At 61.1% G+C, this 57,671-nt stretch carries 43 protein-coding genes and 2 pseudogenes (1 of these 45 only partly in view); 31 read left to right on the top strand and 14 right to left on the bottom strand.

The genetic code is table 11. The annotated features are described in order from the left end of the window. Nucleotides 1–43, top strand: the final stretch of a protein-coding gene (locus tag HMPREF2845_RS08065) for an alpha/beta hydrolase (RefSeq protein ID WP_070634421.1). Its footprint begins 776 nt before the window's first position; the window shows 43 of its 819 coding nt (coding positions 777–819); the start codon falls outside the window, past its left edge; the stop codon is at nt 41–43. 171 nt (nt 44–214) lie between these two features. Here HMPREF2845_RS08065 and HMPREF2845_RS08060 read toward each other — a convergent pair whose 3' ends face one another. Beyond that, the gene (locus HMPREF2845_RS08060; protein ID WP_070634420.1) at nt 215–1,501 is read right to left on the bottom strand and encodes an AI-2E family transporter; all 1,287 of its coding nucleotides are present in this window, start codon (nt 1,499–1,501) and stop codon (nt 215–217) included. A 294-nt stretch (nt 1,502–1,795) separates the two neighbouring features. Between HMPREF2845_RS08060 and HMPREF2845_RS08055 the strand changes: the two genes are divergently transcribed. The 6 genes from HMPREF2845_RS08055 (at nt 1,796) to HMPREF2845_RS08030 (ending at nt 10,502) form a co-directional block, all read left to right on the top strand. Further along, nucleotides 1,796–2,809 carry a tetratricopeptide repeat protein gene (locus HMPREF2845_RS08055; protein ID WP_070634419.1) on the top strand — a complete coding sequence of 338 codons (1,014 nt, stop codon included), beginning with the start codon at nt 1,796–1,798 and terminating at the stop codon, nt 2,807–2,809. 318 nt (nt 2,810–3,127) lie between these two features. Beyond that, nucleotides 3,128–4,126, top strand: a complete 999-nt coding sequence (locus HMPREF2845_RS08050) for an ABC transporter ATP-binding protein (RefSeq protein ID WP_070634418.1) — start codon at nt 3,128–3,130, stop codon at nt 4,124–4,126. Then, nucleotides 4,102–5,778 (top strand): transporter, encoded by a 1,677-nt coding sequence (locus tag HMPREF2845_RS08045; RefSeq protein WP_070634417.1) that lies wholly within the window; start codon nt 4,102–4,104, stop codon nt 5,776–5,778. Before HMPREF2845_RS08050 ends, HMPREF2845_RS08045 begins: the two co-directional genes overlap by 25 nt. 290 nt (nt 5,779–6,068) lie before the next feature. After that, nucleotides 6,069–6,368, top strand: a complete 300-nt coding sequence (locus tag HMPREF2845_RS08040) for a DUF3039 domain-containing protein (RefSeq protein WP_005506434.1) — start codon at nt 6,069–6,071, stop codon at nt 6,366–6,368. Between the two features lie 321 nt (nt 6,369–6,689). Further along, on the top strand, nt 6,690–8,477 hold the full coding sequence (locus HMPREF2845_RS08035) for a DEAD/DEAH box helicase (protein ID WP_005507820.1): 1,788 nt from the start codon (nt 6,690–6,692) through the stop codon (nt 8,475–8,477). A gap of 600 nt (nt 8,478–9,077) precedes the next feature. Further along, nucleotides 9,078–10,502, top strand: a complete 1,425-nt coding sequence (locus tag HMPREF2845_RS08030) for a hypothetical protein (protein WP_070634416.1) — start codon at nt 9,078–9,080, stop codon at nt 10,500–10,502. Between the two features lie 515 nt (nt 10,503–11,017). Here HMPREF2845_RS08030 and HMPREF2845_RS08025 read toward each other — a convergent pair. Then, nucleotides 11,018–11,644 carry an isochorismatase family protein gene (locus HMPREF2845_RS08025; RefSeq protein ID WP_070634415.1) on the bottom strand — a complete coding sequence of 209 codons (627 nt, stop codon included), beginning with the start codon at nt 11,642–11,644 and terminating at the stop codon, nt 11,018–11,020. A 73-nt stretch (nt 11,645–11,717) separates the two neighbouring features. Next, entirely contained in the window at nt 11,718–13,016 is a 1,299-nt protein-coding gene (locus tag HMPREF2845_RS08020) for a nicotinate phosphoribosyltransferase (protein ID WP_070634414.1), read from the bottom strand. 228 nt (nt 13,017–13,244) lie between these two features. On the opposite strand from HMPREF2845_RS08020, the gene clpS reads away from it, so the two are divergent. The 14 genes from clpS (at nt 13,245) to HMPREF2845_RS07950 (ending at nt 33,732) form a co-directional block, all read left to right on the top strand. Beyond that, nucleotides 13,245–13,565, top strand: a complete 321-nt coding sequence (gene clpS / locus HMPREF2845_RS08015) for an ATP-dependent Clp protease adapter ClpS (RefSeq protein WP_070593485.1) — start codon at nt 13,245–13,247, stop codon at nt 13,563–13,565. Further along, complete coding sequence (locus HMPREF2845_RS08010; protein WP_070634413.1) at nt 13,565–14,191, top strand: DUF2017 domain-containing protein; 627 nt, start codon at nt 13,565–13,567, stop codon at nt 14,189–14,191. The genes clpS and HMPREF2845_RS08010 overlap by 1 nt, the downstream gene beginning before the upstream one ends. 154 nt (nt 14,192–14,345) lie before the next feature. Beyond that, nucleotides 14,346–15,398 carry a glutamate racemase gene (gene murI, locus HMPREF2845_RS08005; RefSeq protein ID WP_012903739.1) on the top strand — a complete coding sequence of 351 codons (1,053 nt, stop codon included), beginning with the start codon at nt 14,346–14,348 and terminating at the stop codon, nt 15,396–15,398. Beyond that, nucleotides 15,389–16,282 (top strand): MBL fold metallo-hydrolase, encoded by an 894-nt coding sequence (locus HMPREF2845_RS08000; RefSeq protein ID WP_012903738.1) that lies wholly within the window; start codon nt 15,389–15,391, stop codon nt 16,280–16,282. The genes murI and HMPREF2845_RS08000 overlap by 10 nt, the downstream gene beginning before the upstream one ends. Nucleotides 16,283–16,409: 127 nt before the next feature. Next, nucleotides 16,410–17,141, top strand: a complete 732-nt coding sequence (rph, locus tag HMPREF2845_RS07995) for a ribonuclease PH (protein ID WP_049340627.1) — start codon at nt 16,410–16,412, stop codon at nt 17,139–17,141. A gap of 38 nt (nt 17,142–17,179) precedes the next feature. Continuing rightward, nucleotides 17,180–17,836, top strand: a complete 657-nt coding sequence (locus tag HMPREF2845_RS07990; RefSeq protein WP_070506615.1) for a non-canonical purine NTP pyrophosphatase — start codon at nt 17,180–17,182, stop codon at nt 17,834–17,836. A gap of 293 nt (nt 17,837–18,129) precedes the next feature. Continuing rightward, entirely contained in the window at nt 18,130–19,359 is a 1,230-nt protein-coding gene (locus HMPREF2845_RS07985; RefSeq protein WP_070634412.1) for an RDD family protein, read from the top strand. A gap of 318 nt (nt 19,360–19,677) precedes the next feature. Beyond that, the gene (locus HMPREF2845_RS07980) at nt 19,678–21,780 is read left to right on the top strand and encodes a DNA gyrase/topoisomerase IV subunit B (protein WP_049352965.1); all 2,103 of its coding nucleotides are present in this window, start codon (nt 19,678–19,680) and stop codon (nt 21,778–21,780) included. A 525-nt stretch (nt 21,781–22,305) separates the two neighbouring features. Further along, entirely contained in the window at nt 22,306–23,877 is a 1,572-nt protein-coding gene (locus HMPREF2845_RS07975) for a cytochrome ubiquinol oxidase subunit I (RefSeq protein ID WP_070634411.1), read from the top strand. A gap of 21 nt (nt 23,878–23,898) precedes the next feature. Next, entirely contained in the window at nt 23,899–24,969 is a 1,071-nt protein-coding gene (gene cydB, locus HMPREF2845_RS07970; RefSeq protein ID WP_070593491.1) for a cytochrome d ubiquinol oxidase subunit II, read from the top strand. Nucleotides 24,970–25,200: 231 nt separating this feature from the next. After that, nucleotides 25,201–26,154, top strand: coding sequence for a hypothetical protein (locus HMPREF2845_RS07965; protein WP_049340615.1), 954 nt, complete (start codon nt 25,201–25,203; stop codon nt 26,152–26,154). A 63-nt stretch (nt 26,155–26,217) separates the two neighbouring features. Continuing rightward, complete coding sequence (locus HMPREF2845_RS07960; protein ID WP_070634410.1) at nt 26,218–27,345, top strand: efflux RND transporter periplasmic adaptor subunit; 1,128 nt, start codon at nt 26,218–26,220, stop codon at nt 27,343–27,345. Then, complete coding sequence (locus HMPREF2845_RS07955) at nt 27,342–29,579, top strand: ABC transporter ATP-binding protein/permease (protein WP_070634409.1); 2,238 nt, start codon at nt 27,342–27,344, stop codon at nt 29,577–29,579. The genes HMPREF2845_RS07960 and HMPREF2845_RS07955 overlap by 4 nt, the downstream gene beginning before the upstream one ends. A gap of 178 nt (nt 29,580–29,757) precedes the next feature. Beyond that, nucleotides 29,758–33,732 carry a thiol reductant ABC exporter subunit CydD/CydC gene (locus tag HMPREF2845_RS07950; RefSeq protein ID WP_246824647.1) on the top strand — a complete coding sequence of 1,325 codons (3,975 nt, stop codon included), beginning with the start codon at nt 29,758–29,760 and terminating at the stop codon, nt 33,730–33,732. A gap of 193 nt (nt 33,733–33,925) precedes the next feature. Here the strand turns inward: HMPREF2845_RS07950 and HMPREF2845_RS07945 are convergent, their stop codons facing one another. After that, on the bottom strand, nt 33,926–36,451 hold the full coding sequence (locus HMPREF2845_RS07945; RefSeq protein ID WP_070634407.1) for a DNA gyrase/topoisomerase IV subunit A: 2,526 nt from the start codon (nt 36,449–36,451) through the stop codon (nt 33,926–33,928). 286 nt (nt 36,452–36,737) lie between these two features. On the opposite strand from HMPREF2845_RS07945, the gene HMPREF2845_RS07940 reads away from it, so the two are divergent. Together HMPREF2845_RS07940 and HMPREF2845_RS07935 are read left to right on the top strand one after the other, a co-directional pair. Beyond that, on the top strand, nt 36,738–37,331 hold the full coding sequence (locus tag HMPREF2845_RS07940; protein WP_049350301.1) for a DUF5998 family protein: 594 nt from the start codon (nt 36,738–36,740) through the stop codon (nt 37,329–37,331). Nucleotides 37,332–37,415: 84 nt separating this feature from the next. Further along, nucleotides 37,416–38,681 carry an alkaline phosphatase family protein gene (locus HMPREF2845_RS07935; RefSeq protein ID WP_070634406.1) on the top strand — a complete coding sequence of 422 codons (1,266 nt, stop codon included), beginning with the start codon at nt 37,416–37,418 and terminating at the stop codon, nt 38,679–38,681. 140 nt (nt 38,682–38,821) lie between these two features. On the opposite strand, the gene sepH is transcribed toward HMPREF2845_RS07935, so the two are convergent. Then, the gene (gene sepH, locus HMPREF2845_RS07930; RefSeq protein WP_070634405.1) at nt 38,822–40,012 is read right to left on the bottom strand and encodes a septation protein SepH; all 1,191 of its coding nucleotides are present in this window, start codon (nt 40,010–40,012) and stop codon (nt 38,822–38,824) included. Nucleotides 40,013–40,338: 326 nt separating this feature from the next. Here sepH and HMPREF2845_RS07925 point away from each other — a divergent pair, with 326 nt between their 5' ends. The 5 genes from HMPREF2845_RS07925 (at nt 40,339) to HMPREF2845_RS07905 (ending at nt 43,519) form a co-directional block, all read left to right on the top strand. After that, nucleotides 40,339–40,638: a DUF4193 domain-containing protein gene (locus HMPREF2845_RS07925; RefSeq protein WP_005506382.1), complete on the top strand. Its 300-nt coding sequence runs from the start codon at nt 40,339–40,341 to the stop codon at nt 40,636–40,638. A gap of 240 nt (nt 40,639–40,878) precedes the next feature. Then, entirely contained in the window at nt 40,879–41,325 is a 447-nt protein-coding gene (dut, locus tag HMPREF2845_RS07920) for a dUTP diphosphatase (protein ID WP_044142235.1), read from the top strand. Nucleotides 41,326–41,404: 79 nt separating this feature from the next. After that, nucleotides 41,405–42,196, top strand: a complete 792-nt coding sequence (locus HMPREF2845_RS07915; RefSeq protein WP_049337392.1) for a DUF3710 domain-containing protein — start codon at nt 41,405–41,407, stop codon at nt 42,194–42,196. After that, nucleotides 42,196–42,735, top strand: a complete 540-nt coding sequence (locus HMPREF2845_RS07910) for a hypothetical protein (RefSeq protein ID WP_049340596.1) — start codon at nt 42,196–42,198, stop codon at nt 42,733–42,735. The genes HMPREF2845_RS07915 and HMPREF2845_RS07910 overlap by 1 nt, the downstream gene beginning before the upstream one ends. Then, a complete protein-coding gene (locus HMPREF2845_RS07905; RefSeq protein WP_070634404.1) occupies nt 42,725–43,519 on the top strand; it encodes a DUF3159 domain-containing protein in 795 nt (264 codons plus the stop codon). Before HMPREF2845_RS07910 ends, HMPREF2845_RS07905 begins: the two co-directional genes overlap by 11 nt. A gap of 108 nt (nt 43,520–43,627) precedes the next feature. Here HMPREF2845_RS07905 and HMPREF2845_RS07900 read toward each other — a convergent pair whose 3' ends face one another. Then, a complete protein-coding gene (locus tag HMPREF2845_RS07900) occupies nt 43,628–44,281 on the bottom strand; it encodes a potassium channel family protein (protein ID WP_005506372.1) in 654 nt (217 codons plus the stop codon). 225 nt (nt 44,282–44,506) lie between these two features. Continuing rightward, a pseudogene (locus tag HMPREF2845_RS07895) lies at nt 44,507–45,172 on the bottom strand (TrkA family potassium uptake protein); the annotation flags it as partial. A gap of 193 nt (nt 45,173–45,365) precedes the next feature. Here HMPREF2845_RS07895 and HMPREF2845_RS07890 point away from each other — a divergent pair. From HMPREF2845_RS07890 to dxs, 3 genes are all read left to right on the top strand, one after another. Then, entirely contained in the window at nt 45,366–47,516 is a 2,151-nt protein-coding gene (locus HMPREF2845_RS07890; protein ID WP_070634402.1) for an APC family permease, read from the top strand. Nucleotides 47,517–47,758: 242 nt separating this feature from the next. Then, entirely contained in the window at nt 47,759–49,423 is a 1,665-nt protein-coding gene (locus HMPREF2845_RS07885; protein ID WP_070634401.1) for a class I SAM-dependent RNA methyltransferase, read from the top strand. A gap of 225 nt (nt 49,424–49,648) precedes the next feature. Next, on the top strand, nt 49,649–51,721 hold the full coding sequence (gene dxs, locus HMPREF2845_RS07880) for a 1-deoxy-D-xylulose-5-phosphate synthase (protein ID WP_083308752.1): 2,073 nt from the start codon (nt 49,649–49,651) through the stop codon (nt 51,719–51,721). 183 nt (nt 51,722–51,904) lie between these two features. Here dxs and HMPREF2845_RS07875 read toward each other — a convergent pair whose 3' ends face one another. From HMPREF2845_RS07875 to HMPREF2845_RS07845, 7 genes and pseudogenes are all read right to left on the bottom strand, one after another. Then, on the bottom strand, nt 51,905–52,432 hold the full coding sequence (locus tag HMPREF2845_RS07875) for a Rieske (2Fe-2S) protein (protein WP_070634400.1): 528 nt from the start codon (nt 52,430–52,432) through the stop codon (nt 51,905–51,907). 224 nt (nt 52,433–52,656) lie between these two features. After that, nucleotides 52,657–53,922 carry an HRDC domain-containing protein gene (locus HMPREF2845_RS07870; protein ID WP_070634399.1) on the bottom strand — a complete coding sequence of 422 codons (1,266 nt, stop codon included), beginning with the start codon at nt 53,920–53,922 and terminating at the stop codon, nt 52,657–52,659. Between the two features lie 213 nt (nt 53,923–54,135). Then, nucleotides 54,136–54,597: a peptide-methionine (R)-S-oxide reductase MsrB gene (gene msrB, locus HMPREF2845_RS07865; protein WP_070634398.1), complete on the bottom strand. Its 462-nt coding sequence runs from the start codon at nt 54,595–54,597 to the stop codon at nt 54,136–54,138. Nucleotides 54,598–54,684: 87 nt separating this feature from the next. Further along, entirely contained in the window at nt 54,685–55,185 is a 501-nt protein-coding gene (gene ybaK, locus HMPREF2845_RS07860) for a Cys-tRNA(Pro) deacylase (protein WP_049340583.1), read from the bottom strand. 251 nt (nt 55,186–55,436) lie between these two features. Continuing rightward, nucleotides 55,437–56,447: a YeiH family protein gene (locus HMPREF2845_RS07855; protein WP_070634397.1), complete on the bottom strand. Its 1,011-nt coding sequence runs from the start codon at nt 56,445–56,447 to the stop codon at nt 55,437–55,439. Nucleotides 56,448–56,538: 91 nt separating this feature from the next. Next, entirely contained in the window at nt 56,539–57,021 is a 483-nt protein-coding gene (locus HMPREF2845_RS07850) for a DUF6318 family protein (RefSeq protein ID WP_070634396.1), read from the bottom strand. Between the two features lie 186 nt (nt 57,022–57,207). Then, a pseudogene (locus HMPREF2845_RS07845) lies at nt 57,208–57,671 on the bottom strand (peptide ABC transporter ATPase); the annotation flags it as partial.

Raw genomic sequence — 57,671 nt, 5'->3', positions numbered from 1 at the left:
CGAATACAGCGGCCCGGTGGCAGAAGAAATCACTGAGCTCTAAAAGTTCGGCATAAAAACACGGCATAAAGCATGAAGGCGGCGGCTTTGGATAGAACATCCAAAGCCGCCGCCTTCGTATCTATACGCGATGCGTGCCCCGCGGGAAGAGTAGCGAGCGCGTAGAGAAACCTAGAGCTGTTTACAGCTGGAGGTGACTACAGTTGGGCGGTGACTATAACTGGTCTTGGCGAGGAATGAACACCTCACGCACCAGAATCAGCATGGAAGCTGCCACCGGAATAGCAATCAGCGCACCCAGCACGCCCCAGAGCGCGCCACCGGCAGCCACCGAAATAATCGCAACACCGGCAGGAACCGAGACAGCGCGAGCCATAATACGCGGAGAAATCAGGTACGCCTCCACCTGCAAGTACAGGAAGTACGCCACCGAAAACCACAGCGCCAGACTCCAGTCCTGAGTCAGCAGAATCAGCGAGGTCAAAATCAGCGCAATCACGCCACCAACCAGCGGAATGAACGCCAGAATCATAACGACCAAAGCCATCAACTGCGGGAAGCTAAAGCCCAAGAACAACATTATGAAGAATGCGAAGAGGGCGTTCAGAATGGCTACCATCGCCTGGCCCATCACGTAGTTACCCACCGACTCAGTAATCTTGTCGGTAATGTACTTGACACGCACACGCTTAGACGCCGGCGCCAAACGCACACCCCACGCCTTAATCGTGTCCATCGACGTGAGGAAGTACAGGGACAGGAACAGCACAATAATCACGCCGGTCACGCTCTGCGCCAGGGTAGAACCCGCAGAAACCAGGCTCGACATGAAGCTATTGACCTGCGAAGAGGAGAACGTCGACTCCAAGAACTTCGGGACGTTCTCATTCACCCAGGTGCTGATGCTAAAACGCTGATCAAGCTCGTGGTACCAATCAGAATCAATCGTGTTCTGATAAATACCCGGCGCGTACTGAACAAACTTAGACGCCTGCTCGCTAATGACCGGGCCAATCGTCATCACCAGACCGGTCACAGCGCCAGCAAAACCAGCAAGCACAGCAATCACGCCGATACCGCGCTTAATGCCCCAAGACTCCAGGCGGCGCACAATCGGGTCCAGACCCAGAGCAATGAAAATAGCGCCGGTCACCCAACCCACCAGGGCACCTACATTATTGAAAATGTAGTAGGCGAAGAGCGCCAGACCCACGCCCACGGTCATGAGGAAACCAAAAGCGACCGGGTTATGCATCATCGAGGTCTTGCCGTTGCCGACCACCTTCGGTGCGGGAGGCGCATCCTCAGAAGCGGCGGGGACCACCGGAATGGTATCCGTAGGAGGCATGGACGCGCGGCGGCGCTTGGAACGCACCTGGCTAATGCTTTCGGTTATCTCGCTGAAGGTCTCCGTTAACTGATCGGTGAGGGATTCCTTCTTGCGTGTCTCGGAGGACGAGGTCGTCTCTGCGGGAGCTTCTGAGGCTTTCTTCTCGCTCATGCTCTTCCTTTCCGAATCATTCCGGGTATTTTTTCTCTACTGTGCCATTCTACCGGCTGGTTTACTTTGTTACGGCGTCCACGGTGAATCCCAAGGACAGGGGAGTGCATGTGGGAGAGATATTTGCGGGACGGATCGGGCAATAGCCCAAACGCTATCCCCGGCATGAGCTCAGAGCGTAGGCGACAGAGAACGGGCGCTCGCAACGGTGCGTTGTGGGGATAATAGAGGAAGGAACGCGTGAAGGATTTAGCCCGCACGCAACAATAGGTACAGAACGTAAAGGAGCCCAGGATGAGCATTATTTTTGATCCGGCAGACCGCGGCGCATCCCAGAACGCGGCACAGGGTAACGTCGCGCAGGGTGGTGTAGCGCAGAACGGGGTAGCGCCGGAGATTCCCGCCTCCGTACGTAACGCCATGGAACTGAACCCCAACGCGGCACAGAACGCAGCGGCACAGTCTGCTGGCGAGCAGGGTGGCGAGCAGACCCCTTCCGCTCCCACCTGGCGCTACGAGGTCAACACCCCCGAAGAGTTCCAGAAGTTCGTGCAGCTCTCCAGCCAGGGTGCCGTGATTTTTGCGCTCTACGCGCCGCACTCGCCCTCCTCCCTGCAGATGCTCGAAGGCGTGCAGAAGCTCGTTGACTCCGCCGCAGGTAGCATGATTTGCGCCGCCGTGGACGTCACCAAGCTCCCCGAAGCTGCCCAGGCATTCGGCGTGAGCGGCGTGCCCGCGGGTGTTGCTGTTCTGGCGGGCCGCCCGGCACCGATTTACACCGGCCCGGTCAGCGCAGAAGACCTCGGCGATGTGCTCTCCCAGGTTCTGCAGCTCGCGGCACAGTACCAGCTGCCCGGCGGCTTTGACCCGGTCGTTCCTGACGACGAAAAGCCCCTGCCGCCCCTGCATGCCGAAGCCGTCGCCGCCCTTGACCGCGGCGACCTGGAGGGCGCCCGCGCCGCATACCGCAAGGCAATCACCGAGAACCCCGGCGATAAGGAAGCGAAGCTCGGCCTGGAACAGGTTGAACTGCTCGCCCGCGTGAAGGACCTGGACATGGCAACCGAACGTGCGGCCGCCGCGGCAGACCCCATGAACATTGACGCCGCGTTCAACGTAGCCGACCTGGACCTGGTCGGTGGTCACGTGGAGGACGCATACAACCGTCTGCTGCGCCTGTTCAGCGCGGTAGGTCCCGACGATAAGGCGCGTGTGCGCGAGCGCCTCGTGCAGCTCTTCGACGTGGTGGGTGCATCTGACCCGCGCACCGTCAAGGCGCGTGCGGCGCTGACCATGGCGCTGTTCTAAAAATAGCTGTCACCCGGGAAACGTCATGAGCCGGTCTAGCTAGCTCTGGCTAATCTAGGCGGCTGAAACGTTGAATACGGACGGGCTATCGTCTACCCCTGCACTCGGGCTGCGGGGTAGGCGGTAGCCCGTTCTGTTTTTGCAGTTTTTGGCGGTTTTGAGGGTGGGGAGAGTTTATCGACTCAACCTGTCTGATAGTGCGGCTGGATGGTATCTATAGCACTCCGGAATGTCCATAATATGCGTTGTGAGTACTTAATAATGCAGGTTTCATCACCAAACCTGCTAGACCTCATGGGGGGGTGGTAGGGTGAAAATATGAACACTAGTCACTTTCCCCAGGACCCGAACCCGCAAGAACCAGGTTCGCCGCAGAACCCGGTACTAGAGACCGCAGTAGAGGAAGCACCCGCCGCGGCAGTACCTCAAGCTATAGTCCCCGAATCTGTAGCCCCGGAAGCTGTAAACCCTGAGCCTGCAGCTCCAGAAGCTGTAGTTCCCGCATCGGTAGCACCGCAGCTACCCGTCACCCCGCAGACCGCACCGACCGCTGGCGCCCGCCCCGCCATCGAAATCCGCGGCCTCACCAAGGCATTCGGTCAGAAGGTCGCCGTCGACCGCATCAACCTGGATATCCCCTCCGGATCCTTCTACGGACTGGTCGGCCGCAACGGTGCCGGTAAAACCACCACCATCTCCATGGTCACCGGCATGCTCAAGCCCAACGAAGGCACCGCCTACGTGCGCGGCATCGACATGTGGGCCGACCCGCTCAAAGCCAAGGCACACCTGGGTGTACTGCCCGACGGCGTGCACCTCTTCGACAAGCTCACCGGCGAGCAGCTCATCACCTACTCCGGCTACCTGCACAGAATCGATAAGGAAACCGTCGCCTCCCGCGTTAAGGATCTGCTCGCGGCCATGGACCTGACCGACGCTGCGGGCCGCGCCGTCGCCGACTACTCTGCCGGTATGACCAAGAAGATTGCGCTCGCCGCCGCGCTTGTCCACGCACCCTCCGTGCTGATTCTGGATGAGCCCTTCGAGGCGGTCGATCCGGTTTCTGCCGCCAATATTCAGGACATTCTGCGCGGCTTCGTCGCATCCGGCGGAACTGTCATTATCTCCTCGCACGTGATGGACCTTGTGCAGCGCCTGTGCGACCACGTAGCCGTCATGGACTCCGGCCGTATTCTCGCCGCCGGAACCGTCGACGAAGTACGCGCCGGCGTGAGCCTTGAAGAACGATTTGTGCAGCTGGTCGGTGGCCGCACCTCCTCGGAAGGATTGTCATGGTTGGGCACCTCGTCTCACTAAAGTGGCAGTATGTGCTCGCTTCCTTCCGCCGAAGCATCTGGGCGCTCATCGGCCTGATTTTTGCGGCGCTTTATGCGGGCGGTATGCTCTTCGGCCTCGGCTCCGCATACGTTATCGCTAACTCGGAGGTACCCGAATACGGTCAGCTCGGAACCCTCCTGGTAGGCGCGGTTATTGCGCTCGCCTGGGCTATCGTCCCTATCTTCTTCAGCGGACTGGACGGCACCCTGGACGAGAGCCGATTCGTGCTCTTCCCCATCAAACCCTCCACCCTGCAGAAGGGCCAGTTCCTCGGCGGGTTCGTGGGTATCCCCGGCATTGCCAGCATCATTGCCGTGCTGCTGGGCGCGATCGCGTTTATATCGCAGCCGCTCGCGCTGGTCGTGTACCTCATCTGCTGCGTGCTCGGCCTTGCGAACCTCATGGTGTGGGCGCGCCTCGCTAACCGCCTGGGCATGGCGCTGAACGATAACCCGCGCATCGCCAATACCCTGATGATCGTTGCCATGCTACTGATGATGAGCGCCGGCTTTATCTTCGGTGGAACGATAACCTACCTGACCAAGCACTGGGAAGAGGTGCTGCCCTACCTGCCGTGGCTCAGCGTGACCCCCTTCGGCTCCGCGTTTGCGGTGCCCTACTTTATGGCGAGCGGCAATATGGGCGCCGCCCTTGGCTGCCTGGCTCTGACCCTCGTCTACCTGGTCGGCGGTTGGTGGCTGTGGGGTAAGAACCTGGCACGCTCCATGGCGAATGTGGGCGGTAGCGCCCACCACGCCAGCGCTGCCGAAGTCGCTGCAGGCGATTTGGGCCTGTTTGCACGGTTCCCCGCAACCCCGCGTGGCGCCGTGGCAGCACGAACCCTGCACTCATTCATGAAAGACAACCGTCTGCAGTTGCTAACCGTAAGCACCGCCATGCTTTACCTGATACTGACGGTGGGCATGCCGCTGTTCCTGAGCTCTGTAGGGTCCGTTAAAACTCATGTTGATTTTAATGGCATCAACGCGGCTGAAGCCAACCAGATTATCAATAGCGGCGTCATGCAGCTCTTCGGATTCTGGATGTACTTCTGCACCGTTTTCACCGGCTACTACATGTGCTACCTCGTCTCCTACGACAACACCGCATTCAGCCTGCATGTGCTCTCCCCGCTACGCGGTATTGACGACCGTATCGGCCGTCTTTGGGGTTACAGCATCCTGATGGTTCCGATCGTAGTGGTGATGGTGTTCGTCGCCTCAGCGGCAAATGGGCACCTGGAGCTTTTCCCCATTGTGCTGATGCACCAGCTGGGCGTGCTCGCCGCAGCGGCTGGCATGGGCAGCGTGATGGACACCTTCATTAGTCCGCCCGTGGCGCCTCCCGGGGCTAACCCGTTCAAGAACCCGAAGAACAATGAGGGCTTCGCTAAGCAGCTACTGCTGATGCTCACCATTATTTTGGTGATGCTCAGCGCACTACCCGGCGGTATCTCGGTTGTTGTGTACATTTTCGTGACCCAAGATCTACTAACCCTCGTCTTCGGTGGCTTGATTCAGCTCCTGATTGGTGCCGCACTGCTCGTGGGTGGCGTGGCGTGGGGCGGTCACCGCTACGACAAGGTCAGCTCCAAGATGCTGGAACGCGTGGCACGTTTCCAAGCGAACTAACAAGAGTCGAAGCTCCAGCACATCAGGAATAAACGAGAGGGGTTCCGTGTTAGGTACTAAGTCTGGCGCGGAACCCCTTTTCTGTGCCGCCCGAACTTCTAACGGAAAGAGGCGCAGGGGAGTGCCCGAAAGGCACCGGAGTCTATGGTTGAGCTGTGGCCTGCCTCCATATTGACCGCCCGTAGGCTCAGCACCTCCCAACTGCTACTAAAATAGAGAAGGCGCCAATCACCCAACCGTGCAGCGGCGCCCTTCACCCTATGTATCCCACCTCATCATCAAGGAGAAACATGAGCTCGATCGAAGGCATCGAAGACCCCTTTGGCCCCGGAACCGCAGGTGGCACCGCCCTGCTCGAACGCGAAGAAACCCAGCTTTCTGAACCCGGCGACCACGAGCGCTTCTCCCACTATGTACGCAAGGAAAAGATCCTCGAATCGGCGCTGACCGGTGAACCTGTACGTGCCCTCTGCGGCAAAATGTGGGTACCCGGCCGCGACCCGCAGAAGTTCCCCGTCTGCCCCCAGTGCAAGGAAATCTACGAAGGCCTGGCACCGGGCAACGACGGTGACAACGGCTCCGGCGAATAATACGCGTCAGACGACACGCTTCAGACAACACAACCGGGGCGATACAACCTGGGCGATACGCCTGAATAAATACGAATAAATAACACGCCGCAGTAGCAAGACTCAACGGCCCAACACCGCTCATGAGACTTTGCTGACGAGCACCAAATTCTTGCACCACAGCCCGGCCCAACCCGCGGATGTGGTGCTAGAATTTAACCTCGCTGTGCCCGGACCGCCAGAGCATCAGGAACACTAGAGCGCCACCTCCTAACGGGGGAGAGGCACCTGCCCTGAGTCGGCAGAGGGTACCAGCAGAGGCAGACGAGGAAGAAGGAGAGAATGAGCGCACCCGCAGAGGAACCCACCCTATTCGACAGTATGGTGAAGCCGAAGCTCTCCCCGGCATACCCCGACCGCGCCCCCTGGGGTACTTCCGTCAGCCTGCGCGCCTGGCAGGCAGAAGCCATGCAGAAGTACTTCGAAACCAACCCCCGCGACTTCATGGCAGTCGCAACCCCCGGCGCGGGTAAAACCACGTTTGCGCTGACCCTCGCCAAGGAACTATTTAACCGCGGCACGGTCCGCCAGCTCATCGTTGTGGCGCCCACCGACCACCTGAAAAAGCAGTGGGCAGACGCCGCCGCGAAGGTCGGTATTCCTATTGATCCGAACTTCAAGAACGCGGATGTGACCATCAGCCGCCACTACAAGGGCGTGGCGCTGACCTACGCGCAGGTGGCGAATAAGCCGCAGCTGCACGCCCGCAACACCGAGGAAACGAAGACCCTCGTAATTTTTGACGAGATTCACCACGCCGGTGATTCGCTGTCCTGGGGCGACGGCCTGCGTGAAGCGTTCGACGACGCGACCCGCCGCGTGGCGCTGACCGGTACCCCGTTCCGTTCGGACACCTCCCCGATTCCGTTCGTCACCTACGAGGTCGACAATGACGGTATCCGCCGCTCCAAAGCGGACTACTCCTACGGTTACGGCCCCGCGCTGAAGGACCACGTGGTGCGCCCGGTCATCTTCATGGCGTACTCGGGCCAGATGCGTTGGCGCACCTCCGCTGGTGAGGAAATGGCGGCAAACCTCGGCGAAGGCTTCACCAAGGACATCACCTCCCAGGCATGGCGCACCGCCCTCGACCCCAACGGAGAATGGATTCCGACCGTGCTCGCGGCGGCCGATAAGCGCCTGACTGAGGTGCGCCGCACCGTGCCCGACGCCGGTGCGCTCGTCATCGCAACCGACCACGCGGACGCCAAAGCCTACGCCGAACAGATTCAGAAAATCACCGGCGAATACCCCGCCGTAATCCTCTCTGACGACCGTGAAGCCTCCGCAAAAATCGACGAATTCCGTGAAGGCATGCAGCGCTGGATGGTCGCCGTGCGCATGGTATCCGAAGGTGTGGACGTGCCCCGCCTCGCCGTGGGTGTGTACGCCACCAGCACCAGCACTCCGCTATTCTTCGCCCAGGCTATCGGTCGTTTCGTGCGTGCCCGCAAGCGCGGCGAAACCGCCTCCGTGTTCCTGCCGTCGGTGCCGCAGCTGATGATGCTCGCCAACGACATGGAAGTAGAACGTGACCACGCCCTCGACCGCGGCGCACCCCAGGAAATCGACCCCATGGTTGAGGGGCTGGATGACCACCTGCTCGAAGAAGCAAACCGCGAGGAGCGCGCCTCCGAGCAGCTGGCACGCGGCAAGTTCGAGGCGCTCGGCTCCGAGGCGTCCTTCCACGGTGTGCTGTTCGACGGCGCCGAGTTCGCCTCCGGCAACCTTGCCGTGGGTAGCGAGGAGGAGCAGGACTTCCTGGGTATTCCTGGCCTGCTGGATGCCGAACAGGTCGGTACGCTGCTGCGAGCGCATCAGCGTGAGCATGCGGCACGCCGCCCGGCGACTGCGGCGCCTTCGGTGGTGGATCACCGCCAGTTGAAGGAGCTACGCAATAAGTTGGCGAAGAATGTGGCGGCGTGGTCGATTCGTTCGGGTCAGCCGCACGGCGTGATTCATAATGAGCTGCGTAAGATTTGTGGCGGCCCGGCGGTCGCGCAGGCTTCTGCTGAGCAGATTCAGGCGCGTATCGATAAGCTGTCGGACTGGTTCGTGGGTCGACGCTAGAACATGAATAGAACGTAGAGAGAAGCCTCGCGGGTGCGCATGCGCTCGCGGGGCTTCTTGCGTATGTAGGGTACCTGTAGTTCTTTGAGTGATTTTTACCTGAAGGTTCTCTCAGGTGCTTAAAAACACATACGCGGAGAAAATGAGTTGGTTAGATAGTGGGAATAGGTGGTTCTTAAAAAACTTAATGTTGGTTTTTGTTCCCTAATTTGAGAAAAACATCGTCTGAAGGTTGTTTATGGAAGATGTATCAGAGGGATTTAGGGGAGAAGTGTGTGCGAATAAAAGTTCAAGTACTGGTTGAATACTGCATGTCAAAGTGGGTTTATGGAAGATTGTGTGCGTTTTTCGCTTGAAATTTTAATACGGGGGGGGGGTATGCTTTCTCCAAGTGTTGGGTTTCCCTGTGCTTTTGAAGCTGACCTATGTGTTTTTGATCTTCTGGGCGTGCAGGGGCTGACGCTTGTATAGAAACATCATGCATTCACTCTCTTCTGCACGCTATCTTCACTTTTGTGTGTGCGTTCTGCCCTGCGTGGATTTATCGGCCGCGTTCTTGGTGAGAGTGAGTGCCCAAGATATCACTCTCGAAGGACATACATGTCTACTAACATTTCTCGCCGCAAGGTTGTTGCTGGCGCAGCATGGGCTGCTCCGGTTGTCGCAGCTTCCGCTGCGGTTCCCGCTTTTGCATCCTCCACTGAGTGCAAGCCCGAAGGCTCTGCAGCTTACAGTATCTCTGGTACCGCTGCAGGTGCTAAGACCGTCCAGAAGTTCAAGGTTCCCGCCAAGGTCGATAAGATTAGCTTCACGATTATCGGCGGTGCTGGTGGCACCGTGCTCAGCGATGCTGCTCAGGGTGGCTCTGGTGCTAAGCTGACCGGTACTATCGAGGTCAAGGAAGGTCAGGTTGTTGAAATTGTTGCTGCTGCCGGTGGTGTTGGCAAGCTTGTCAACGGCCGTCCTTCTGAGCCCGTCACCGGCGGTGAAGGTTACGGTAACGGTGGTAGCACCCCCGCGTTCACCATTCCCTCCGATGTTATCGCTGAGGTGAACAACCGCTGGGAAAAGGACTCTATGATTAAGCGTCCTGCCATGTACGGTTCTTCCGGTGGTGGTTCCTCCGCTCTGGTCGTCGATGGCACCGTGGTTGCTGTCGCTGGTGGCGGCGGCGGTGCGGGTATTACTGTGGCCGGTGGCTCTAACAACGTTGCACAGAATGATCCCAAGGATGGTGCATACTACAACCCTAAGGCTATCGATGCCGGTTGGCGCCCCCGTAACATTCCTATTTCCGCACGTGTAGTTGGTGGTGGTGGCTCTGCAACCGCCGCTGCAGGTTCTGACGGTATCGAAGGTATCGATTACTACACTGAGCCGAAGGATCCCACTACCGGAGCATCTCGAATCTCTATCGGTAGCGCTGCTGGTAAGGGCGGTGCAAACGGTACCGGCGGCGCCGGTGCTGCAAAGCCCGGTCTGCCCACCGGCAACCGCTTCGACACCATTGGTTTCTCGAGTCAGAACAACCAGGTACTGTTCAGCTCCTCTGCGGCAGGTAAGCAGGGTGGTAGCGGCTTCAACGGTAACGGTGCAGACGGTACTTCTGCATACTCCTACCAGCTGGACAACAATGACAAGAACACTCCGGAAACCGTGTACCCCGGTGGCGGTACTACCGGTACTCCTCGCTACATGACCTACCCTGACGTTGGCTTCAACTTCAACGGTCACCAGGCGATTGTTTCCTCCGGTGGTGGCGCAGGCTACGGTGGCGGTGGCTCCGGTGCTGCACGTGCACTCTCCGCGATTCTGGTCAACCAGAAGTGGAACGGTAACACTGCTCCCAATGGTCTGCGTCAGAACATTAGCTATGGTATCCAGGCTGGTGCCGGTGGTGCAGGTGGCTCTTACCTGGCTTCCAATGTCATTGATGGTGCTATTGAGTCTTCGGGCAACGGTGCAACCGGTGCCGGCGTTCGTAACCCCGGTTCCGTGGAGATTACCTTCTGCAAGCGCTCCTAATAGTGTGCGTATCCGAGTCCCCCTCTTGGGTTGCTCGGTGGGTTAGATACTAGCCCCTCCGGTTCTCCCGCTCCTGAAATTTTCCTCAGGAACGGGAGAACTGACCCCTAAGTTTTAGTCCCCCAGAGGTGCATCCGCGCATATCTGGCAAGAGGGCTGTGTGCTTCTCTGGCGAGTGGTCTCTTGGTGTATTTTGGCCACTCACGGAGAACGCCATTGAGTGATGTCTCGTTGAGTCTCAACGGTGAAACCAATGGCTTTGAGGAAAAGGTTGGTAGTAATGCGCCAACCTGAAGGCCCGCAGGCACTTTGATGCCTGCGGGCCTTCGCTACACCCAAAACATGTTCACCACAGCCTTGGGTTGTCAGAACAGATAACCCCAGAAGGTATACACCTACGAAAAGGCGGGGAGCCTGGGATGTACTATCCCAGGCTCCCCGCCTCTGTATATTCAGCGTCTCTGTATCTTTAGTACCCGCCTGAAATGGCGAGTTACCTACAGTGATAGTGGAGGTTAGAGAACCTCAACCACCTCGACGCCCTCATCTTCAAGCTCGGCAACTACGTCGTCGAGCTTGTCCTCGTGCACGGGCGCGGTCAGGTCAAGCAGCACGCGAGTCTCGTAGCCTGCATCGACCGCATCGCGAGCGGTTGCCGACACGCAATAATCGGTGGCGATACCGACAATATCGACGAATTCGATACCGCGCTCATCCAGCCACTCCGACAGGGGAGTCTGCGGGCCGTCCTCAGACGCATCCGCACCAGGCTCGTGCTCGCCGGTTGCGACCTCATCCTCAGGGGCGAGAAGACCCTCAAAACCCGAGTACGCTGCCTCGAAGCGGCCCTTGCGGAAGTACGCCTCAATGTAGTCGGTGTCCAGGTTCTCGTGAATCTGCGAGCCTTCGCTCTTGGCGACGCAGTGCACCGGCCAGGAGTCAACGTAGTCGGGGGTGTCAGAGAAGTGCGAGCCCGGATCGATATGCCAGTCCTGGGTGGCGACAATCGCGTCGTAGCGGTGGTGGTTGTTCTCCACGTATTCGCTAATCAGCGCGGCAACGTCCGCACCGCGCTCGGTGGCGAGGGCGCCGCCGGCGCAGAAATCGTTCTGCACGTCAACAATAATCAGTGCCTTAGACATGTCTGTCCTTTACAAGTAGGAATGAGTTTTCACTCTGATTCGCCAGGTGAAAACAGTATCTCAGAAGGGTGGTTTAGATGAATTCGGTCGGAATGATCGGCTCACCCTCCGAGAGGCGGCGGGCAGCTTCGGGAAGCTCAGCCAGGGAGGCTGCGTGGCGGGCGGTCGCGCGGCGCACGCCTTCCTCACCGGTGAAGCCGGGGAGCAGCTCGCCGTTGCGGACGAAGTCCACCATGAGCGGGCGGGTGTCCTCGAGCAGGTTCGGGTCCTCGTGGGTGCCCAGAACCTCGGCGGTCGCAATGCCCATGCCGTTGAGGCGGCGGGCCGCACGCTTGGCGCCACCGATGGACGCCTTGCCAGCCGATGCCTTAGCGACCGGCTGCATTTCACCGGCAGAGTTTTCACGCTCAACGACCTTGTACACCATGGAGGAGGTCGGCGCACCGGAGCCGGTGACCAGCTTGGTGCCCACGCCGTAGGAGTCCACGGGTGCTGCCGCCAGGGATGCGATGGCGTACTCGTCCAGGTCGCTGGTGACGGTGATCTTGGTGTGGGTGTTGCCGAGCGAGTCGAGCAGTTCACGCACACGTGCCGCGGTGGCGACCAGGTCGCCGGAGTCCAGGCGCACGCCGCCAAGCTCTTCGCCCGCGAGTTCCACGCCGAGGCGGACCGCCTCGTCCACGTTGTAGGTGTCGACGAGCAGGGTGGTGCGGGCGCCGAGGGAACGCAGCTGCGCCTCGAACGCTTCACGTTCGCTGTCGTGCAGCAGGGTGAACGCGTGGGCGCTGGTGCCGATGGTGTGCAGGCCGTAGCGCAGGCCAGCCTCCAGGTTGGAGGTGCCCGCGAAGCCGGCAATCACGGCGGCGCGTGCGGCGGAGACGGCGGCGCGTTCGTGGGCGCGGCGCGAACCCATTTCGAGGCAGGGGCGGTTGCCAGCGGCTGCGCTCATGCGGGAGGCGGCGCTCGCCACGGCGGAGTCAAAGTTCAGGATGGACAGCAGGTAGGTTTCGAGGACGCATGCTTCGGCGAAGGTGCCTTCGACCTGCATGACGGGGGAGTGGGGGAAGAACGCTTCGCCTTCTGCATAGCCGCGGATGTTGCCGCTGAAGGTGAAGGATTCGAGGTAGGAGAGGGTTTCTTTGTTGACGATGTTGCGGGAGGAGAGGAAGGAGAGTTCTTCGTCGTTGAAGCGGAAGTTAGCGAGGCCTTCGAGGAATCGGCCGGTGCCTGCGAGGACGCCGTAGCGGCGGCCTGCGGGCAGGCGGCGGGTGAAGACTTCGAAGGTGCACTTACGGTTGGCTGCGCCGGAGGCGAGTGCCGCCTGGAGCATGGTCAGTTCGTAGTGGTCGGTGAGAAGGGAAGTAGTAGCCATGTGTTTATTGTAGTGGGGGATTAGGGTATTTTTCCTCTTGAGTCGGCGTGTCAATCACTACATAAAGTATTCTTGACTCTAAGTACTGTAGTATGACAAATTACCAGCACTCTGTGCGGGAGCAGTACAGGACGAACACCGCAGTAGCGCAGGACGAACACAGGGGCCACACAGGGGCAACACATACCCGCCCGTATAATCAAAGGGAACCGGCCGCAAAGGAAACCAATGAACACTACCGCCGTGACCCTCTCCACCGGAACCCTCGAGGACACCGACCTCGACACCGCCTTGGAGAACATCCTCGCCGCAGACATCCCCTGGAACGTCATCGTCTGGAACGACCCCGTCAACCTCATGACCTACGTGTCCTACGTTTTCCGTAGCCACTTTGGCTACTCCCGTGCCCGCGCCGAAGAACTCATGCTGCAGGTGCACAACAACGGCAAGGCAATCGTCTTCACCGGCTCCCGCGAAGACGCCGAAAAACACACCCAGGCAATGCACGCCTGGGGCCTGCTGGCAACCTTCGAGAAAGTAGAAAACTAATGGCGCGACCCTTCCGCCGCACCCCCGGAGGCTACACCGCCTCCTTCGAACCCGCCGAACGTGACCTGATTCGCGAACTCGCCGAAGACGTGCGCGCGCTACTGCGCCCGGCAGATACCACCGCCGACGGCGGCACCGTCGACCCGTTGGAGGCGCTGGTCGGCATCACCGAAAACCCCACTATCCCCGCCGACAGTGCCGTAGCACGCCTGCTACCCGCCGCAAGCAGTGACGACGAGGCCGCCACCGAATACCGCCGCTATACCGAACGCGACCTGCGCGAAACTAAACGCGCGAACCTCGCAATGCTCGCCTTCGACATTGAGTCCAGCGACCTGCGCCTGAACGAAGAACACGCCCGCGCTTGGGCTGCTGCGCTCGGCGATATCCGCTTGGTGCTCGCCGACCGCCTCTACATCGTGGACGAAGACACCGCAGAAGATATTGCGGCGTTCACCGACCCTTCCGAGATCGAGACCCAAGAAGAGTACATGGCTGTGGTGTACAACTTTGTCTCCTGGGTTCAGGACTCTCTCATGCTCGCCATGCTCGACGGGCTGGACGACGAAGAAACGACCGGCGGAGTATTTGGCGGGACAAATGGCGGGGCAAACGAGCAAGAATAGAACGAATTTTTCAAATTCCCCCTCAAACTATCGTCATATACAACCACATAATGGTGGTTCTCGACTCATCTAACCGCTCAACGGACTAAAAGGGTAACCTTAGCGAGTTAGCATAGAACGTGGTACCCGACCGATAACGAAGTGTAGGTGACACATGAGTGACAGCATCGACGCAACAAATCCCTACCGTGCCCGCACCCCCTGGGGTAGCCCCGCGCCCGTAGGCCCCACCGCCGCGGCACCCATCGGCGTCTTCGACTCCGGCGTTGGCGGACTCACCGTGGCACGCGCCATCATGGACCAGCTGCCTCACGAACGCATCATCTACGTCGGCGACACCGCCCACGGCCCCTACGGCCCCCTCAAAATCGCAGAAGTACGCGCCAATGCCCTGCGCATCATGGACGAACTCGTCGACTCCGGCGTGAAAATGCTCGTCATCGCCTGCAACACCGCCTCCGCAGCGGTGCTCCGCGACGCCCGCGAACGCTACACCCGCCAGTACGGCATCCCCGTCATCGAGGTGATTCAGCCCGCCGCCCGCCGTGCGCTCGCCGCAACCCGTAACCGCAAGATCGGCGTGATTGCGACGGAGGCGACCGTCACCTCCCGCGCCTACGAGGACACTTTTGCGATTACCCCGAACCTTGAGGTGCACTCGGTGGCGTGCCCGCGCTTCGTGGAGTTCGTGGAGAAGGGCATTACCTCCGGTCCCGAGCTGCTGGAGACCGCCCGCGAGTACCTGCAGCCGCTCAAGGACGCTGGCGTGGACACCCTCGTGCTCGGCTGTACCCACTATCCGCTGCTGGCCGGCGTGATTTCCTACATTATGGGTGAGGACGTTACCCTGGTTTCCTCCGCGGATGAGACCGCGAAGGACGTGTACCGCGAACTGCTCAACCACGCCATTGAAAGCCCGGTCCCCGAGGAAAACCCGCACCACGAATTCCTCGCCACCGGCGAAACTGAGACGTTCTCGCAGCTGGCACGCCGCTTCCTCGGCCCCGAGGTCACCAACGTGCGCCACACCAGCTCCGTGGCGGAACGCTACCCGACCGGCTCGCTGGCGGCACTCACCCCCGAAATGCTTGCGGCACACCGCAACATCACCCTCGACGAATCGGCAGATCCTGCAGAGGCAGCACACACTGTCGCGGGCACCGAATTTTCTGGCACCACCCCTAAGGACGACACCTCATGCGTCTAACCGTTATCGGTTGCACGGGCTCCTTTCCCGGCCCCGTCTCACCGGCTAGTTGCTACATGCTCACCGCCACGGACTTCGCGGGTCGAACCTGGCGCATCATCATGGACATGGGCAACGGCTCCCTCGGCATGCTCCAGCGTCATATTGACCTGAGTGATATCGACGCGATTCTGATTTCGCACCTGCACCCCGACCACTGCATCGACCTGTCCGGTCTGCACGTGGCGGTCAAGTGGGATCCGCGCGGCTGGCCCAAGGGCCGCATTCCGCTGTACGGTCCCGCCGCGATTAACGAGTATCTTTCGGCGACTCACGGCCTGGACCCGGAGCCGGGCATGAGCACCGAGTTCGAGTACCACACCTGGACTGAGGGCGAGCCTGTGCAGATTGGTCCCTTCCGCGTGGAGCCGTTCCGTGTGGTTCACCCCTCGAAGGACCCGTACGCCCTGCGTATCACCTGCAACGACCGCGAGGGCCACACCGTGTTCTCGTACTCGGGCGATACCGACCTGTGCGAGGGCTTGGTTAAGGCTGCTCGCGGCGCTGATCTGTTCCTCTGCGAGGCAGCATACCAGGAGGGCCGCGATGACGCCCTGCGCGGTATTCACCTGACAGGTAAGCGTGCCGGCGAGGCTGCCACGGAGGCGGGCGTGCGTAACCTGTTGCTGACCCACCTGCCCGTGTGGAACGACCCGGACATCGCCCGCGCGGAGGCGCGCAGTGCTTTCTCCGGCCCGGTCGGCATTGCCGAAATGGCGGCAAGCTACCGCATCTACCCGCGCCCGACGGAGGCTCACCCGGTCACGTCCACCTTGAACGTGGTGGAGGTGCTTGACCCGCCGCTGAACACCGCGATTGCGCTGCCCAAGCCAGAGCTAGATTAGGCTAAACCCGAGCTAGGCTAGGCTAAAACAAACTGGACTAGTGCAAACTGCGCTCAGTCCCGCCCACTTTTTCGACAAAGATTCAACAGACAGACACAGATCCCGCAGACAGATTCAAGGAGAACCCATGACTGCAACCCGCGAAGACGGCCGCGCCCTCAACGAACTGCGCCCCATCACCATTACCCGCGGCTGGTCCCGCAACGCTGAGGGTTCCGCCCTCATCGAGTTCGGCAACACCCGCGTGCTGTGCACCGCATCCTTCACCGAGGGCGTGCCGCGCTGGCTCAAGGGCGAAGGTAAGGGCTGGGTGACCGCCGAGTACGCGATGCTGCCGCGCGCCACCAACACCCGTTCTTCGCGCGAGTCGCTGAAGGGCCGCGTGGGCGGCCGCACCCACGAGATTTCTCGCCTGATTGGTCGCTCCCTGCGTGCGGTCATCAACATGGACGAGCTGGGCGAGAACACCATCGTGCTCGACTGTGACGTTCTGCAGGCTGACGGCGGCACCCGCACCGCCTCCATCACCGGCGCGTACGTGGCGCTGGCTGATGCTATTTCTTGGGCGAAAGAGCAGAAGATTCTGCCCTCTAAGGCGAACCCGCTGATCGATTCAGTGTCCGCAATTTCGGTGGGCATTATTGACGGCACCCCCATGCTGGACCTGCCCTACACCGAAGACGTTCGCGCCGAGACCGACATGAACGTGGTCGTCACCGGCAGCGGCAAGTTCGTTGAGGTTCAGGGCACCGCCGAGGGCGCGCCTTTCGACCGCGACGAGCTCAACAGCCTGCTCGACCTGGCGCTGGAAGGCACCGCAGAGCTGGCTCAGATTCAGCGTGAAGCACTGGCACACTAACCCGTCCCAGTAACTAGTTCCGTCGACAAGGAGAAACTATGGCAGACGCAAAGATTGTTCTGGCAAGCCACAATAAGGGCAAGCTCAAGGAACTGCGCGAAATTCTGCGCGGACGCATTGACGGCCTGGACGTTGATACCCAGGTGGTTGACGCCTCCAGCGTGAACGCCCCCGATGTTCCCGAGACCGGCGTGACCTTCGCTGAGAACTCCCTGCTGAAGGCGCGCGCTGTTGCCGAGGCAACCGGCCTGGTCGCTATTGCTGATGATTCCGGCCTGTCGGTGGATGTGCTCAACGGCGCCCCCGGTATTTTCTCGGCGCGCTGGGCGGGTCGCCACGGTGACGATTCCGCGAACCTGAACCTGCTGCTGGCTCAGCTGAGCGATATTTCTGCCGAGCACCGCGGCGCGAAATTCTGCTGCGCGGCCTCGGTTGCCTCCCCGAACGGTTTTGATGCGGTCGAGTACGGCGAGCTGCCCGGTGAGCTGCTGACCGCACCGGCGGGGGAGGGCGGCTTCGGTTACGACCCGATTCTGCGCCCCGTGGAGCTGAACGGTGAGAACGCCCTGTACGAGGGTCAGTACGCTGGCAAGTCTTGCGCTGAGATTCCCGCCGAGATTAAGAACTCGATTAGCCACCGTGCGCGTGCTTTTGAGGCACTGATTCCTCAGATTGCTGCTGCGCTGGCGTCCTAGAACCGTCGCTGAGGCGCCAGAGCATACTCGCTGTGCCGGTCTGATGGGTGAAAACGCGGGGTTGGGTGCGATTTTTTCGTGCATCCCCCTAAAATCCCCCACAGGGATACCAATTAAAGGCACAATAGTGTGAGAAGCTTTACCTCAAGGTTAGTGACACCAAAGAAACTCGTCTGCTGAAGGTACCTTCGGCAGGCGAGTTTTGCTATTGAAGAGCCTTTCAGCGGGGCATCTGCCCGACGCTTGCTGTCACCGACCACGGTAGAAAAACCTGCAGCGAAAGAGACACACCGATGCTCATCCTTCTTCTGCTGATGGCACTCGCCCTTGCCGCCGGATGCTGGGCGTACTCCTACGTGTGGCGCGGCCTGAACCGCCGCGTCATTGCCGCCGTGAAGGTGGTCGATCCGATGATTACGCTCGGCCCGTACGTCATGGCGGCGTGGGTGGCGTTCATGGCTCTAATCGCCACGAATATCTGGGCAACCGGAACCCTGCACACTGTGCTGACGATTATTTTCTGCGTGGTTGCCGCAGGGTGCCTCGGCTGGGCTGGATTCTGGCTGCTCATGCACTGCCTGGGCGGGCAGACCCCGGGCAAACGCCCGATGTGGTGGCGCGAGGCGGTTGCCGCGAAGTTCGCCTGGCGTAACCTCTCGCGCATGCCCGCCTACCTGGGTGCTCGCACCAGCATCCTGCCGGTGGAGAACCCGCACCTGACCAAGCCGTATTCGGGGTCGTGGACTCGCCCGCTCGGTGCGACCATGCCCGGGTACAGCTCCAACGGCGAGTTTATTGAGGGCTTTGACGAGTTCGGTCGCAAGATGCCGCGCATCTACCCTGTAGGCCCTGAACCGACCATTTTTGAGATGGCGCGCTGGGGTAAGTCGGTGAGCTCCGATCAGCTGCTGACGACCTTCCTGCCGACCGCTCCGTTTGAGCGTCTGCGTCTGCCCGGCACTATGACGGGCCCCTTCACCTTTGCGGGGGAGGTGCCGCACGGTGCGGTGACGAAGTGGCCTCGCCGCAGCGGCGCAAACCGCGCCTTCGGCTCCTACGCTCGTCTGGGTGAAATTACCGAACGTAAGGTGGAGCTGCTGGTCGACCACCGCATCATTGCGGCGCTGCAGACCACCCGCGAAAGCTACGAACGCCGACACAGCTGGATGCTCGCCTTCACCGACATCGCCGACGGCGACTTCACGATGGATGCCGACGAGAACGGCAACCTGCGCATCACCTTCGGCATGATTACCGAAGGCTACGAGACCCCGTGGGTCTTCACCAGCACCCTGAAAGACAGCACCCACCTGCGCCGCAAGGTACGCCACGCCATGAGGGAACGCCGCGTGCTCAAGCAGAGCAGCGGCGAGCTGATGGACTGGTACTTTGTGCCGAAGCTCAGCGAGTTCCCGCATGGCCCGGTCACGAATGAGCTTCCCGAAGAGTTCTACTTCAAGTCCAATATCATGGTCACGAACCGTCACGAGAGCTCCTCGCGAGCCTCGGGTGATGCGCACTAGGGTGATGCGCGCTAGGGGAGTGCCTCAGCTGTGAGGTGCTCAGACTGGATACCTCAAAAGCCCACCCTAAAAATTCAGATACCCATGCACCGGCTGCTACTCCATAGGGGAGTGGCAGCTGGTGCTTTTCTGCTGTTGCATCCTCTCGGCAGAGCCGAATGACGGTACAGACAGAAGCGGGCAACAAGCCACGATAGAATAGAAACTTAGAGCACCATGAGCGCAAGCCGGGGCGTTTCTTTCTCCCCTCCGCGAGCTTGCCGCGCTAAACACACAGTCATCACTTGCACACAGTCATCACTTGCCGAAAGGATTCCCGTGGCGTCTTCGAACTACACCGCCCGTCACCTCTCCGTGCTGGAAGGTCTGGAAGCTGTACGCAAACGCCCGGGCATGTACATTGGCTCCACCGACTCTCGCGGCCTGATGCACTGCCTCTGGGAGATTATCGACAACTCGGTGGATGAGGCGCTCGCCGGTTTCGGCCAGTCCATCCAGGTCATTCTGTACCGTGACGGTTCGGTTGAGGTGCGTGATGATGGTCGCGGTATCCCCACCGACATTGAGCCGCGCACCGGCCTGTCCGGTGTGGAGGTCGTGTTCACTAAGCTGCACGCCGGCGGTAAGTTTGGCGGTGGCTCCTATAACGCGTCCGGTGGTTTGCACGGTGTGGGCGCTTCCGTGGTGAACGCGCTGTCTTCGCGTCTGGACGTGCAGGTGGATCGTGGCTCGAAGACCTACCAGATGTCCTTCCGCCACGGCATTCCCGGCCACTTTGAGTCCGGCCGCACCCCCAAGCCCGAAGATCCGTTCACTCCCGCAACCGAGGGCACTGACGCCCTGCAGATTGTGGGTCGCGCTAAGCGCGGCGTGACCGGCACCCGTGTGCGCTATTGGGCTGACCCGCAGATTTTCACCCCCGACGCCAAGTTCAGCTACGAGGACTTGGCTGCTCGTGCGCGTCAGACCGCGTTCCTCATTCCGGGTCTGCGTATTTGCATCCGCGATGAGCGCCGACTGCCCGGCACTCCCGGCGAGTTGGAGCCCCACGAGGAAGTTTTCCAGTACGACGGCGGCATTAGCGAGTTCGTCGAGTTCCTGGCGCACGATGAGCGTATTACCGACACCTGGCGTTTTAGCGGCAGCGGCTCTTTCACCGAGACCGTGCCCGTGCTGGGTGAGGACGGCCGCTCGCAGCTGACCGATGTGGAGCGCGATTGTGAAGTGGACGTTGCGTTGCGCTGGGGTATTGGCTATGAGACGACGGTCCGTAGCTTCGTGAACATTATTGCCACCCCCAAGGGAGGTACTCACACTACCGGTTTTGAGCAGGGCCTGCTGCGAGTGATGCGCAAGCACCTTGCCGATAACGCCCGTAAGTACAAGGTGGGTAACGACAAGATTGAGAAGGACGACGTGCTCGCCGGCTTGACCGCCGTGCTGACCGTGCGTCTTGCCGAGCCGCAGTTTGAGGGCCAGACCAAGGAGATTCTGGGTACCCCGGCGGTTCGCCAGATTGTGTCGAAGGTTGTGGGAGATGCGCTGAAGGCTCGCCTGGAGTCGACCGCCCGTGCGGAGAAGGCTCAGGCGGCCGCTCTGTGCGAGAAGGTCGTCTCTGAGATGAAGACCCGCGTCTCGGCGCGCATCCATAAGGAAACTCAGCGCCGTAAGACCGCGCTGGAGTCCTCATCCATGCCCACTAAGCTGGTGGATTGCCGTTCGACCAATGTTGAGTATTCTGAGCTGTTCATTGTGGAGGGTGACTCGGCGCTGGGAACTGCGCGTCTGGCGCGTTCTTCTTCGTATCAGGCTCTGCTGCCGATTCGCGGTAAGATCCTGAACACTCAGCGTGCTTCGGTGACTGATGTGCTCGCGAACGCCGAGTGCGCAGCGCTGATTCAGGTGATCGGTGCCGGTTCGGGTCGTACCTTCGACCTGGACTCTGCCCGCTACGGCAAGGTCATTATGATGACCGATGCGGACGTGGACGGCGCCCACATCCGTACCCTGCTGCTGACTCTGTTCTACCGTTACATGCGTCCGCTGATTGAGGCGGGTCGCGTGTACGCTGCGGTTCCGCCCCTGCATCGCGTGGAGGTGGTGCGCCGCGGCAAGCCGAACGAGATGGTGTACACCTACTCGGAGAAGCAGTTGCACGAGCTTCTGGATTCGTTGCAGGAGCAGGGCGTGTCTTATAAGGAACCCATTCAGCGCTATAAGGGTCTGGGTGAGATGGACGCCGACCAGCTGGCTGAGACGACGATGGATCCGCGTCATCGCATGCTGCGCCGTATTCGTATTGAGGATGCGGAGGCTGCCGAGCGTGCGTTCTCTCTGTTGATGGGTTCTGAGGTGGCTCCGCGTAAGGAATTCATTATTGCGGGTGCTCATCAGCTGGATGCCGAGAGCATTGATATGTAGAGCATCGATATGTAGCGTGCGGTACCTTGCGGGGCATTGCGGTGCCTTGCGGGGCAGTGGTGGCTGGCGTGTCACAATCCATGAATTTTGTGTGAGAATAGTCACGCAATTCTCGGAGATTCCGCGTAAATTCCGCATGAAACAGGCAAATTTAAGCTTTGAGCACTACTTGAAGCACCTGTCACAATCACGAAATCTGTCACCAAAATTTTGCAGAAAATATTAAAAACTGCAATATTTCACCAAGGTTCCGAAACTGCTTCTCAACCCCGCAAGGCACCATCGTGTCTCATTCCTCTCACCACCCTTGCATCGAGGGATAACGTCCAAGGTACCTTTAGCGAAACGTCAAACAATAAACGTCCATACTATGCACAGCCTACTCACAGCTTCTTAGGAAAACCCTGTACCTTAGAAGCATGAGAGACACTGTGTCAGTAACTCTCGTATGCCCTCCATCGATGGTGGACTACCCGAAATCTGGCACAAACGCACATTAAGTACACACATAGTAAGGACCTATCAATGGATCCCCTTGATTTTGGTAGGTGGCAGTTCGGTATTACCACCGTCTACCACTTCTTCATGGTTCCGCTGACTCTGGGTCTGGGCCTTGTGGTGACCTACCTGTACATTTGCTACGTTCGTACCAAGAAGGACGAATACAAGCGCATGACGAAGTTCTGGGGCAAGCTGTACCTCATTAACTTCGCAATGGGTGTGGCCACCGGTCTGGTTCAGGAATTCCAGTTCGGCATGGCGTGGAGCGAATACTCCCGCTTCGTCGGCGACGTCTTCGGCGCTCCGCTGGCAATGGAAGGCCTCTTCGCCTTCTTCGTTGAGTCGACCTTCCTGGGTCTGTGGATCTTCGGTTGGGACCGCCTCAAGCCTGCTGTACACGCATTCTCGCTGTTCATGGCAGTCCTTGGCTCCTGGATTTCTGCATTCTTCATTCTGGTTGCAAACTCCTGGATGCAGCACCCCGTCGGTGCAGAAATGATTGACGGTCGTCCCCGCATGACCGACATTGGCGCAGTGCTGATGAACCCCCTCGCATGGGTGACCTTCTCTCACGTCATCACCGCATCCATCCAGGTTGCCGGTGGCTTCCTGGTCGGTATTGCCTGGTACAAGCTGTGGCGTCGCCGCAAGGACGGCATCGACAAGGTCGTTGACGGCAAGGTCGTCGTTGGTGAGTCCGACAAGGGCGCACGAGACAAGAAGGACTTCCAGGTTTGGATCAAGTCCCTGCGCCTGGGCGCAGTCGTTGGTCTCCTCGCGTTCGCAGGTGTTGGTGCATCCGGCCACCTGCAGGCACAGATGATGATCCACGAGCAGCCCATGAAGATGGCTGCCGCAGAAGCTGCGTGCCACGACGGTACCGCCTTCTCTGTTCTGACCATCGGCGAGCTCGGCGCTCAGAGCTGCGACAAGATCACCCCCATCATCGAGGTCCCCGGCGTGCTGTCCTTCCTGGCACACGACAACTTCGATACCCCGGTGAAGGGTATTCAGACCCTGCTGCCCGAGTACGAAGCTAAGTTCGGCACCAACCTGCCCAACAACCCGCTCTACGGCGAGCGTGCAGGTCAGAAGATTGACTACCTGCCCTCCCTCGAGGTCTCCTACTGGGGCTTCCGCGGCATGATTGGTCTGGGTGCAGTCGTACTGCCCCTCTACCTCTACGCACTGTGGGTAACCCGTAAGAAGGGCGTTGGCACCGTTCCCGAGTCCAAGCTGCTCAAGAACGTTGCTGTCTGGTCCATCATGGCTCCCTTCTTCGCTATCTCCCTCGGCTGGATCTTCACCGAAATGGGCCGCCAGCCCTTCGTTGTGGCTCCGAACCTTCAGGGTGATCCCTCGATCCACCTGTTCACCGCAGCAGCTATCTCCCCGGGTGTTTCCGGTGAAGAAATCCTCTTCTCCCTGCTCACCCTGGGCCTGCTCTACGGCGTGCTGATGGTGGTTGAGGTTTACCTGCTCATCAAGTACGTCAAGGCCGGTGTTGTGGCAGCAATGCCCGAACTGGTTCAGTCGCCCCACGAGGACGAGTCCAACGACAAGTCCAAGCGCGATGTGCTGGAGTTCGCCTACTAGGCGGGTAAGGATTGATTCACCATGAACTTTGATTTCAATATCTTTGCCGGTCAGCCTGGCCTGCCCACCCTCTGGTTTGTCGCCATTGGCGTCTTCCTCATCATGTACATGATTCTCGACGGTTTCGATCTGGGTGTCGGTATGCTGATGGGTTCCAAGTTCACCAAGAACGAGAAGGAACGCCGTCTGCTGCTGAACATCATCGGCCCCGTCTGGGACGGTAACGAGGTGTGGCTTGTGACCGGTGGTGCAGCTCTGTTCGCTGCATTCCCCATCTGGTATGCAGCCCTCTTCTCGGCTCTGTACATCCCCCTGACCCTCGCGCTGGTCTTCCTGATTCTGCGCGTGGTCGCCATTGAATACCGCGGTAAGAAGAACGATGAGAAGTGGATCCGTAACTGGAACATCGCTCTGTCTGTTTCTTCCTTCTTCATCGCGTTGCTCGTCGGCGCTCTGCTCGGTCTGACCTCCATGGGTCTGCCCATCAACGAGAACGGCGACCGCGTCGGCGGCGCCTTCGCATGGGTCTCCCTGCCGGTTCTGCTCGGCGGTCTGGGCTTCGTTGGCTTCGCCCTGGTTCAGGGTCTTGCCTTCATCGCCCTGAAGACCGACGGTGATATCCGCGACCGTGCCCGCAACACCCTGGTACGCTGGGCTCCCGTCCTGCTGCTGCCGATCGTTGCATGGGTTCTGACTCTGGACTTCACCACCGGTAACGGCATCTCCTGGCTGTGCACCATCCTGGCTGTGGTTGCTGTTCTGATTGCTTGGATCTCCGCAAAGGGTGGCCGTGAGGGTCGCGCTTTCGCTGGTCTGTCCGTGTTCCTCGCATTCGGCGCTCTGGCAATCTTCACCGCAATGTACCCGAACGTTCTGCCCTCCACTCTGGACCCGGCATACTCGCTCACCATTGCGAACGCCTCCAGCTCCGAGTACACCCTGGGCGTTATGACCTTCGTGACCTGCCTTGGTCTGCCGGTCGTGTTCGTCTACCAGGCATGGACCTACTGGGTCTTCCGTAAGCGTCTGCACGTGGATCACATCCCCGAGGCTCACGACGCTACCGAACTGGCTGAACTGCCGACCAAGTAGCATGTAGCTGATTGAAGAATCCCCCTAATTTCTCTTCTGAGAAGTTCGGGGGATTTTTCTATGCCCCCAGAGGACTATTCCTACAGAGGATATTCCCGCAGAGGCTGCAGCTCTCGGCAGATGAGTGGGCGCGCAAAAATTTTTGGTGCACACCCCCCCGAAATTCGAGCGCGGCAAGGAGCAAAAAGTGTAATGTGGTGAGCAACTCACTCTTATGAAAGGTGTTCAACGATGAAGTCCCTCAACCGTAGCTCCACTGCATCCGCTCCTCGCACCGGAACTACCCCTCGCACCGGCACGCGCCGCCGCCTGCTCGCCACGGGTGCCCTGTTCTGTATCGGCATCATGCCCCTGAGCGCCTGCTCGCTCTTCAACCCGCCGCTGGAACGCGACGAAAGCGTCCACGCCATCTTCGACGCGGAACAGGACATCGTGAAGATGCCCCTGGACGATTACCTCTACTACGAGCGCACCAACTACGAATACACGGCCTTTCAGATTGCCATGAAGCAATGCTTCGCCGAACACGGGCAGAACTACACCATCCAGGCTCCCTATTCTGAAAGCGCACCCCGCGGTGATTTGGGACGAAAGTACGGTCCCTGGAACGTCGAGTACGCCCAGAAGTACGGTTTTCAGAAGCGAGACCCCAACAACGCAGCCGCCCCCATCTCCTATAACTCGGGGGAGAGCATGAGCCCCGAGGACAAGCTTCGCACCGAATGCTACCCCAAGGCCCGCGAGACCCTGGAGGCCGCGGTGCCCGAAGGCAAGAGGCCCGAGAATGAAGGGCAGTCCACATCCAGTCGTATCTCTACTGAGGCGGGTAACGCCGTTTACGGTAGCAAACTGCACCGCGAGCTCGAAGAGAAGTGGAAGCAGTGCGTCTCAGACCGCGGCCTCACCCCTCGCTCGGCAGGCTCCGTCGCCGAGGAAACCCCGCTGGCTGAGCAGCTGAGCAAGAACAACGGATTCAACGAGCCCGCCTCCGAAGAAGAGATTCGCATCGCCACCATCCAGGCCGAATGTAACCAGCAGGTCGGCATGAGCAAGCAGCTCTACGACCTGGAAGCTCAGTACCAGATGCCGCTCATCCGCAAGTACCAGTCACAGCTTGAGCAGGACCGCAAGGCAGAACGTGAGCGTGACGAGAAGTTCAAGCAGTACGTTATGGAGCACCAGTAAACCGGGACGCTGAAAGACAGCACCACAAAAGACAGCGCAAAAACAGCTCAGAAAGACACCGCCATGACCACTCACTCACAGAACCAAAACAGCGGTCACCGCTTTAGCGAGCGCATCGCCCGACCCCGCGTGCTCCTGCTGCTGGCAATCCTCGCCATCGGCTCGCTCATGCTGTCCTTCTACCTTGGCACCCGCTACGCCGCAACAGGCCCCGACCCGACCGTGCAAGCGAAAACCGTGATCCCGGTCTGGGCGAAGGTCGAAGAACGCACCGTCAGCGAGGGACTCGCCATTGCAGGAACCACCAAGGCTGGAGAGACCGCCCCGATTAGCGCACGCACCAACGGTGAGCCGGTGCTCGTCTACCAGAACCAGAAGCCCGGTAACGTACTCAAAGCTGGTGACTTCATCGGCATTATCGGTGCCGACCCCGTCTTCGTGCTGGACGGGCCGCTACCGCTATACCGCGACCTGAACCTGGGCGATAACGGCGACGACGTGCTCGCCTTCCAGAAGGCACTGAACTCCGCCGGGTATGCCACCGCTCAAAGCGGCACCGTCACCGAAGACACCCTCGACGCCGTCACGCGCCTGCACCGCGCGCACCTGACCGGCGTGCCCAGCGAAGGGGTCACCAGCATTGCCCGCAACAACTACGCGATTCTGCCCGGCGGAAGCCACACCGTCACCGCCGTTGCCGCGGTCGGTCAGCTCATCAGCGACGGCAACCCCATCGCGAGTGTAGAAACTAGCGAACCCTACGTGGAATCCAGCGTTGAGCTCTCTGTTGCCAATAAGGTCAAGGCCGGCGACCGCGTTAGCCTGCGCACTTCCACCGGCAGTGTGGAGGGCACCATCACCAGCATTGGTGAGCTGCAGAACGACCCCTCCAAGGGTGCGGCGAAGAGCGTGCGATTTAGTGCCGACGACCCGAGCAAGCTCACTCCGGGTCAGAGCGCCTCCATCACCAGTAAGGGCAACACCTCAACCACCCTCGCCGTGCCGACTACCGCGGTGCGCCAGGACTCCCAGGGCACCTACGTGCTCGTTGAAAAGGGCGGAAGTTCCACCTCGACCAGCAAGGATGCGCCCGCTACCGAACGAGTCAACGTTGAGGTCCTGCGCACCGCCGGCGGATACGCCGCCATTAACGCTAACCTCAGCGCGGGACAGAAGGTGCTTGTCTCATGAGCCGCCGTAAGATAACCCCCGACACAAGCCCAGGACGTGCGCCTACAGTTGCGCCCAACGTAGCGTCCGCAGCTACACCTGCCGCCGGACTCGGTACCGCGCCTGCTATCGAAATGCACGGCATTACCCGTGTCTTCGAGGGGAGCGAACGAGCAGTCCTCGACCACCTCGACCTGGTGGTCGAACGCGGCGAATTCCTCGCCATTATTGGTCCGTCGGGCTCCGGTAAATCAACCCTGCTCAACGCCATTGGTCTGCTCGACACGCCCACCAGCGGAACCTACAGCCTCTTCGGCAAAAACACGGAAGGACTCAGCGACAGAGAACGCGACGAAATGCGCCGAGATCACCTCGGCTTCATCTTCCAGTCCTCAAACATGCTGCTGGATGAAACCAGCACAACCAATGCCTCCATGGGCCTGCGCGTGCAGGGCGTACCCTACGGCGAGCGCCTGCAACGCACCGAAGAAACCCTAGAATTTCTGGGGTTGAGCGACCGCGCCAGCATCCGCACCCGCTACCTCTCCGGCGGCGAGAAGCAGCGCTGCGCCATTGCTCGTGCCCTCGCCACGCGCCCGCCGCTGATTCTTGCCGACGAGCCCACCGGCAACCTGGACAGCCACAATAGCGCCAAGGTCATTGAGATTTTGCAGCGCATTAACGCGACCGGCTGTACCGTGCTGGTTATTACCCACGACCCGGAGGTTGCCGCCGCCGCCCGCCGTGTGATTCGCATTGAGGATGGGCAGTTGCACGAGCAGAGCCGCGCCGACTTGGCTACGGTGCCGGTCGCTGAGGCGCCGGTTGCCGAGGCTGTGCCGGCTGCAACGGACACCCCGGCGGAAACCACGGTAGGTGCCCCCGCCGGTCTCGCACCGGGGGAGAAGCCCGCTACGCATTGCCGCGGAAGCTTCCTCACCGACGACAGCATCGAGGCGATCTCCGCACTCACCTCCCGACCGCTACGCACCCTGCTGCTGGGCCTGTCCTTCGCGCTGGGCGTGGGCGGACTCATCAGCGCCTCCGGCATGAGCGAATCCGCCAGCTACCAGGTGAACCAGCGCCTGCTCGGATCCGAACAATCCACGCTCTACATCAGCGACAGGGACAATGACCAGAACATGCTCGGAACCTACCGGCAGGGTGAATCCGCGCAGAATGTTGCCGACCGCATTAGCGCGCTGGACTACGTGAAGAACACCGGATTCGTCAGCAGCGTGGCGCCCGCCGACGTGCGAATCACCCGGTTCAGCCCCTACGAGGACGAACCCAAAACCGCGATTGGCCTCAGCTCCACCTCGAAGACCAGGCTCGAGCAAATCGGTGCCCGCATGAACCCCGAAACCCTGCGTGCGCTCGAACAGATGAACTCGACCCTCACCCAACAGAACGTTGCTGACCGTGAACGCTCCGAGCAGCTCTCCGGCGCTATCGTCTCGGTCTCCGCTGCCCGTGCCCTCGGCATTATTCCCGAAGATAAGGCGGCAGATAACGCCACAACCGAGCCCAGACCCGGCGAGATGCCCGTCGTCGACTACGGCATTAAGCTCGGCGGGCTGCCGCAGGTGGCACCCGGTGTGAGCATCTGGGTGGACGGTCAGCTGATGCCGGTCGTCGGCCTCTTCGACCCCGGCAATAGCGGCTACGAATTCAGGAACACGGTCATTGTCTCGCCGGGCACACTTCAGCGCACCGGACGCGGCCAGGTGACCTACATTGCCGAAACCGAACGGGGCTACGGCAAAGCGGTCGCCAAGGCGATTCCGCTGACCCTCAAGCCCGCTGAACCCAGCCAGATCAACGTGGAAACCCCCTCCGACCTGCAGAGCCTACGCGCGTCTATCGCCTCGGATCTGGGCCTGTACGTGGGTGTGCTCTCCGGTATTCTGCTGGTGCTCGCCTCCCTCTCGGCGGCAACCGCCATGTATCTGTCCGTGCAATCGCGCACCGCAGAGATTGCGCTGCGCCGCGCCATCGGATCGAGTAAATGGCTGATTGCCCGCATCTTCCTCATGGAGGGCGTCATGCTCGGCGTGCTCGGCGGCTCCATCGGCGCCTGCTCCGGCATGATTGCGACCATAATTCTTTCGCTCGTGCAGGGCTGGCAGGCGGTTCTTTCCCCGGGATTCGTGGTGCTCGGCGTGGGCGTTGGCGCCCTTACCGGTCTGGTGTCTTCGGCATACCCGGCGTGGGTGGCATCCCGCAAGAGCCCCGCCGACGCTATGCGCGGCTAGAGTGAGCGCCGGGTGAGGACCAACTAATTACCTGAAACCTGACTGGTCAAATAGGTATTAGATAGCCCAACCCTTAAACTGATGGGAGGTAAAAACAGCAGAAGACTAAGGACAACACGTGAGTCGAACGCACACACCGCGTCACGCTGACAAACATCAGAACACTGAGGCACCAGAGGTGACCGAAGGAAAGCGCAATGACCGCACTGACCGCCGCCCACCTCTGGGCCCTGACGCCCGTAAAACCCTCAGCACGTTCGGTGTCATCACCGCCGTGCACACCATCGCGACGGTGCTTTTCAGTGCCGCCTTGGCTGTGATTATTGCCCGCGCAGCACACGCCGGTTTCGCCGCTGTTGCCGCCGAGCACGCGCGCCTCAAAGAGACGAGCGCCCCGGACGTGTACCGCGCCTACATTGAGTTCTCGGGCTCCGCACAGGCGCAGCTGGAGGCGCACGGCGGCTGGCTGCTCGGCCTCGGTGGTATCTTCGGCGACGCAGACACCATTACCCCCGGCCTGATTGCGGTCGCCGTGGCTGCCCTGCTTGTCCGCTCGGGTACCGACTACCTGCTGGCTGTGAGCGCGCAGCGTGCCGCCTCCGGGGCGAAGTCTCAGATTCGTTCCTCGCTGCTCAAGCGTGTGCTCGCCACCGGTGGCGCAGACACCCCCGAGGGTACCGGCGCGACCGCTGTGTTGCTGTCCCGCGGCTTGAACGCCCTGGATGACTACTACACCAAGACCCTGACTGCGTTCGTGTCCACCGCGATTGTACCGTTCATCCTCTGGGTCGTTGTGGCGTCCCTGGACTGGATGAGCGCCATGGTCCTGGCATGTACCCTGCCGCTTATTCCGGTGTTCATGATCCTGATTGGTAAGAACACCCGCGACGAAACCGCGGAAGCGCAGGCTGAACTGCACCGACTCTCCGACCATATTCTGGAGCTGGTACGCGGCCTGCCCGTCATTATCGGTCTGGGCCGTGAACGCGCGCAGACCCGCGCCATGAACGCCCTCGGTCAGCGCTACCGTGAACGCACCATGCAGACCCTGCGTAGCGCATTCATGTCTTCGCTCGCGCTGGAGCTCATCACCACCATTTCGGTGGCGCTGATTGCTGTGCTGATTGGTGTGCGCCTGGTCAACGGCACCCTGGGCCTGGACACCGCAATTCTCGTGCTGTTGCTGGCTCCCGAATGCTACCAGCCGCTGCGTGATGTGGGTGCCGCCTACCACCAGTCGGAGGACGGCGTTGCCGCCCTGCGTAGCGCTCAGAAGATTATTGATGCGCCCCTGCCCGCCGCCGCTGCGGACTCGGCAGCGCAGGATTCGGCAGCGCAGAAGGCTCAGCCTTCCACCATCGCTGTGGAGGACCTGTCGGTGAGCTACCCGGCGCGTCCTGCGGTGCTGACTAACCTGTCCCTGAACTTGGACCGTCGCGTTGCCACCGCCCAGGGTGAAACCGCCCAGGGTGAGCGCGGTGCGGTTATCGGCGTGATGGGTGAATCCGGTTGCGGTAAGTCCACCCTGCTGAACGTGTTCTCCGGTGCCGTGCGTGAAGGTCTGGTGCCCACCGGCTCGGAGGAGCCCGTGCACCTGACCGGTAGCGTGACCGGTCTGGGAACTACCCTGGTTATTCCGCAGTCACCGGTCTTCACCGCGCCGACCGTGCAGACCGAAATGGCGCTCTACGCACTCAGCGCCACCGAGGCGGAGCGTGAGCGTGCAGCCGCTCTGCTCGGCGAAGCGATGGACTCCAAGAAGCTGTCCGTCACCGATGCCGAGTCCGCGCTGCTGGTTGGCCCGCTGGCTCAGCTGGGCATGCAGAAGCTGACCGCCCTTGAACCCGGTGCCCTCAGTGCAGGTCAGGCGCGCCGCCTCGCCGTGGCACGCACCCTGGCTCGTGCCGAGGCTATCTACCGTGCCAGCGGTGAGCAGACCGTGCTGACCGTCCTGGTGGATGAGCCGACCGCGCACCTGGACGCCTACTCGGCATACCTGGTGACCCGCGCCCTGCACCGCCTGGCGGAACTGGGCGCAACCGTGCTGATCGTGACCCACGAGCAGGAGCTCGCCGCCGGATGCGACACCCTTGTTCGTGCCGTGCAGACCGCCCAGGGCTACACCTGGACCGCCGAGGCGAACACCGCCCGCGTTGAGGTTCCCGAGCAAGCCCCCGCGCACCTGCTCAAGGACAGGGAAGAGTACGAGGCTGAAAGCACCGCCCCGGCGGGCACCTCCGCAGCTACCGAGGCCGAGGAAGCCGAGCCTGCCGGCCTGTTCGCAAGCCTGCGCACCCTGAAGGAACTGACCGGTATCGGTGTTCGCGCCGCAACCGGCCCGGTGATCATGGCTGCGATTACTTCCCTGATGGCTGCGGCGTTGACCGCGCTGTCCGGCTGGCTGATTGTTCGCGCCGCCGAAGGCCCGGCAATGATGTACCTGATGGTCGCCATTGTGGGCGTGCGTTTCTTCGGCCTGGGTCGTGCCTGCGCCCGCTACGCTGAGCGTCTGATGACCCACTCGAAGGTTCTTGCCGCCGCAAATATTCTGCGTCTGCGCGCCTGGGTTGGTGCATGGCAGAGCGTGAGCAGCGTGCGTGCCCTGCTGCGTGGTGACGCGCTGCTCGAACGCCTCGTGGGCGGTATCGATGAGCTGCGTGACGGCGTGCCGCGCGTTATTATCCCGCCGGCCGCGCACCTGCTGGTCATGACCGCGGCGCTGATTACGACCGCGTGCATCCTGCCGCAGGCTCTGATTCCGGTTCTGCTTGCCGTGCTGGTCAGCACTTTTGTGGCTCCGTGGATTGTGCTCCGCGCCGATGCCCGCGCGGAGGCGCTGGCTCGCCGATCCACCGCGCAGATGTTGCGCCTGGGTACCGGCATGCTCTCGGCGGCTGAGGACCTGCGCGCTAACGGCGTGGCAACCACCACTGAGAAGGCTAACGGCGCCCTGGACGCTGAGAATCTGTCCGCCCTGCAGAAGGGCTCGACCGCTCAGGGCGTGGGCCGTGCCCTCGTGACCCTCAGCTGGTTCGGTGCGGCTCTGGCGAGCGCAATCATTGCGTACCCGCTGGCTGTTGACGGCACCGTGCGTGCCCCCGAAGCCGCGATTGTGATGCTGCTGTGCACCGGCATGCTGGAAAGCTCCCTGGGCCATGTTGAGGCGGTCCGCTCCTGGCCCGCGTTCAGCCGCCTGCTGGCGACGATTGCCCCGAGCGTGCGCGACGTATCCCTGGAGGGTATTGTCGCCACCTCGACTCTGAAGCGTTCCGTGCCGACCGAGGCTGAGGTGGACACTCACGTTCTGCCGCGTCGTGCTGAGCGTCTGCGTGCCCGCGCGGAGGCTGAGATGGAGGAGCTGCTGGAGGCTGACCGTCAGCGTGCCCAGCGTTTTGCCCGCCCCGAATCTGCTGCTGGCGCTAAGAGCGATACCCCGCGCCCGCCGAAGCCCGGTGAACCCACCCTGGTCAGCTGCGGCACCCCGCAGGAACTCGGTGTGAAGGTTACCGAACCCGCCCTGAGTCTGCAGGACGCCGCCGCCCGCTGGCCCGGTATGGATCACCCGGTCTTCACCGACCTGAACATGAACGCCCGCGCGGGCTCCTGGACTGCGGTGACCGGTCCCTCCGGCTCCGGTAAGTCTACGGTGCTTGCGACCGTTCTGGGCTTCTTGCCGCTGGAGTCCGGCCGTGTGCTGGCTTCCGGTGAGGTCCTGGAGGGTGAGCAGCTGCGCGGCTACGCGGCGTGGTGCCCGCAGGCGGCTCACATCTTCGAGTCGACCCTCGAGGGTAACCTGCTGCTGGCTCGTGACCGTTCGGATCGCCCGAGCGAGGAAGAGCTGATTGAGGTTCTGCGCCGTGTGGGTCTGGGCGAGTGGTTTGACGCTCTGCCTCAGGGCCTGCGCACCCCGGTGGGTGCTGGCGGTTCCTTCCTGTCGGGTGGTCAGCGTCAGCGTCTGGCCGTGGCTCGTGCCCTGCTGGTGAACTCGCCGGTGCTGCTGCTGGACGAGCCGACCGCGCACCTGGACGCTGAGTCTGCCCGCGCGCTGATGGCTGACTTGGACGCGGCGACCCGCTCTAGCTCCGTGGCTACGGTTCTGGTGTCGCACCGTCCTGAGGATATTGCCCGCTGCGATGAGGTGGTTCGCCTCTAAACGCAGCTGAGCGTAGCCATCGCGGGCGAGATTGAACGCAAGAAACTGCGAGAAATGCCCCGGTACTTCGTGAAAGTACCGGGGCATTTCTTTGTGCAAAATTTTCTGGGCACATTGCTCTGCGCGTTATATCTGCGCGGATTCCCCCAGGCTTTGCAAACAACCTGAGGTCGAAAGGCCGTGAACGGCGCGCCTAGAAGAGCTTTTCACCCTCCGGGCTAACCGCCATCGCAGCAGAAACAGCCGCATAGTTCGGGCCCACAATGCCGATGCTCTGAGTGAGCATCACGCCGGAGCCGTCGCGGGCACCGTGCTCGGTCGGCAGGGAACGAGCCACGCCGCCGGAGGATGCCGCCTTCGCCGGGCCAACGCCCACCCAAGCCAGAGCCAGCTGGCTCTCACCGGTGAGGAATCGGTGCGCACGCACACCGCCGGTCGCGCGGCCCTTCTGCGGGTACTCGCTCAGCGCGGTGACCTTGGCGCTCGCCAGGCCGTCCTTGCCGTTGGTGACGGTCACGACCTCCGCCGCGTCGCCGGGCGCGGTCACACCCAGGGCGATGAGGCGGTCGTCGTCGGCAAGCTTGATGCCTGCGATACCGCCTCCGGTGCGTCCCTGCGGGCGGACCTTTGCCGCGTCGAAGGTCAGTAGCTTCGCGTCGCGAGTGACGAAGGTAAGAATCATGTCGTCGGTGGGGCAGGGGGCGGCGGCTACGATTTCGTCGCCGTCCTTGAGCTTCATGATGTCCCACTCGGTCTGGTTCAGCGGGTAATCCGGGTTCAGGCGCTTGATTACGCCTCCCGCAGTTGCCAGCGCCAGCACCGTGTTCAGCGGTACGAGGGCGACCAGCTTCTCACCCTTGGCGAGCTGAACCAGCTCGGCTGCCTTCACCGCCGACGTCATGGAGGGGGTGCCACCGTTCTCGTCCAGCACCGCAATGTCCATGACGGACAGACGCACCATGCGTCCTGCGGAGGTCACGGCACCGATCTCACCGCGCGCGGTGGTCGGCACAATCGAGGTGAACACGTCGTGCTTGAAACGCTTGCCGGGATCCACAAGCGCCTCGCGGATGGGCTTGCCGGGGGTGCGTCCCATCATACCGGATGCCGAAAGCAGCACCCAGCAGGGATCGTCCGCGATTTCGAGGGCAAGACCCAGGCTCTTCTTCGCCTTGGACTGCGCGGTGACTGCCTCAATGGCGACCTGCATCTCGTCCTTGGTTTTGAGCTGGGTGCGGCGGTCGGTGCCGTAGCGTTCGGCAACCTCGGCGAGCTCCTCGGAGACCAGTTCGCGCAGCGCCGCATCGGAACCGAGGATACGCTGCAGCTCCGCGATTTCCTGCTGCAAGGTGTCGCGTTCTGCTTCCAACTCCAGGCGGGAGTACTTGGTGAGCTGGCGCAGGCGCAGCTCCAGAATGTGGTTCGCCTGGGTGTCGGTTAGGTCGAAGACGACCTTCAGCTTTTCGCGTGCCTGAGCGGTCTCATCAGACTCACGGATAATCTGGATGACCTCGTCAATGTCGAGGATTGCCACGAGCAGGCCCTCCACCAGGTGCAGGCGGTCGGTGCGCTTGCCCAGGCGGAATTCGGTGCGGCGGCGGACCACGTTCAGGCGGTGGTCAATGTACACGCGCATCAGGTCGAGCAGGCCGAGGGTCTGCGGCTGACCGTCCACGAGCGCCACGTTGTTGATACCGAAGGAATCCTCAAGCGGAGTGTGCTTGTAGAGGGCGGCGAGCACCGCCTCCGGGTTGAAACCGTTCTTGATTTCGATGACGAGGCGCAGACCGTTGGTGCGGTCGGTCAGGTCGACCACGTCGGAGATGCCGGTGAGCTTCTTGGAGTTGACGCCGTCCTTGATCTTTTCGATGACCTTTTCGGGGCCGACCATGTACGGCAGTTCGGTGACGACAATGCCCTGCTTGCGGGGGCTGACCTGCTCGATGGAGACCTTCGCGCGGGTCTTGAAGGTGCCGCGGCCGGTTTCGTAAGCGTCACGGATGCCTCCCAGACCCACGATGGTGCCGCCGGTGGGCAGGTCGGGGCCGGGGATGAACTTCATGATGTCTTTGAGGGTCGCCTCGGGGTGGGCGATAAGGTGGCGGGTACCGGCGATGACCTCGCGCAGGTTGTGCGGCGCCATGTTGGTTGCCATGCCGACCGCGATGCCGGTGGTGCCGTTGACGAGCAGGTTCGGGAACGCTGCGGGCAGCACGGAGGGCTGCATGAACTGGTTGTCGTAGTTCGGCACGAAGTCAACCACGTCTTCTTCGAGGTCCGCGGTGAGTGCCTGCGCGGCGGGTGCCATGCGTGCTTCGGTGTATCGGGCGGCTGCCGGGCCGTCGTCGAGGGAACCGAAGTTACCGTGACCGTCCACGAGGGGCAGACGCAGCGCGAAGGGCTGGGCGAGGCGAACCATAGCGTCGTAGATGGCGGCGTCGCCGTGCGGGTGGAGCTTACCCATGACCTCGCCGGTCACGCGGGCGCTCTTGACGTGGCCCTTGTCGGGGCGCAGGCCCATCTGCTGCATCATGTAGAGGATGCGGCGCTGCACGGGCTTGAGGCCGTCGCGGGCGTCGGGGAGGGCGCGCGAATAAATCACCGAGTAGGAGTATTCCAGGAAGCTGGTTTCCATCTCAGCGGATACGTCGATGTCGACGATATTCTCTACCACATCCACCGGGTAGTCGCTGACGGTGGATTTGGATCGGCGAGCCATATATCTCCTCGTGTCGGTGTGTTTTCGCTCCTCCTATTTTAGCGGGTGGTAGCGGATGAGACGGGCTGGTTGGTCGGCGTCATCTGTGGGGTGCGCCAAGGCGGTTGCGGGGCAGTAACCGAAGTGTACCGGGGGATTGCAAGCAGTCATATGAGCCTGTATTAGCGTGGTCAAGTAGCACAGCCCGGCTGGAACCCTCTAAGGTAGAGGGGAGTAATACCTAACCGCCTTCATCGTGTGCGCCGACCGACGTCGCCTCATGAGGGCACCGCACGAAAGAGGTACGATGTACGCCACCACCCCCGAACGCGAGCAATTGGTCGCAGACATTAAGCATGCCGGTTTCTACCCCGACCTTGTGCTGGAAGTGGTGGATGACGCGCTGGCGGGCATGAACCCGGACGCGCACTTCGTACAGCATGAAACCCACTTCTCACGCGATGATTTTCACCGCCACATCACCGTGATGGTGCTCTGCGGTGAGCACGTCATCTTTGCGCACCTGGACGACCAGCACCTTGAGGGTGACGCGCAGGGCACCGTGGCGCATGTGAGCGTGGAGGCGGTGCACCTGAGCGCCCTGAACGCGGTCACCATCAGCTACGGTTTCAGCCAGCCGCAGGCGTACAACCCCGGTAGCACCGCCCCGACTGAGATTTCCTTCCAGATTGCCTGGACCGGTTCGCTGCACATGGAGCTGGCTCCTGCCGGCTGCCAGGATCCGCAGTGCAACGCCGACCACGGCTTCACCGGCGATGCGCGCCGCGAGGACATTGCGGTGCGTGTTTCTGCGACCGCTGACGGCCCGGAGTCGGTTCAGCGTGCGCAACATTTTGCGCGTGCGCTGCACCGTGCCCGCATGTACGCAACCCGCCGATAAGCACCGGTGGTAGCGCTCGCACAGTATCAATCCCGCGCGGTGCCCCGTACTTTCACACACCCGCCACACCCCTGAGAGGACCTTATGACGGTACAGACCACCCTGCACGATGTTCTGGGCGCGCCGTTGCCTCCCGCGCCCGCCTACGGCAGCAATAGCATCGCCGATGTGCTGGAGTCCGCCTCCTCTCTGGTGGCTCAGCGAAGCCTGGCGCGCCCCGCGCACGCGCTGGATTCCAATCCGGCGTTCCACGCTGTTGCCGACCCGCTAAACCTTGCCGGCCGCCTTGAGGAGCAGGATGTTGACCCGGCGTCGTTCCGTCACGCCTGCGTGGTCATGGTGGACGGTTTGGGCGAGCAGCTGCTCAACAGCTACGGTGGCTACGCGCCCGCCCTGCGTAAGACCCTGAACCTGGGCCCGCTGGACGCCGCGTTCCCCACCACGACCGCCGCCTCCCTGACCTCGCTGGGTACCGGCACGGCACCCGGCGCGCACGGCATTGCCGGCTACGAGGTGCGCAACCCGGCAGGTAACGGGGGAGCGGGCTCAGTCATGAACCACCTGTCCGGCTGGGATCAGTCGGTGGACCCGCACGCCTGGCAGCCGCTGCCGACCGTGCTGGAACGCCACCATACGAACCGTCGCGCGCTCACCATTTCGCTGGGTAAGTACCGCGGTACCGGTCTGACTGAGGCGGCGCTGCGCGGCGGCGACTTCGTGGACGCCGTCGGCTACAACGCCCGCGTCACCTACGCCCTGGAGGCGCTCTCCAGCCGCACCCCGACCACCGTGTACCTGTACTGGGGTGAGATTGACGCGGCGGGCCACCGCTACGGCGTGGGCAGCGACGAATGGCTACAGCAGCTGGAGGAACTGAACTCGGCGCTGAAGCGTCTGGCGGAGCGCGCCCCCGCGTGGGCGGCACTCTTCGTCACCGCCGATCACGGCATGGTGAACGTGCCCGAGCACCAGCGCATCGACTACTCGGGCGTGGAGGAGCTGACCCGCAACATCGCCATGACCGCCGGTGAACCGCGCGCCGTGCACCTGTACCTGGAAGACACCTCGGAGGCGGCACGCACCGCCACCGCCCAGCGTTGGGCGCAGTACTGGGGCGAGCGCGCCTGGGTGATTGATTCTCGCGAACTGATACGCGCCGGCTACTTCGGCCCGGTCATCACGGATGCGGCGCGCGGCCGCATCGGCGATTTGATGGTGTGCGCTCGCGACGACTGGGCGCTGTACGATATGCGCCACTATCAGGAGCGTGCCCTGCACATGGTTGGTCAGCACGGTTCGCTGACGGACGCTGAGCGTCTGGTGCCGTTGCGCATGCTCAAGACCTTCTAAGATTCGGAAGAGCCCCGCTCAGCGGATACAGGCTGAGAAGATAGAAAAGCCGCCGGTTATTCACGCGAATAACCGGCGGCTTTCGTATGTCTAGATGCTCTCGTCTTGATGCCTCTATCGGGCGGCGCGAGGGCGGTCGCTTACTTGCGGCCGCCGAAGATGATGTCGTCCCAAGCGGGAACGCTCACGCGCTGCTTCTTCGAGGAAGACTTGGGCTTCTCCGATGCGGGAGCTTCAGCAGCTTCTGCGGGTGCGGATTCAGCCGGTGCTTCAGCAGGCTCTTCGGCGGGTGCGTGCTCGCTGTAATCTTCCGGTGCCGGATGCGCCGCGGGGGTGTGTGCGGCGGGTGCACCGGTCAGCGGGCCGCGGGCAGATGCAGCCTCGGCGGGAGCCTCAGTAGCGGGTGCTGCGGGTGCCGCAGGCTCTGCTGCGGGCGCTACGGGAGCCTCAGCGGCGGGGGCCTCAGCGGCGGGGGCCTCTGCGGGCTCAGCCGGTGCTACAGGCTCAGCGGGCTCAGCGGACTCGCGGTGTACGAACACCTCGGGCTCTTCAACCTGCGCCGGGCGCACCGAGCGGGCGCGTTCCAGAAGCTCCTTGAGCTTACGCTCATCAGCGCTCTCAGAGGAAGTAAGGGGTGCCGGTGCGGGCTCGGGTGCCTTCGGCAGGCGGGCGGGAGGAACCTCCACGGGAGCCTTCTTCGCGGCGGCGGCAACAGCATCCTCACTATTGCCCATCAGGAAGTACGCCGCCTCATTCGACGCGTACAGGCCCTGGTTCGCCGGGTTGTACACCCAACGTGCGGGGAAGACGACCTGCGCGGGCAGGTTCTGACGCACCGAATCCTTCAGCGCAATATCAACCTCAACGCGCCACTGGCCGTTCTCCTGCTGGCGGGTGGTCCAGTCCTGGGTTGCCTCCTCAAAACCGTAACGCTCAGAGACTTCCTCAATGCGGGCGCTCAGGGTCACCGGGATCTGTGCGGTACCCGAAGCGGAGCTGCGGCGACCAATCTTCACGCTCTGAGCGGCACGAATAATGTGGGCACGCTCAGCAACAATCGGCCACTCGTAGCGGCGCACGCGCTCCGGCTCCCAACCGGACTCTTCAGCGATTTCCTCAACGGAGGCACCCTGACGGAAACGGGTCTGAATATCGCGCGGACCGTAGGTGCCCTTAGCGCCCAGACCGCGGGCGGGCTGAATACGGCGAGCCTTGGTGATGCTCGTGCGCAGGTTGGCGTCAATGGGCAGCAATAAGCGGGTGCCGTCAGCAGACTCAAGCACCAGATTTTCGCCGTCATCGTGAACGCCAATCAGACGCAGTTCAAGCATGAGAACCTCCATAGGTGAACCGGACGCGTTCGTGAATGTGTTGCACGGAACGCAAACTACCTTCCAGGGTACCGTGAAAGCGCGGTAAATCAGTAGCGGAGGCGGGATTTTCCCCAAAAAAAGATGTACTTTTCGGACCGAAAAAGCTAGAATGTGACGCCTAAACCGTCCAAAGCCTACCCAGGATTAGACAAATAGGGTGCCAATGGTGAACAATACCTGGCATGCCGTCGGGGTTAAATCCTCACCAGCGGCACCTAGAGCACTCATTAAACCAGCGTGGCCTAGTTCAACACACAGCCACAGAACCAACGGAGCGTGAAAGTTTGGCAACTGATTACGATGCACCTCGCAAGCAGGACGAAGAGCAGAACGAAGAGTCCTACGAGGAGCTGAACGCCCGCCGTTCCGAGATGCAGTCCGGTGCGGTGGACGAAGACGAAAACAGCGCAGCAGAAAGCTTCGAGCTGCCCGGTGCTGACCTCTCCAACGAGGAGCTGAACGTTGTTGTTCTGCCCGCTCAGGACGACGAGTTCACCTGCGCATCCTGCTTCCTGGTGCGCCACCGCTCGCAGATTGCACGCGAAGAGGGCGGCCTGTCCTACTGCATCGAGTGCGAGGGCTAAAACTTTAGGGAAGGGCTAACACCCACCCGACATACACCTCATGACGGGGCGAGTGCCGAGTGCACCCGCCCCGTTGAGTATGTGAAAGCCGCGCACGCAAGAACAGCGCCGCGTCGCACCCAACACGGCACGCCGCGGCACGCGCTGAACGCGAACACGCAACGAAAACACCCCGCAGTAGAGCCTCAACACAGCGCGAGGTGATGGCACAGACACCCGCGAAAGGTTAGAGTATTGACCATGATGACCCCCGTAAACGTCCACATTAAGCTGCTCGACCCCGAGCTGCCCGCACCCGCCTACGCAAAGCCCGGCGACGCCGGCGCTGACCTGCGCTCCCGTATCGACTTCGAACTGGAACCGGGCGAACGCGCCCTCGTCCCCACCGGCGTGGCAATCGCCCTGCCCGAAGGTTACGTTGGTCTGGTGCACCCGCGCTCGGGCCTGGCAACCAAGAACGGCATCACCATTGTGAACGCACCCGGCACCGTTGATTCCGGCTACCGCGGCGAGCTGATGGTCACCCTGCTCAACACTGACAAGACCAAGTCCTTCCACGTGCAGCGCGGCGACCGCATCGCCCAGCTGGTCATTCAGAAGTACGAGCACGCAACCTTTACCGTGGTGGATGAACTGGAACAGACCGAACGCGGCTCCAGCGGCTTCGGCTCCAGCGGAATCCACTAGTCTGCTCTCACCGCGAAACGGCACGAGAGAAGAGAAGAACCCCCCCCCGCACCCTGCGTGCGGTGAAAGTAGGAATACCATGTTCGGATTTGGTAAAAAGAAGCACGCCGAGGAGGCTGAAAAGGCCGCCATCGACAAGGCTGTCGCCGAAGAGATTGAGGAGACCAACGTCGAGGTTGAGGAGCTGAAGGAAGAGGAGAACTCTCCCGAGGTCATCAAGTACGACCGCGTCAACGGCCCGCACGACATTGAAGAAGTCACCGCCGAAGACCTCGAAGACTACGTCGACCTGGGTGCGCTGCGCATCAAGTTGCTCGACGGCATGAACCTGCGCCTCGAAACTGACGACGCAACCGGTGCCGTCATCGCCGCAACCATCACCCGTGACGGCGCAACCCTGCAGGTGCAGGCATTCGCTGCACCGCGCACCACCGGCATCTGGGACGACATCCGTCACGACCTGACCGAGTCCGTCGCCTCCCAGGGCGGCATCGTCGAAATCTACGCCGGCGTATTCGGCGCCGAGATGCTGACCCGCCTGCCCGCCGTCACCCCGGACGGTCAGCCCGGTGAGCGTATCGCCCGCTTCGTGGGTGTGGACGGCCCCCGCTGGTTCCTGCGCGGCGTCATCTCCGGCGCGGCTGTGCTCGGTGACGATAAGGCTGCCGCCTCCGTGGAGGAAGTCTTCCGCACTGTCGTGGTGGACCGTGGCGACGACCCGCGCCCGCCGCGCGAGCTGCTGCCCATGACTCTGCCTGCCGACCTGGTTGTGGCTGAGGAAGAGCCCGCCGTGGAGGAAGAAACCGAGAACGAGCACAGCAAGCTGCGCCCGATGCCTCGCCGCGGCCCTGAGATTACCGAGATTGGCTAATGCCTGAGTTCTCGAACTACCCGAGTGCGCTCGCGGTTCCTGAGGAGCAGATTCTTGCTCCCGGGTACCCCGAGCGCTTTCGCGTACGCCTTGCCGGACGCGTGGAGCAGGTATGGTTGCCTGCGCTGCAGGATAAGCCGATGTACCGTGCCGAGCTGGTGGTGGCGAAGTCGAAGCCTCTGCAGTGGTCGAGCCCGTTGGCGCTGATTGGCATGCCGATTGTGGAGCCGCCCGGTGAGGATTTCGACGAGGAGTCCGAGGATTCCGAGAAGCAACACCACCTGAACACGGCGTCTTTGGCGACCGTGGCGGTGCAGGATCAGCACGAGGTGTCGTTCCCGCCCTATGCGCCGTTCAACCCGGGGGACCGGATTCTGCTGAAGTGGCAGGGGCAGCGGATGGTGCCCGGCGTGCTTGCCGGTGCGCTGTTGCGCTGTTCCGGCGTGGTGTCGGTGAGGGCGCATCAGCCGGTGATTTACAACCCGCGCTATGAGATTGTGCCGCAATTCTTTGCTGAGAAGGGAAAATATGAGCGCTGAGCAGTCTTCGACCCAGCCCGACCCGAACGCTAACCCCGCAACTGACCCTGCGCGGGAGGGGAACCAGTTTGCGCAGAGCCTGAGCGCCTCCATGGGCGCGAATATGCGCCGCACCGCCAACGGTGATGTGGATATTCTGCACGCTATCGGCGGCTGGCGCGGCCTGGTGGAGTCTTCGCTGCCGGCGGTGGCGTTCCTGGTGCTGTTCACCGTGACGAAGGAACTGAACCTGTCCCTGATTGCGGCGCTGGCTGCGGCGGGTGTGTTCACGCTGGTCCGTCTGGTGCAGGGCTCTAAGTTGGTGAGCGCGCTGACCGGTCTGGTGGGCGTGGCAATCTGTGCGTTTGCGGCGTACCGTACCGGTAACGCGAGTGACTACTTTGTGGTCGGTTTCTGGACGAACGGCGTGTACATTCTGGCGTATCTGCTGTCGATGCTGGTGCGATGGCCGCTGATGGGTCTGATTTTCGCGGTCATTCGTGGCGAGGCGTTGAGCTGGCGTCAGAACCCGGTGCGTCTGCGCCAGTACATGCTGGCCACCTGGATTATTACCGTGCTGATGATGCTGCGCCTTGCCGTGCAGGTGCCCCTGTATTTTGCGAATAATGTGGAGGCGCTGGGCGCTACCCGTTTGGTGATGGGTCTGCCGCTGTACGCTTTGGGCGTGTGGCTGGCGTGGCGTGTGTCGGCACCGGAGGAGGCGCTGGTGAGCGAGGAATCTGAAGATGCTGAAGAATCTGACGTATCTGTCGCTACCGAAGCTGACGGTTCAGAAAGCCGCTAACCCCACAACTTCATAGAGGCCTTCTAGAAGGTAGACGAAAGCCCCGGTACCCGTGACCGGGGCTTTCGCCTCCTCAAAAACTTACGTATAAACGCTATGCGAACAGTGCTATGCAAACAGTGCGCGGATCTGATCCTCACCGGCAATGGTCGTGATGAAGAACAGCTCGTCGCCGCCCTCAATCGCCACGTCGGCACTGGGCGGGATTGGCGCGCCGTCACGCAGGATCGCGGTGAGCACCGTATCAACGGGCCACTGCACGTGATCCACGCGGTAACCGATGACGGGGTGGTCATCCGGCACGGTGTACTCGGCGAGGGTCGCGCCGCCAGCCTGCAGGGTCAGCAGGCGCACCACGTCGCCGACTTCCACGGCTTCCTCAACGAGGGCGGTCATCAGACGCGGGGTGGACACGGCAACGTCCACGCCCCAGGAATCATCAAAGAGCCACTCATTACGCGGGTTGTTCACGCGCGCCACGGTGCGCGGCACGCCAAACTCACTGCGAACCAGCAGGGAGACCATCAGGTTTGCCTTGTCGTCACCGGTTGCGGCAACGACCACGTCCGCCTTGTTCGGGTGCACCTGGCGCAGTACGGACAGTTCGCAGGCGTCACCAATATGCCAGCGCACACCGGGCAGATCGGCACGCTTCTTGACTTCGGGCTTGGAGTCGATGATGGTCACGTCGTGGCCGTTCATCATGAGTTCTTTAGCGATGGAGGCGCCCACGGAACCGGCACCAACAATGAGGACCTTCACTTACTTCTCACCTTTCGAGGAATCACGATGGCGGCCGATGAGTTCGAGGGGATCGGGCAGCTCCGGGGGAGTGTCACCGAGATGGAATTCGTGCTCGACAACGGGGGTTTCGTTGTGCTCCTGCTTGGGGGTGATCGTCACGCCGGATTCGGCGGGCTTCTTCGGAGCGTGGGGATGCTTGCGGTGGCCGGATGCGGGAGCGTAGTCCGCTTCCATTTCTTCGTCTTCGACGCGCGGCGGGCGGGAGAGAATACGGGTTACGTCCGCAACGTCGTCGGTGCGCATCATCACGTGCACGCTATCGCCCTGCTGGTAGGCGGAATCGGGGCGGGGGAGCATGCCCTCACCAAAGCGGGTGATGTAGGCGATGCGCACCCCGGCGGCACGTTCGATGCTGGTCAACGCGTGGCCAGCCCAGCCGTCGTCGAGCGGAATTTCGGTGAGCATGAGGCGGCCCGAGGGTTCACGGAAGTCGCCCTTGAGCGCCTGCTCGGGCAGCAGACGGCGCAGCACCTGGTCGGTGGACCAACGCACCGACGCCACCGTAGGAATACCCATGCGCTGGAAGAACTCGGCGCGGTTCGGGTCGTACACACGCGCCACAACGTTCTTCACCTTGAACATTTCACGCGCCACACGGGCGGCAATAATATTCGAGTTATCGCCCGAAGAGACCGCGGCAAAAGCGTACGCCTCGGTAATACCGGCACGCTTGAGGGTGTCCTCATCAAAACCAACACCGGTAACCAGGCGGCCCTCAAAGCCCTTACGCAGCGGCTGGAAAGCACGTTCGTCCTGGTCAATGACGGCGACCGTATGCCCCGAAGCTTCCAGAGTGCGCGCCAACATGACGCCCACGCGTCCGGCACCCATAATGACGAAGTGAGGCATACATCCCTCCGAGTGTTGATGTTTTACGGTGATAAGGCGTTACCGCCTACCTCTACCAGTGTAATGGGCGGGTGAGCCTCCACGCCGATGCTCCGTGATATTCCGCTCGCCATGCCCACTATTCGGCTGAATAAAATTGAGCTTTGAAGCCGCGACCTATAGCCTTAACAGCGTGAGGAATCGTTGGGATAAGATGCGCATCGCCCTGACCGGCAGGCCGGTCAGCACGCGAAATCTTTCGGCTGTCAATCTGCCGAAGCGCTACGCCCTGCCTCTTTTCGGCGCCGACGGTATCTCCTCGGTCGCCTACGCCGCCGATCAGATGATTCTGACCCTTGCCGCCGCGGGTGCCTCTGCGCTCGCTTTTTCGCCCTGGATTGGTTTGGGTGTGGCGATGGTGGGTCTGCTGGTGATTGGCACCTACCGGTACAACATTAATCAGATTGCTTCTGAGGGCGATATTCAGCTGGTGCACCGCAAACTGGGTGCGCTGCCGTCGATTGTGATGGGCGCTTCGTCGCTGATGGACTATATGCTCACAGTGGCGGTGTCGATGTCTTCGGCGTCCTCGTTTTTGGTGGCGTTGTATCCGCAGATTCAGGATTGGCGCACGCACATTGCTGTGCTACTCATTGTCGCGCTGACGCTGTTTGCGCTGCGTGGCGTGCAGCTGCTGGGCAAGATTGCGTACTGGCCGCTGTACGTTTTCTTGGCGCTGTTAGGAGCGACCCTCATTGTGGGTTGGATTCGTGCCGCGACGGGTACCCTGCCGCTGGCTGAGTCGGCGACCTACGTGATTGCCCCCGAATACCACGATCATGCCCTGGAAGGCTTGGCGCTGGTGCTGCTTCTGGCGCGTTCGTTCTCCGCCGGTGTGGTGGCGTTCTCGGGTGTTTCTACGATCTCTAATTCGGTGAAGTATTTCCGCCGTCCGAAGAAATATAACGCGGCGGTCACCATGATGATGATGGGCCTGATTACCTCGGTCCTGCTGGTGAGCCTGCTCGGTTTTGCGGCGGCAACCCGCGTGCACATGGTGCACGATACGACCCGTTTCTTGTTCATTGACGGGCACGCGCCGGGGGAGTACTTCCACCAGAAGCCGGCGCTGTACCAGGTGGCTTTGGCGATTTATCAGGGTGTTCCGTTCTTCGCGCAGCTGCTGGTGTTTGCCACGGTGGGCGTGCTGATTATTGCCTCGCTGACTGCGTTTACCGGCTTCCCGGTGATTGCCTCGTCGCTGGCTGATTACCAGTACCTGCCGGTGTTCTTCCGCAGCATGGAATCACGAGGCCTGTATGCGAACGGTGTGCTGGCGCTGTCGGCATTCTCAATTTTCCTCACCACCGTTTTCAACTCGGACGTGTACTCACTGATTCAGCTGTACATCGTGGGCATGTGCCTGTCGATGGTGCTGGTTCAGCTGGCGGTGGTGCGCTACCGCATGCGTCTGCTGCGCATTACCCTGGCGCAGATGCCGCGCCGCGCCCTGCTGCGCGATATTGCGGTCTCCGCGGTGGGCGTGATGGTGACCGCCGCGGTGCTGGTCATCGTCGTGGTGACGAAGTTCGCCGCCGGTGCGTGGCTCTCCCTTGGAATGATTGCCCTGATGGTTGGAGGTATGGTTGTGACTCGCCGCCACTACGATGCTGTGGATGCCGCCCTGGACATCCCCCTGAACGCTGAATCCGTTGCGGATGTGGCGGCCCTGCCTTCGCGTGTGCACGCCATCGTGTACGTGGAGCGTGTGCGCCGCCCGGCGGTTCGTGCCCTCTCGTATGCGCGTGCCGGCCGCCCCTCCACGATTGAGGCGCTAACGGTCAACAATGACCGCGCCGCTCTGGAAGTCGTGAAGAAGCGCTGGTATGCCCTGGGCATTCCGGTGCCGCTGTCGGTGATTGATTCGCCGTACCGTGACACGGTGGAGGCTGTCGTTTCGTATGTTCGCCGCCGCCGCAAGAAGTCACCGCGCGATATTTTGGTGGTGTACCTCCCGGAGTTTGTGGTGAAGCACTGGTGGCAGCGTATTCTGCACCGCCGCACGGTGCGCCGCCTCAAGCAGGCGCTTTTGCACGAGCCTGGCGTCATGACGGCGACCGTGCCCTGGGCGATGCACGAGGATGAGGTGTATGATGAGATTTTTGATCAGCGCCTGCAAGGCAAGGATGCAGCTGCCAACGATTCGACCGTAGAGGCTGACGGTTTCACTGCGGCAATTGCCCCGAACGTGACCCGTTCAGCCGGTGGCGGCCGCGAGCTGATTCAGAGCAACCGCCACGCGGTGTACCGCGGTCGCCTGCACGAGGCGGACGCTGTGGCGCGCGAGAAGAAACGCCAGCCGTAATAATCGCCCAGCGCTCAGCATGATTGCCCGGCGCCCAGAAATATTTGCCTGGTGCCGAGTATGATCGCCCAGCGCCCAGCTCGGTCAATTGCCCCGCAACTTTGCTTGAGCACCCCGCATAGCGCCTGGACTTTGCCTTTTGTAATGGATGAGGCGCCCCATGCGGGGGCGTCGGAACCGGAGCAAAGGCACAATCCGGTGTAAAATAATTCACATTAAGTGATTCTTTAGGAGACAATGCTGTGACCCACACTGCTACCACGCCTGCCGCCTCCAACAACGTAGACGGATACAGCGTCGGGCAGACCCTCACCGTCACCTGTGAGGCACCCGCACACGGCGGCGCTTTCGTAGCGCGCACCGAACAGGGCGTCATCTTCGTGCGTCACGGCATCGTCGGCGAACAGGCAGAAGTGCGCATCACCGCCATCGGCCCCAAGCGCCGCTTCTACTTCGCAGATGTTGTCTCCGTACCCGTACCCTCCCTGGCACGCCGCCCCCACCCCTGGATCCAGGCGGATGCGCTCGCAACCGACGAGGAACGCGCCGCCGCAACCGGCGTACCCGAACTACTCGGCGGCATGGAATATGGCCACATCAGCCTGGCTGAGCAGCGACGCTACAAGACTGATATCGTCCGCACCCAAATCAACCGACTGGGCGGTCTGCCCCTCGAGTCGCCCCTGCTGACCAACCTCATCGTTGAAGAGCTTCCCCTGCGCGATAACAACGAGGGTCTGTCCTGGCGTAGCCGCGTGCGCTACAACGTGACCAAGGTCCGCACCGAGCCCGGCGACCAGAAGAACAGCAACGAGCCTAGCAACCAGAAGAACAGCGGCAAGAAGAGCCCCGCCGTCACCTGGCGCATCGGCATGCACCCCTACCGCGCCTCCCAGCCCGTACCGGTCGTAGACTTTCCCCTCGCCGCACTCGAACTGCGCAACCTAGAGCTTGAGAAGCTGAACCTGCGCGGCGTACGCGAAGTCGAGGCAACCGTCTCCTCCCGCGGCAGGGTCCTACTGCAGTTCATCGTTGATCCGCGCTTCTCCATCGAAGAGGTCGCCAAGGACATCGAACAGCAGGCAGCCGACGCCTGGGGACTGCTCGCCAAGCGCAAGATCTCGCTGTTCTTCACCCCGCAGTCCACCTCCAACGGCAAGCCCAAGCGCCGCCGCCCCGGCTCCTCCCACACCCCCTACCGCCGCGTACCCGAAGGCGACCAGCTGCTCGGCGCGGGTCTGCGCTCCGTCACCGAAGAAGTCACCTTCGGCTCCCGCCGATTCAGCTACCAGGTATCTGCCGGCGGCTTCTGGCAGATTCACCGCGCCGCCCCCTCCACCATGGTCGGAACCATGCTCACCATGCTCCGTCCGCAGGAAGGTGAATGCACCCTCGACCTGTACGCCGGCGCGGGCCTGTTTACCGCCGCGCTCGCGGACGCCGTGGGCGCAACCGGTACCGTCGTCAGCATTGAGGGCTCCCCGGTGACCCACAAGGATGCGCGCTCGAACTTCGCGCCGGATGGTTGCTCCCGCACCGAGAACTCTGCGGACACCCGCATTGAGGTGATTCGCGGCGACGTGGCACGCCACCTGGTGGATCTGAAGACCGCCCTTGAGTTTGGTGAAATCCCCGCTATTGATGCGGTGGTCCTTGACCCGTCCCGTGAGGGCGCGAACCGAACCACCCTGGAACGCCTGGATGCGCTGGACCCCAAGCGTATTCTGTACGTGGCGTGCGACCCGGCATCCCTGGGCCGTGACACCGGTATTTTGCGTGAGCTGGGTTGGGACATGGTGCAGCTTCGGGCGTTCGATATGTACCCGAATACGCATCACGTGGAGTCGGTGGCGCTGTTTGAGCGTGCCCCGGCGAAGCCTCGTCCGCGCCGCCGCCGCACCAAGTAGCGCGCAGCTAGTAGCTGTAACAAAGAAGCAAATAATCGCAGTGTTGGGCGGGTTGGGCTGTTCACCAGCCTGCCCACTAGGGGTTATTTCAGGCCGTTTTCGCTCAACCCGGTGCGTCTTGCTCTGCGGGCGCATAAATCTGCTTTTTGGCACCTTAAACGGTAGAATCATTGAAGAACCAACGCACGGAATGAGCCGTGCCCCGACCTTGAGGAGTGTGGGTGTATGTCCGCTGAAAACGCATTGCCGCAGGAGGAGACCCCGAATAGCGCCGCCGGTGGCGCACCCACCGCCGACTACAGCATTGGTAATGGTGCCACTGCCAAGTTGCTCCCGGGTATTCAGTCCCCGGCGGACCTGCAGAACCTCAGCTACGAGCAGCTGGAGGAGCTCTCTAAGGAAATTCGCCAGTTCATCGTGACGAATGTGTCGGCGACCGGCGGTCACCTGGGTCCGAACCTGGGCGTTGTGGAGCTGACCCTCGGCATTCACCGTGTCTTCGAATCTCCCAAGGACAACATTCTTTTCGACACCGGCCACCAGTCCTATGTGCATAAGCTGGTGACTGGTCGTCACGCGTTTAAGACGCTGCGTCAGAAGGGCGGCCTGTCCGGCTACCCGGATCGTGGCGAGTCTGAGCACGACATTATTGCTTCTTCGCACGCATCCAGCTCGATTTCGTGGGCTGACGGTATTTCTCGCGCGCACAAGCTCAACGGTGAAGATGACCGCTACACCGTGGTCCTCATTGGTGACGGCGCGCTGACCGGCGGCATGGCGTGGGAGGCTGTGAACAATATTGCTGCCGACCGCACCCGCAAGGTCGTGATTGTGGTCAACGATAACGGCCGCTCCTACGCGCCGACCATTGGCGGTTTCGCGAACCAGCTGTCTGAACTCAAGCACGGTGTGCAGCAGCAGGTGGATCGCGTGCGCCTCGATCACCGCTACGACAACGCCCTGGATGCAGTGCGCATCGGCCTGCAGCGTGGCGGCCCCGTCGGTCAGATGGTGTACCGCGGCCTGCACGGCATGAAGGCGGGCATTAAGGACGTCGTCGTGCCCAAGGGTATTTTCGAAGACCTGGGCATGAAGTACGTGGGCCCCATTGACGGCCACGACCAGCAGGCTGTGGAGAACGCGCTGACCGCGGCAAAGAACTACGCCGGCCCGGTCATCGTGCACGCCATTACCGAGAAGGGCCACGGCTACGCACCCGCCCGCGCGAACGAGGACGACCAGTTCCACGCGGTGGGCCAGATTGACCCGCTGACCGGTGAGGATGTTTCGACCAGCACCTCCGAGTCGTGGACCGGTGTCTTTGGTAGCGAAATCGCAGATATTGCGGATGAGCAGGAGAACGTCGTCGGTATTACCGGCGCGATGCTCATTCCCGTGGGTCTGCGCGAATTCCAGAAGCGCCACCCCGAGCGCGTTATTGACGTAGGTATCGCTGAGCAGCACGCCGTGGCGATGAGTGCAGGCCTGGCGTACGGCGGCATGCACCCGGTGGTTGCTCTCTACGCAACCTTCCTGAACCGCGGCTTTGACCAGCTGCTCATGGACGTTGCCCTGCACAAGGCGGGCGTGACCGTGGTGCTGGACCGCTCCGGCATTACCGGCCCGGACGGTGCAAGCCACCACGGCATGTGGGATTTGGCGATGCTGCAGTTCATTCCGGGCCTGCACCTGGCGGCTCCGCGTGATGGCGCGACCCTGCGCGAAGAGCTGCGTGAGGCTGTAGCTATTAACGACGCACCGACCGTGATTCGCTACCCGAAGGGCTCCGTGGGCGAGGACATTCCCGCCCTGGAGCGCCGCAGCGACGGCGTGGACGTGCTGGCACGCACCGGTGAACCCCACCCGGAAACCGGTCAGCGTGACGTGCTGTTCGTTGCCGTGGGCGCTATGGCTCGCGTGGCTCTGGAAGCCTCCAAGGTGCTTGCCGCCGAGGGCATCCAGTCCACCGTGGTTGACCCGCGCTGGGTGATGCCGGTGCCGTCTTCGGTCGTTGAACTGGCTCGTGATCACCGCATTGTGGTGACCATTGAGGACGGCGTGCGTTCCGGTGGTGTGGGTTCGCGCATCCGCCAGGAAATGCGTGCGGCTGGCGTGGACACTGCGCTGAGCGAGCTGGGTCTTCCGGCGGAGTTCATTCCGCACGCTTCTCGCGAGCAGATTCTGGAGGAGGTCGGCCTGACCGCGGAAACCATCATCGCGGATCTGCGTGCGCAGCTGGCTGGCGATAAGGTTCCGTTCGCCCGTGAAGAGGGTCAGAAGCCGCGCCACACCCGCTAAGCGGTCGTACCTGAAATGTGCCGCCTAAGCTTCTCTTAGTAGCGCGCCGCAATAGTAGGCATCAGTAGCGGGTACCATAAGACAGCACAAAGCCCCGCCCATCGATTGTGATGGGTGGGGCTTTGCTGTGCGCAGGTCTTGCCGTATGGAGGTTTTGCTGTGCGTAGGTTCTGAGCCGCCGGTTTAGGAATCCTTGGAGGTGTGGGTGACGAAAATTTTGCCGCCCTTCTCCTGCACCGGGTAGCTGGCAAGGGGCGACTCCGCGGGGCCGTGCACGACCGAGCCGTCAGCTACAGCGAACTCGGAACCGTGGCAGGGGCACACGATGCGGTTGGAATCCTGCACCTGCACCTGGCAGCCCTGGTGGGTGCACACGGTGCTGAACGCCTTGTACTCGCCCGCGGACGGCTGGGAGACGATAACGGTCGTGGAGCCGTGAGTCAGGCGTGCCGCCTTGCCCACGCCCACTGCGGAGGCGGAACCTACCTCAACGGTGCCTTCGGGCGCGGTAACGTTGGAGTCACCTTCAGCGCAGGAGGCGAGCAACGCACCGGATGTGACGGCGCCGGTGATGAGGGTTGCGCGGCGGGAGAAGACGCGCGCAGAAGAATCAGTTTCTGTGGTATCGACTGCGGTGTCGACGGTTGCAGATTCAGTAGCAGGGGAGGCGCATGCCTTCTGAGAGCGGCAGCATCCGTTGGGTGCGGGCATGGTGGTTCCTTTCGTGTACTCTCTCCACCCTATGCCGGTTTGGGACAAAAATCGAATGAGAGCAGGCTAAGCTTGGTTCACGTTTGCACCGGAGACAAACTGCTGAGGCAAAATACCGGGACAAACTACCGTGTCAAACTCCCGAGGCACACAAAATGCCGGTCGGGCGGTCGCATCAGCAACACACCCAACCGGCACACACATCTATTCAGCGTTAGAGAAATCTACCCCAGGTGGCGGGCAAAAATCGGCGCAATCACGGGGGCAACCAGACCCGTCTGCCACGAACGCGCACCGTACTCAGCGAGCGCATCCCGCAGGGTCTGCTCGTCACAACGAGCCGGCGGCTCCCAGCAGAGGCGGCGAACATAATCGGTCGTGATCAGGTTCTGCGCCGGGATATTCAGCTCCTCAGAGAGCTCATCAATTGCCTGACGAACCTCGGTGAACAGCGCCAAGTTTTCCGGGCGCTTAGACTCCCACGCCTTCAACGGCGGCGGGGCAGTCGACGGCAAAGTGAACGGTACAGCGTTCTCACCGCGTGCCGCCGCGGCAATAGCACGCACCCAACGCGGTCCCTCACGACGCAAACCACGCGTCTGAAAACCAGGGATCGCCATAATAGCGGGCACGTTACGCGGCATGGTGCGTGCCGCCTCCACAATCGCAGAATCGGGCAGCAGGCGCTTCGCGTCTACGTCCTTCTTACGCGCCAGCGAGTCACGCTCAAGCCACAGGTTACGCAACGCCGTCAGCTGCTTGACCGAACGCAACATCGTGCGGCCCTTCGTCTTACGCCAACGCTCCGGCTGATCCGTCGGATCCTTCACCGGGCTCTTACACAGGTACTCGAACTCCTCCAGGGCGTACTGCAGCTTACCCTGCTGGCGGAGCAAATCCTCCATTGCGTCACGCAAATCAATGAGCACGTCAACGTCCAGCAGCGCATAGTTCAGCCAGGACTCTGGCAGGGGCCGGCGCGACCAGTCTTCCTTCGAGTGCTTCTTCGCCAGCTTATAGCCGAGTAGCTCCTCAACGGTCGCACCCAGGTTCACGCGCTCCAGACCGGCAAGACGTGCACCAAGCTCCGTATCAAACAGACGGTTCGGGCGCATACCGAGCATATCCAAGCTCGGGAAATCCTGAATCGCGGCGTGAATAACCCACTCAGCATCCGCCAAAGCATCGTTAATAATGCGCAAATCCTTAAACGCCTCAGGATCAATCAGATACAGCTGATCCTCACGCTTGAGCTGCACCAAAAAAGCACGCGAACCATAACGGATGCCCTGAGCTCGCTCCGTATCAACAGCCACCGGGCCGGACGCCGCCGCCAACTGCTCAGCGGCACGACGCAGACCGCTCTCCGTATTGATAAGGGTCGGAATCGGTGCGGAAGGGGTCTCCAGAGGAACAACATCCGGAACTTCGATACCGTTAAGGGTCAGCTGAGGGGTGCCTGCGGCATTCTGTTCAGCTGCGGTACTCATGCACTCAATCCTTTTCCTCTGTCTGATTCGACGCGCCCATACGATGCGCCAGATACCCGGGTAGGCGCACGCCCGAGCAAACACGAGCCCGGGCGGGGTGACGTGCCCGCGAAGGCACTACGCCATTCTACCCGCCCGAGCTTAAAGCCTCGAATTTAGAGAGACTCACAATAAGGGGTTCACCGGCGTGCCCGCGAGGGGTCTTGCCGGGGTTTATTCGGCGGCTTCCGCCTCGTCAACCGGAGTATCACCAGGCTGTGCTTCACCAGCCGGGGTCAGCGTCAGACACACCGAATTAATGCAATACCGCAAATCCGTGGGAGTCGGGTAGCCCTCACCCTCAAACACGTGACCCAGGTGCGAATCGCAGGCGGCGCAACGCACCTCCACACGGCGCATACCGAACGTCGTGTCCTCCAGGTAACGCACACGGTCCTCAGCCAGCGGCGCGAAAAACGACGGCCAACCACAATGCGAATCGAACTTCTGATCAGAACGGAACAGCTCCGTACCGCAGGCACGACACGAATACACACCCTCCGTGTGGGTGTTCCAGTACTCGCCCGTGAACGCGCGCTCGGTGCCGCCCTCACGCAGAACAGCGTACTCTTCAGGCTTGAGCACTTCACGCCAGTTCTTGGCGATAGCACCCACGCCGGGTAGCGAATTGCCCATCATGACTCCTTCAGTTTGCTCTCATGCCCAGGCTCTTACGGCATATGTAACGCCGCGGCCGGGCGGATTATTCCCGCTGAGCGCGGACTAAGCGCGGATGTCAGCGTACTTGCCGTTGGTCAGCTTCAGCAGGTCGTCCGGGGCGAGCTCAACGTCCAGGCCGCGCTTACCGCCAGAGACCATGATCGTGTCAAAAAGCTGCGCAGACTCATCGAGCAGGGTGGGGGAGGGGGTCTTCTGACCCAGCGGAGAAATACCGCCCACCACGTAGCCGGTGCGGCGCTCAGCGACCTTCGGGTCGCACATGGAGGCGCTCTTCCAGCCCAGGGCTGCCGCGGCAGCCTTAATGTTCAGCTTGCCAGAGACCGGCACGATCGCGACCGCGAAATCCTTCTCGTGCACGATCAGCAGGGTCTTGAACACCTGCTCCTCGGAGGCGCCGAGGCTCTTCGCGGCCTCTTCACCGAAGGAGGTGACGCCCTCAACGTGCTCGTATTCACGCATCTGGAAGGGGGTGTTCGTCTCGGTCAGCAGTGCTACGGCGGCGGTTGCTGCGCCGCTCTTCTTACCTTTAGTTTTCTTAGCCATAGACACCATTTTACGGAAGTCACCATGCGCGGATACCTATGCGCTGATACCCATGCGCCGAGAAGCCACATGTGTTTCGAAAAGCCACAATAATGGTGGCTTCTCGAAACACATGTGGCTTCTCAATGGTTATGGGGTTATTTCAGTAACCCTTTTTCCTTCAGCTGCTCTTGAGAAAGCGAGCCAACGACAGTCCAAAATCCATCTGATTTGTCTACGTTCTGAGGTAGCCTTTAGGCTCCCTTTTTTTCTTAGTAAATACCGATGAGTAATTGCATGCCAAGACTAGTCAGGATGATAGCAATCCAGCAAAGGGCTCCAAGAAGAATGGATTTTCCACTGGATTTGATCATAGCAATGAGGTTGGTTTTGAGACCAATAGCACTCATAGCCATGATGATGAGGAATATGGAGAGTTGTTTGAGAGGTGAAAAGAAGCTAGTGCTGACACCGAAAGATGTGAGAAGAGTAGTTAGCAGAGAAGCTAGGATAAAGTAGAGAATGAAAACGGGGAAGATTTTTTTAAGCTTCACTCCTTGGTTGTTGCCTTGTTGACGGCTTTGCCAATAGGAGAGGAAGAGAACGATAGGGATAATAGCTAGAGTACGTGTCAGTTTGACAATAGTTGCAGGCTCAAGAGTGTTTGCATTGTAAAGACTATCCCAGGCACTAGCAGTAGCTGTCACAGAGGAAGTATCGTTGACCGCAGTACCCGCAAAGAGAGCAAAACCTTCGTTGGAAAGATGGAGCCAAGAACCTAGAGTCGGAAAGATAAGAGCTGCCAAGACATTGAAGAAAAAGATAACAGAAATGGCTTGGGCTACTTCTTTTTCCTTGGCGTGAATAACAGGAGCAGTCGCTGCAATGGCAGAACCGCCACAGATAGAAGATCCAACTCCAATCAAGGTAGCTAGCTTTGTATCAAGGTTAAAAAAGCGTTGGAAAAAGAAAGCTATAATCAATGCAATTGAAATAGTTGAAAGGATAACAGGAAGGGAAGATGTTCCAACTGCGAAAACTTGTGAGATACTGAGTCCAAACCCAAGCAAAATAACAGCATACTGAAGCAGTTTTTTGGAGCTATAAGTCAAACCGGCATCCAGTTGTGTATAGGAAGTGAGAAAGGGATGGAGAATCATTCCGATAAAAATGGCGAAAACAGGTGCTCCCACAACAGGCAGAAATCCTCCTAAAACCCAAGAGATGATAGAAATGATCAGACAGACTGACAGCCCTGCCCAATTTTTTGATAGAAATGACATAAAAACCTCCGAAAATAGATACTCCTTATTATAGTCTTATTTGGTAAACTAGAAAGTAGGAATACAGACCCAGTCCGGGGAGCGCACCACCTCAGCCTCCGCGCTGATAAAGGCCTTCGATATCCTTGAGGAACTTAATATCCTTCTCGTAGGTATCCAGCATAGAGGGCCATACATACTGCATATCACCGGTCTGAATACCGTAGTTACGGGCTCTGACCCAATCGGCCATCATCTCACGAAGACCAGCAAAGGTTTCAGGGTACTGTTGCGGCTTAGCCTTGGGGAGAGGGACGTTCTGAGCTATACCGTATTCATCAGCTTCACGGTATTCGCCGTTGGGTGCTTTCGAGCCGCCAGAATAGCCGCGGGTAATGACCGGGCTCGGAGTAGCGGAAGCAGAAGCGGCATCGGATGCCGCCGCGAAAGCCGATGCCGATTCGCTCGGTGTGGTGGAGGCAGTGGCTGCCGCCTCGTTATTTGCCTGCTGGCCGCATGCCGCAAGCAGGGCACCAAGACCCAGAAGGGTACCGCCGCTCAGCATTGCGCGGCGGGTCATAATAACGGAAGTCATGGAAGTGTATTCCTCATATCGGTGTGAAGTGTGAATAGGTGGCTGGCTAGAAACCGGAAGACTAACCAGCCGAAGGGAGGAACCCGATAGCTGAGAAGCCACATGTGTTTCGAAAAGCCACAAAAGAAGTGGCTTTTCAGCGAACATGTGGCTTCTCAACGTAAGACCCACGGCAGGAGAACGACCTTACATGTCAGGCCAGTCGCGGTGCAGCGAGTACTCCGTATCCCCGTCACCGTTATCGTTGAGGTGCCAGCGCTGGCCGGTACGGATATCGGCCTTGCGCAGACGCGGGTTCGGGTTATCCTTCTTACCCATCGTGGGGTCGTTCTTGCAGCCCCAACGAGTATCGTCTTCATCGCAGGTGCCGCCGACGCGGCCCACATCGACCCACCACACACGGATTAGCAGCGGGTTACTGGTTGCCTGTGGAGTCACCTTCATCATCTGCCAGGGTCCGCCATCCACGCGGAAGCGAGCCGTGTAGTGCACGGTCGCGTACGCGTGGAAGTTGCCGGAACGCTGGTAGGCGTAGCTGGTTTCCGTTTGTCGCGGACGTTCACGAGGGTAGGTGGCGACCGGTTTACCAGCGGTGTAGTGGGTTGCCTGGTCGCCGTTGCCGTACTCGATGACGTACGAGGAGGGCATGA

The organism is Rothia sp. HMSC065B04 (assembly GCF_001812285.1).
Lineage (GTDB): Bacteria > Actinomycetota > Actinomycetes > Actinomycetales > Micrococcaceae > Rothia > Rothia mucilaginosa.
The sequence above is the reverse complement of the archived record's forward strand: the minus strand, read 5'-3'. Positions and strand labels throughout refer to the sequence as shown.

Excerpts from the sequence above, each read along its gene's own strand:
- HMPREF2845_RS08060 (WP_070634420.1), bottom strand. The coding sequence starts at position 1,501 with ATGAGCGAGAAGAAAGCCTCAGAAGCTCCCGCAGAGACGACCTCGTCC.
- HMPREF2845_RS08055 (WP_070634419.1), top strand. The coding sequence starts at position 1,796 with ATGAGCATTATTTTTGATCCGGCAGACCGCGGCGCATCCCAGAACGCG.
- HMPREF2845_RS08050 (WP_070634418.1), top strand. The coding sequence starts at position 3,128 with ATGAACACTAGTCACTTTCCCCAGGACCCGAACCCGCAAGAACCAGGT.
- HMPREF2845_RS08045 (WP_070634417.1), top strand. The coding sequence starts at position 4,102 with ATGGTTGGGCACCTCGTCTCACTAAAGTGGCAGTATGTGCTCGCTTCC.
- HMPREF2845_RS08040 (WP_005506434.1), top strand. The coding sequence starts at position 6,069 with ATGAGCTCGATCGAAGGCATCGAAGACCCCTTTGGCCCCGGAACCGCA.
- HMPREF2845_RS08035 (WP_005507820.1), top strand. The coding sequence starts at position 6,690 with ATGAGCGCACCCGCAGAGGAACCCACCCTATTCGACAGTATGGTGAAG.
- HMPREF2845_RS08030 (WP_070634416.1), top strand. The coding sequence starts at position 9,078 with ATGTCTACTAACATTTCTCGCCGCAAGGTTGTTGCTGGCGCAGCATGG.
- HMPREF2845_RS08025 (WP_070634415.1), bottom strand. The coding sequence starts at position 11,644 with ATGTCTAAGGCACTGATTATTGTTGACGTGCAGAACGATTTCTGCGCC.
- HMPREF2845_RS08020 (WP_070634414.1), bottom strand. The coding sequence starts at position 13,016 with ATGGCTACTACTTCCCTTCTCACCGACCACTACGAACTGACCATGCTC.
- clpS (WP_070593485.1), top strand. The coding sequence starts at position 13,245 with ATGAACACTACCGCCGTGACCCTCTCCACCGGAACCCTCGAGGACACC.
- HMPREF2845_RS08010 (WP_070634413.1), top strand. The coding sequence starts at position 13,565 with ATGGCGCGACCCTTCCGCCGCACCCCCGGAGGCTACACCGCCTCCTTC.
- murI (WP_012903739.1), top strand. The coding sequence starts at position 14,346 with ATGAGTGACAGCATCGACGCAACAAATCCCTACCGTGCCCGCACCCCC.
- HMPREF2845_RS08000 (WP_012903738.1), top strand. The coding sequence starts at position 15,389 with ATGCGTCTAACCGTTATCGGTTGCACGGGCTCCTTTCCCGGCCCCGTC.
- rph (WP_049340627.1), top strand. The coding sequence starts at position 16,410 with ATGACTGCAACCCGCGAAGACGGCCGCGCCCTCAACGAACTGCGCCCC.
- HMPREF2845_RS07990 (WP_070506615.1), top strand. The coding sequence starts at position 17,180 with ATGGCAGACGCAAAGATTGTTCTGGCAAGCCACAATAAGGGCAAGCTC.
- HMPREF2845_RS07985 (WP_070634412.1), top strand. The coding sequence starts at position 18,130 with ATGCTCATCCTTCTTCTGCTGATGGCACTCGCCCTTGCCGCCGGATGC.
- HMPREF2845_RS07975 (WP_070634411.1), top strand. The coding sequence starts at position 22,306 with ATGGATCCCCTTGATTTTGGTAGGTGGCAGTTCGGTATTACCACCGTC.
- cydB (WP_070593491.1), top strand. The coding sequence starts at position 23,899 with ATGAACTTTGATTTCAATATCTTTGCCGGTCAGCCTGGCCTGCCCACC.
- HMPREF2845_RS07965 (WP_049340615.1), top strand. The coding sequence starts at position 25,201 with ATGAAGTCCCTCAACCGTAGCTCCACTGCATCCGCTCCTCGCACCGGA.
- HMPREF2845_RS07960 (WP_070634410.1), top strand. The coding sequence starts at position 26,218 with ATGACCACTCACTCACAGAACCAAAACAGCGGTCACCGCTTTAGCGAG.
- HMPREF2845_RS07955 (WP_070634409.1), top strand. The coding sequence starts at position 27,342 with ATGAGCCGCCGTAAGATAACCCCCGACACAAGCCCAGGACGTGCGCCT.
- HMPREF2845_RS07945 (WP_070634407.1), bottom strand. The coding sequence starts at position 36,451 with ATGGCTCGCCGATCCAAATCCACCGTCAGCGACTACCCGGTGGATGTG.
- HMPREF2845_RS07940 (WP_049350301.1), top strand. The coding sequence starts at position 36,738 with ATGTACGCCACCACCCCCGAACGCGAGCAATTGGTCGCAGACATTAAG.
- HMPREF2845_RS07935 (WP_070634406.1), top strand. The coding sequence starts at position 37,416 with ATGACGGTACAGACCACCCTGCACGATGTTCTGGGCGCGCCGTTGCCT.
- sepH (WP_070634405.1), bottom strand. The coding sequence starts at position 40,012 with ATGCTTGAACTGCGTCTGATTGGCGTTCACGATGACGGCGAAAATCTG.
- dut (WP_044142235.1), top strand. The coding sequence starts at position 40,879 with ATGATGACCCCCGTAAACGTCCACATTAAGCTGCTCGACCCCGAGCTG.
- HMPREF2845_RS07915 (WP_049337392.1), top strand. The coding sequence starts at position 41,405 with ATGTTCGGATTTGGTAAAAAGAAGCACGCCGAGGAGGCTGAAAAGGCC.
- HMPREF2845_RS07910 (WP_049340596.1), top strand. The coding sequence starts at position 42,196 with ATGCCTGAGTTCTCGAACTACCCGAGTGCGCTCGCGGTTCCTGAGGAG.
- HMPREF2845_RS07905 (WP_070634404.1), top strand. The coding sequence starts at position 42,725 with ATGAGCGCTGAGCAGTCTTCGACCCAGCCCGACCCGAACGCTAACCCC.
- HMPREF2845_RS07890 (WP_070634402.1), top strand. The coding sequence starts at position 45,366 with ATGCGCATCGCCCTGACCGGCAGGCCGGTCAGCACGCGAAATCTTTCG.
- dxs (WP_083308752.1), top strand. The coding sequence starts at position 49,649 with ATGTCCGCTGAAAACGCATTGCCGCAGGAGGAGACCCCGAATAGCGCC.
- HMPREF2845_RS07875 (WP_070634400.1), bottom strand. The coding sequence starts at position 52,432 with ATGCCCGCACCCAACGGATGCTGCCGCTCTCAGAAGGCATGCGCCTCC.
- HMPREF2845_RS07870 (WP_070634399.1), bottom strand. The coding sequence starts at position 53,922 with ATGAGTACCGCAGCTGAACAGAATGCCGCAGGCACCCCTCAGCTGACC.
- msrB (WP_070634398.1), bottom strand. The coding sequence starts at position 54,597 with ATGGGCAATTCGCTACCCGGCGTGGGTGCTATCGCCAAGAACTGGCGT.
- ybaK (WP_049340583.1), bottom strand. The coding sequence starts at position 55,185 with ATGGCTAAGAAAACTAAAGGTAAGAAGAGCGGCGCAGCAACCGCCGCC.
- HMPREF2845_RS07855 (WP_070634397.1), bottom strand. The coding sequence starts at position 56,447 with ATGTCATTTCTATCAAAAAATTGGGCAGGGCTGTCAGTCTGTCTGATC.
- HMPREF2845_RS07850 (WP_070634396.1), bottom strand. The coding sequence starts at position 57,021 with ATGACTTCCGTTATTATGACCCGCCGCGCAATGCTGAGCGGCGGTACC.